General features: G+C 38.0%; 45 protein-coding genes and 1 pseudogene (1 of these 46 running past the window's edge). 4 read left to right on the top strand and 42 right to left on the bottom strand.

Annotation, left to right across the window (positions count from 1 at the left end; genetic code table 11):
- Positions 1-585: 585 nt before the first annotated feature.
- The 5 genes from AB3I42_RS02770 to AB3I42_RS02750 all read right to left on the bottom strand — a co-directional run bounded on the left by AB3I42_RS02770 (position 586) and on the right by AB3I42_RS02750 (position 5392).
- On the bottom strand, positions 586-2085 hold the full coding sequence (locus tag AB3I42_RS02770) for a HAMP domain-containing histidine kinase (protein ID WP_010719635.1): 1500 nt from the start codon (positions 2083-2085) through the stop codon (positions 586-588).
- A complete protein-coding gene (locus tag AB3I42_RS02765; protein WP_005875038.1) occupies positions 2082-2768 on the bottom strand; it encodes a response regulator transcription factor in 687 nt (228 codons plus the stop codon). Before AB3I42_RS02765 ends, AB3I42_RS02770 begins: the two co-directional genes overlap by 4 nt.
- A 187-nt stretch (positions 2769-2955) precedes the next feature.
- The gene (gndA, locus tag AB3I42_RS02760) at positions 2956-4377 is read right to left on the bottom strand and encodes an NADP-dependent phosphogluconate dehydrogenase (protein WP_181914576.1); all 1422 of its coding nucleotides are present in this window, start codon (positions 4375-4377) and stop codon (positions 2956-2958) included.
- Positions 4378-4586: 209 nt separating this feature from the next.
- Positions 4587-4766: a 50S ribosomal protein L32 gene (gene rpmF / locus AB3I42_RS02755; protein ID WP_010719637.1), complete on the bottom strand. Its 180-nt coding sequence runs from the start codon at positions 4764-4766 to the stop codon at positions 4587-4589.
- A 56-nt stretch (positions 4767-4822) separates the two neighbouring features.
- Positions 4823-5392 carry a DUF177 domain-containing protein gene (locus tag AB3I42_RS02750; protein ID WP_010738116.1) on the bottom strand — a complete coding sequence of 190 codons (570 nt, stop codon included), beginning with the start codon at positions 5390-5392 and terminating at the stop codon, positions 4823-4825.
- A 504-nt stretch (positions 5393-5896) separates the two neighbouring features.
- Here AB3I42_RS02750 and AB3I42_RS02745 point away from each other — a divergent pair.
- The gene (locus AB3I42_RS02745; RefSeq protein WP_010738117.1) at positions 5897-6799 is read left to right on the top strand and encodes a LysR family transcriptional regulator; all 903 of its coding nucleotides are present in this window, start codon (positions 5897-5899) and stop codon (positions 6797-6799) included.
- A 257-nt stretch (positions 6800-7056) separates the two neighbouring features.
- Here AB3I42_RS02745 and pyk read toward each other — a convergent pair whose 3' ends face one another.
- The 3 genes from pyk to dnaE all read right to left on the bottom strand — a co-directional run bounded on the left by pyk (position 7057) and on the right by dnaE (position 13406).
- On the bottom strand, positions 7057-8841 hold the full coding sequence (pyk, locus tag AB3I42_RS02740; RefSeq protein WP_010719640.1) for a pyruvate kinase: 1785 nt from the start codon (positions 8839-8841) through the stop codon (positions 7057-7059).
- Positions 8842-8961: 120 nt separating this feature from the next.
- Positions 8962-9924 carry a 6-phosphofructokinase gene (gene pfkA, locus AB3I42_RS02735; protein WP_010719641.1) on the bottom strand — a complete coding sequence of 321 codons (963 nt, stop codon included), beginning with the start codon at positions 9922-9924 and terminating at the stop codon, positions 8962-8964.
- Between the two features lie 167 nt (positions 9925-10091).
- The gene (dnaE, locus tag AB3I42_RS02730; RefSeq protein ID WP_368022242.1) at positions 10092-13406 is read right to left on the bottom strand and encodes a DNA polymerase III subunit alpha; all 3315 of its coding nucleotides are present in this window, start codon (positions 13404-13406) and stop codon (positions 10092-10094) included.
- 224 nt (positions 13407-13630) lie between these two features.
- Here dnaE and AB3I42_RS02725 point away from each other — a divergent pair, with 224 nt between their 5' ends.
- Positions 13631-13819 (top strand): YjzD family protein, encoded by a 189-nt coding sequence (locus AB3I42_RS02725; protein WP_010719643.1) that lies wholly within the window; start codon positions 13631-13633, stop codon positions 13817-13819.
- A gap of 272 nt (positions 13820-14091) precedes the next feature.
- On the opposite strand, the gene AB3I42_RS02720 is transcribed toward AB3I42_RS02725, so the two are convergent.
- Positions 14092-15288 (bottom strand): multidrug efflux MFS transporter, encoded by a 1197-nt coding sequence (locus tag AB3I42_RS02720; RefSeq protein WP_010738119.1) that lies wholly within the window; start codon positions 15286-15288, stop codon positions 14092-14094.
- Positions 15289-15640: 352 nt separating this feature from the next.
- Positions 15641-17077, bottom strand: a complete 1437-nt coding sequence (locus AB3I42_RS02715; protein WP_010738120.1) for an NCS2 family permease — start codon at positions 17075-17077, stop codon at positions 15641-15643.
- A gap of 310 nt (positions 17078-17387) precedes the next feature.
- Here AB3I42_RS02715 and AB3I42_RS02710 point away from each other — a divergent pair, with 310 nt between their 5' ends.
- Positions 17388-18197, top strand: coding sequence for a Cof-type HAD-IIB family hydrolase (locus tag AB3I42_RS02710; protein WP_368022241.1), 810 nt, complete (start codon positions 17388-17390; stop codon positions 18195-18197).
- 87 nt (positions 18198-18284) lie between these two features.
- Here AB3I42_RS02710 and AB3I42_RS02705 read toward each other — a convergent pair whose 3' ends face one another.
- The 6 genes from AB3I42_RS02705 to AB3I42_RS02680 all read right to left on the bottom strand — a co-directional run bounded on the left by AB3I42_RS02705 (position 18285) and on the right by AB3I42_RS02680 (position 27390).
- Positions 18285-20438, bottom strand: a complete 2154-nt coding sequence (locus tag AB3I42_RS02705) for a penicillin-binding protein 2 (RefSeq protein WP_181914578.1) — start codon at positions 20436-20438, stop codon at positions 18285-18287.
- Positions 20439-20697: 259 nt separating this feature from the next.
- Positions 20698-21546: a MurR/RpiR family transcriptional regulator gene (locus AB3I42_RS02700; protein WP_010719648.1), complete on the bottom strand. Its 849-nt coding sequence runs from the start codon at positions 21544-21546 to the stop codon at positions 20698-20700.
- 361 nt (positions 21547-21907) lie between these two features.
- Positions 21908-22762, bottom strand: coding sequence for a hypothetical protein (locus AB3I42_RS02695; RefSeq protein WP_010738123.1), 855 nt, complete (start codon positions 22760-22762; stop codon positions 21908-21910).
- 274 nt (positions 22763-23036) lie between these two features.
- Positions 23037-24977, bottom strand: a complete 1941-nt coding sequence (gene thrS, locus AB3I42_RS02690) for a threonine--tRNA ligase (RefSeq protein ID WP_010738124.1) — start codon at positions 24975-24977, stop codon at positions 23037-23039.
- A 326-nt stretch (positions 24978-25303) separates the two neighbouring features.
- Positions 25304-25483: a 2-hydroxymuconate tautomerase gene (locus tag AB3I42_RS02685; RefSeq protein WP_002287649.1), complete on the bottom strand. Its 180-nt coding sequence runs from the start codon at positions 25481-25483 to the stop codon at positions 25304-25306.
- A gap of 113 nt (positions 25484-25596) precedes the next feature.
- Entirely contained in the window at positions 25597-27390 is a 1794-nt protein-coding gene (locus AB3I42_RS02680; protein ID WP_010719651.1) for a heavy metal translocating P-type ATPase, read from the bottom strand.
- A 198-nt stretch (positions 27391-27588) separates the two neighbouring features.
- Here AB3I42_RS02680 and helD point away from each other — a divergent pair, with 198 nt between their 5' ends.
- Complete coding sequence (gene helD, locus AB3I42_RS02675) at positions 27589-29868, top strand: RNA polymerase recycling motor HelD (protein WP_181914580.1); 2280 nt, start codon at positions 27589-27591, stop codon at positions 29866-29868.
- A gap of 111 nt (positions 29869-29979) precedes the next feature.
- Here helD and AB3I42_RS02670 read toward each other — a convergent pair whose 3' ends face one another.
- The 26 genes and pseudogenes from AB3I42_RS02670 to AB3I42_RS02545 form a co-directional block, all read right to left on the bottom strand.
- Positions 29980-30618, bottom strand: a complete 639-nt coding sequence (locus AB3I42_RS02670; RefSeq protein WP_010719653.1) for a hypothetical protein — start codon at positions 30616-30618, stop codon at positions 29980-29982.
- 295 nt (positions 30619-30913) lie between these two features.
- Complete coding sequence (locus AB3I42_RS02665; RefSeq protein ID WP_010719654.1) at positions 30914-31633, bottom strand: YebC/PmpR family DNA-binding transcriptional regulator; 720 nt, start codon at positions 31631-31633, stop codon at positions 30914-30916.
- 282 nt (positions 31634-31915) lie between these two features.
- Positions 31916-33070 carry a nucleotidyltransferase gene (locus AB3I42_RS02660; protein WP_081125029.1) on the bottom strand — a complete coding sequence of 385 codons (1155 nt, stop codon included), beginning with the start codon at positions 33068-33070 and terminating at the stop codon, positions 31916-31918.
- 375 nt (positions 33071-33445) lie between these two features.
- The gene (locus AB3I42_RS02655) at positions 33446-34186 is read right to left on the bottom strand and encodes a class I SAM-dependent methyltransferase (RefSeq protein ID WP_010719656.1); all 741 of its coding nucleotides are present in this window, start codon (positions 34184-34186) and stop codon (positions 33446-33448) included.
- Position 34187: 1 nt separating this feature from the next.
- Positions 34188-34511 (bottom strand): ribosome silencing factor, encoded by a 324-nt coding sequence (rsfS, locus tag AB3I42_RS02650; RefSeq protein ID WP_010719657.1) that lies wholly within the window; start codon positions 34509-34511, stop codon positions 34188-34190.
- Between the two features lie 56 nt (positions 34512-34567).
- Positions 34568-35155 carry a bis(5'-nucleosyl)-tetraphosphatase (symmetrical) YqeK gene (yqeK, locus tag AB3I42_RS02645; protein ID WP_010719658.1) on the bottom strand — a complete coding sequence of 196 codons (588 nt, stop codon included), beginning with the start codon at positions 35153-35155 and terminating at the stop codon, positions 34568-34570.
- The gene (locus tag AB3I42_RS02640) at positions 35145-35792 is read right to left on the bottom strand and encodes a nicotinate-nucleotide adenylyltransferase (protein WP_010738127.1); all 648 of its coding nucleotides are present in this window, start codon (positions 35790-35792) and stop codon (positions 35145-35147) included. Before AB3I42_RS02640 ends, yqeK begins: the two co-directional genes overlap by 11 nt.
- Positions 35793-35804: 12 nt before the next feature.
- A complete protein-coding gene (yhbY, locus tag AB3I42_RS02635) occupies positions 35805-36116 on the bottom strand; it encodes a ribosome assembly RNA-binding protein YhbY (protein WP_131773197.1) in 312 nt (103 codons plus the stop codon).
- 15 nt (positions 36117-36131) lie between these two features.
- A complete protein-coding gene (gene yqeH / locus AB3I42_RS02630; protein ID WP_010738128.1) occupies positions 36132-37241 on the bottom strand; it encodes a ribosome biogenesis GTPase YqeH in 1110 nt (369 codons plus the stop codon).
- Complete coding sequence (locus AB3I42_RS02625) at positions 37238-37765, bottom strand: YqeG family HAD IIIA-type phosphatase (protein ID WP_368022240.1); 528 nt, start codon at positions 37763-37765, stop codon at positions 37238-37240. Before AB3I42_RS02625 ends, yqeH begins: the two co-directional genes overlap by 4 nt.
- Before the next feature lie 276 nt (positions 37766-38041).
- Positions 38042-38776 (bottom strand): amino acid ABC transporter ATP-binding protein, encoded by a 735-nt coding sequence (locus AB3I42_RS02620; RefSeq protein ID WP_010738129.1) that lies wholly within the window; start codon positions 38774-38776, stop codon positions 38042-38044.
- 13 nt (positions 38777-38789) lie between these two features.
- On the bottom strand, positions 38790-39479 hold the full coding sequence (locus AB3I42_RS02615; RefSeq protein ID WP_010738130.1) for an amino acid ABC transporter permease: 690 nt from the start codon (positions 39477-39479) through the stop codon (positions 38790-38792).
- A gap of 12 nt (positions 39480-39491) precedes the next feature.
- Positions 39492-40319: a transporter substrate-binding domain-containing protein gene (locus AB3I42_RS02610; protein ID WP_010738131.1), complete on the bottom strand. Its 828-nt coding sequence runs from the start codon at positions 40317-40319 to the stop codon at positions 39492-39494.
- A 981-nt stretch (positions 40320-41300) separates the two neighbouring features.
- A pseudogene (locus AB3I42_RS02605) lies at positions 41301-41474 on the bottom strand (immunoglobulin-like domain-containing protein); the annotation flags it as partial.
- A 16-nt stretch (positions 41475-41490) separates the two neighbouring features.
- Positions 41491-42378 (bottom strand): BspA family leucine-rich repeat surface protein, encoded by an 888-nt coding sequence (locus AB3I42_RS02600; protein WP_258924859.1) that lies wholly within the window; start codon positions 42376-42378, stop codon positions 41491-41493.
- Positions 42379-43409: 1031 nt separating this feature from the next.
- A complete protein-coding gene (locus AB3I42_RS02595; RefSeq protein WP_010738133.1) occupies positions 43410-44195 on the bottom strand; it encodes an acetyl-CoA carboxylase carboxyl transferase subunit alpha in 786 nt (261 codons plus the stop codon).
- Positions 44188-45057: an acetyl-CoA carboxylase, carboxyltransferase subunit beta gene (gene accD, locus AB3I42_RS02590; RefSeq protein WP_010738134.1), complete on the bottom strand. Its 870-nt coding sequence runs from the start codon at positions 45055-45057 to the stop codon at positions 44188-44190. Before accD ends, AB3I42_RS02595 begins: the two co-directional genes overlap by 8 nt.
- Positions 45058-46437, bottom strand: a complete 1380-nt coding sequence (locus AB3I42_RS02585; RefSeq protein WP_010738135.1) for an acetyl-CoA carboxylase biotin carboxylase subunit — start codon at positions 46435-46437, stop codon at positions 45058-45060. It abuts the gene before it with no gap.
- 7 nt (positions 46438-46444) lie between these two features.
- Positions 46445-46864, bottom strand: a complete 420-nt coding sequence (fabZ, locus tag AB3I42_RS02580; RefSeq protein ID WP_081123511.1) for a 3-hydroxyacyl-ACP dehydratase FabZ — start codon at positions 46862-46864, stop codon at positions 46445-46447.
- Positions 46865-46887: 23 nt separating this feature from the next.
- Positions 46888-47382, bottom strand: a complete 495-nt coding sequence (accB, locus tag AB3I42_RS02575; RefSeq protein WP_010738136.1) for an acetyl-CoA carboxylase biotin carboxyl carrier protein — start codon at positions 47380-47382, stop codon at positions 46888-46890.
- A 2-nt stretch (positions 47383-47384) separates the two neighbouring features.
- Positions 47385-48620 carry a beta-ketoacyl-ACP synthase II gene (fabF, locus tag AB3I42_RS02570; RefSeq protein WP_010719674.1) on the bottom strand — a complete coding sequence of 412 codons (1236 nt, stop codon included), beginning with the start codon at positions 48618-48620 and terminating at the stop codon, positions 47385-47387.
- Between the two features lie 17 nt (positions 48621-48637).
- Complete coding sequence (fabG, locus tag AB3I42_RS02565; protein ID WP_010719675.1) at positions 48638-49375, bottom strand: 3-oxoacyl-[acyl-carrier-protein] reductase; 738 nt, start codon at positions 49373-49375, stop codon at positions 48638-48640.
- Complete coding sequence (gene fabD / locus AB3I42_RS02560) at positions 49366-50301, bottom strand: ACP S-malonyltransferase (protein WP_010738137.1); 936 nt, start codon at positions 50299-50301, stop codon at positions 49366-49368. The genes fabG and fabD overlap by 10 nt, the downstream gene beginning before the upstream one ends.
- 110 nt (positions 50302-50411) lie before the next feature.
- A complete protein-coding gene (locus AB3I42_RS02555; RefSeq protein WP_005876288.1) occupies positions 50412-50636 on the bottom strand; it encodes an acyl carrier protein in 225 nt (74 codons plus the stop codon).
- Positions 50637-50682: 46 nt separating this feature from the next.
- Positions 50683-51645, bottom strand: coding sequence for a beta-ketoacyl-ACP synthase III (locus AB3I42_RS02550; protein ID WP_131773199.1), 963 nt, complete (start codon positions 51643-51645; stop codon positions 50683-50685).
- Between the two features lie 9 nt (positions 51646-51654).
- Positions 51655-51737: the 3' portion of a MarR family winged helix-turn-helix transcriptional regulator gene (locus AB3I42_RS02545; RefSeq protein ID WP_010719678.1), read on the bottom strand. Its footprint extends 358 nt past the window's final position; only the last 83 of its 441 coding nucleotides appear in the window; the start codon falls outside the window, past its right edge; it ends in the stop codon at positions 51655-51657.

The raw sequence follows: 51737 nt of genomic DNA, 5'->3' as shown, positions 1-51737 counted from the left end.
TAATCAAGACGCCCTACACATTTGGTTTGTCTTTGCTTTGTTCAGTTTTCAAAGGTCTACATTTTTTCTTTCAACAACTCTTATATCTTAACATTTTCTTAAGGTTTTGTCAACAACTTTTTTCAAGTTTTTTTGACTGAGTTGTTTGCCGTGTTCTTAACGACTTGATTATCATATCATTTAAATTGTTATTTGTCAACAACTTTTTTCATTGATATTTCAATCTTTTCGTCACTCCTTAATCAAGCGACTTCGTTATTATAACATGGTGATTTTTCATCGTCAATATGTTTTTTCAACAAATTTTAAAGTGAAATTCATCACGCTTTATCAGAACAAATAATAATATATCAAGGACTGTCGAAAATTGCAATAGAAAAAAACATATTTTTCACTATAATTTTTAAAGGCGAATATTCCTCTCGATAATTAGTATTTTGACGTTTTTTTATAGTTTTTTCAGCGCGTTTAACACCAATTCAGATACAAAAGTTCGGTTCCGCGTATTTACGTTTTTTATAAATTCGAGCACTTCCCTATATTATTTGTTTTTTGAATAAAAAAAACAAGTAAAGTTAACCCCCTTTACTTGTTTTCTTCTTTTACAATCGGAATAAAGATCCTAAAAATGGTACCCTGCCCAACGACACTTTCTGCATTGATTCTTCCTTTATAATTTTCAACCAATTGCTTGGCAATGGATAACCCTAACCCATTACCACCTTTTGTTCGTGCTCTGGCTTTGTCGACACGATAAAAGCGATTAAAAATCTTATTAAGGTCTTCTTGTGGTATGCCTTCTCCAAAGTCTTGAATCGCAATTTCAAATTCGCTCAATGTAGAAGAAATCGAAATATGCACTTCTTTTCGATTGGTTGAATACTTCACTGCATTATCCAAAATAATAATGATTAGCTGTTCAAAGTGGTTACGATAAATTTGCAGAGTCACTTCTTTTGCTAAATCGTCATCTAAAGTAATGACATAATCTGGATATAGTATTTTGAAGTTATTGTAAACCTGGTAAGTGACTTCTTTCGCTAATGTCGTTTCATTCGCATAATGCATATCCACTTGTTCTGCTCTGGAAAGATCAAGCATTTCCTGAACCAAACTCTTCATTCGGCTAATTTCCTGCATACTTGCAGCTAATGATTCTTCTAAGATTTCAGGATCATCTTTCCCCCAACGGTTCAATAAACTCAAGTGTCCCTCAATGATTGCTACTGGAGTTCTTAATTCATGAGAAACATCTTCCACAAATTGTTCTTGCTGTTCAATATAAAGACGCATGCGATCAAGCATCTCATTGAAGATTTCAGCAAGATCAGCTAGTTCATCATTCGTATCGATTTCCGGCATATGAATATCTGATTGTGGGTCTTTACGAATCGTATCCATCGTGTCTCGTAAGACCTTTAATGGTTTTAAGAAATAAGAGGATAAGAAAAACCCGAGTATACTACTTAAAATCAAGGAAACAACTTCTAATACGATGAGTGTCAATAATAACTTGTTCCGAATATCATAAAAAGATGAAAGTTCATAAAAACTTTGAGCATAACCAATCTTTTCTCTCGTTTCTTTAGAATAGATCGGCTGGACAGAAAGAAAACCAGTTTTGCCATCTAACGTAACGATCGTTGGCACTTTTCTAGTTGTTTGGATCAATGAACGATCTTTTTCATGCGTTTTAAAAATTAATTTTTCATCTAAGTTATAGACATATAGATCCATTGAAGATTGTCCTAATTCGGAAATGAACGAATCGATTTTCATCAAATTCCCTTCAATGATTGATGTGTCACTGATGCTCGTATTATTTTCTGCATTTGTTAAGTTGCGGTAAGTGTTGACTAATGTCAGCTCTTCATTTGCATTGGCTAATCGTGAAGCGACTTCTGAGATCGTTCGTTCGTCATTGTTTCGCTCTTTTGCCACGATTAGATTGATTGAAGACTTATACGTAATGACCGCAAAAATGGTAAAAACAACGAATATAAAGAAAGAACTTGCAAAGGCCCACTTGATTGTCAAGGAGGGACCTTTAAGTTCTCTTTTTTCAGAATTTTTCGGTTTTATCATGAGCGCATCACATAGCCTGTTCCACGGACAGTTTGGATATAACTTTCTTCTCCAGGAACATCAATTTTATTACGAAGATAACGAATATAGACATCCACAACATTCGTTTCGACTTCTGTTTCGTATCCCCATACTTTGTTTAGTAAAACATCACGGGCTAATACAACATTTACATTTTCCATCAAAGTAAGTAACAATTCATATTCACGTTTTGTTAACTCAATGACTTCACTGCCGCGTCGTACGACACGATTTTCTTTTTCGATCGTTAGGTCACGATAGGTGATCGTTGTTTGTTTCGCTACATTCTTGTCTCCTTCAATGTCGATACGACGTAATAAGGCACGTAAACGAGCTAATAATTCTTCAATCGCAAAAGGTTTAACGATATAGTCATCTGCACCATGATCTAATCCTGAGACACGATCGATTACTGAGTCTCTAGCAGTCATCATAATGATTGGTGTATTTTTAACTTGACGGACACGACGGCATACTTCTAGTCCATTTAATTCTGGTAACATCAAGTCTAATAAAATAGCATCCCATTCATTGTTTAACGCTGCATCTAATCCTGTACGGCCATTGTAATGTACTTCTGCATTGTAGCCTTCATGCTTTAATTCTAACTCGACAAACCGAGCTAAGTTTTTCTCATCTTCAATGATTAGAATATTACTCATCAATTTTTTTCCTTTCTATTCTACGGGCTTTTCAAAACTCTATTATTATACCGATAATCTACTTAAAAATCTATAACCATTTTATCATGGATAATAATTTTTAAAAAGAGCTGAAGTCTTCTCTTTTCAGTTGACTCCAGCTCTCATGTCATCTTTTATTTTTCTTCATCTTCAAGAAGCGAAAAGATTACTCTTCATGATACCATGAATAATGGAAGATTCCTTCTTTATCTACCCGTTCATAGGTGTGCGCACCAAAATAATCACGTTGCGCTTGGATAATATTTGCCGGTAAGCGTTCTGCTCTATAAGAATCGAAATAAGCAATCGCAGAAGAAAAAGTTGGTACTGGAACGCCTGCTTGGACAGCTAGTGCGACTACATCTCTTACTGCTTGTTGGTATTTATTGGTGATGTCGACAAAATAATCATCTAATAAAAGATTTTCGATATCAGAATCCTTGTCATACGCATCAGTGATTTTTTGTAAGAAACGAGCACGAATGATACACCCAGCGCGCCAGATCTTAGCAATTTCACCAAATGGCAGATCCCAACCATATTCTTTAGAAGCAACACGTAATTGAGCAAAACCTTGTGCATAACTCATAATTTTGCTGAAGTACAATGCTTCACGGATTTTTTCGATTAACTCTTTTTTATCTCCAGTAAATGAAAACTCATTCGTGCGGGTTAGCACTTTGCTTGCTCGGACACGTTCATCTTTGTATGCTGAAATGTAGCGGGCAAAAACTGATTCTGTGATCAATGGTAAAGGAACACCTAGGTCTAACGCACTTTGGCTCGTCCATTTCCCTGTTCCTTTGTTACCAGCAGCGTCCATGATGACGTCAACGATTGGTTTACCAGTTCCTTCATCATCTTTTCTTGTTAGAATATCTGCAGTGATCTCAATCAAGTAACTATCTAACTCACCTTGGTTCCATTCTTTAAAGATGTCAGCCATCTCTTCAACTGATAAGCCTAAAATGTTTTTCATCAAGTCATAGGATTCTGCAATCAATTGCATATCGCCATATTCGATGCCGTTATGAACCATTTTGACATAATGACCAGCACCATTAGGACCGATGTAAGTCACACAAGGGGCCCCGTCTTCTGCTTTAGCAGAGATTTGCTCTAAGATTGGCGCAACCAATTTATAGGCTTCTTTTTGCCCTCCAGGCATGATTGAAGGTCCTTTTAAGGCTCCTTCTTCCCCACCTGATACACCTGTGCCGATAAAGTTGATACCAGAGTTAGCTAGTTCTTCATTCCGACGAATCGTGTCTTTGAAGAAAGTATTTCCTCCATCGATTAAAATATCTCCTTTATCTAAATGCGGAAGTAATTCTTGGATGGTTGCATCCGTTGCCGGACCAGCCTTTACCATTAGAAGGATTCGACGTGGTTTTTCGATCGAATCGACAAATTCTTCGATTGAATAAGTTGCTTTAAATTTTTTGTCTGGGTGTTCTTCCACCACAGCAGTTGTCTTTGATCCAGTACGGTTAAAGAGGGCAACTGAATACCCACGACTTTCAATATTAAGGGCTAAGTTTTTACCCATTACGGCCATACCGACAACGCCGATTTGTTGTTTTGACATATGAACTCCTCCTACATATGGGATGTTCTCCCTAATCTCTATCATTATAGCTTAACATGGCGCTATTGCAAACCAAAGAAGCATATATTTTTATGACATTGTTTTAATATTAATGGACGAGCTAGGAAAGTTTTAAAGTATCACAAAAAAATAAACCTCAAGGCTCCATGGTTAGCCTTGAGGTTTTTACATTTTCTAATTAAAATGTATTAAGCTTCTTTAGACATTACGTCCTTACCATCGTAGTAACCACAATTTGCACATACGTGATGGCTTTTTTTCATTTCACCACAGTTTGCACATTCGTTTAAACCTTTGATTGTCAATTTGTAGTGTGTACGACGTTTTGCTTTTTTAGCTTTTGATGTTCTTCTAGCTGGTACTGCCATTTTGCTACACCTCCTTGTAAAGTCTTGCACCTTAATTGATGCAATATATTCCAATCTTACGCTTTATCATCTTCATTTGATGGTTCATCAAAAAGTTCCGATAATTTTGCAAGACGAGGATCTACTTTTGTCTTGGCATCTTCTGATTTTCTACGCTCATATTCTTCTTCGGAAACGACTTCCCAATCTGTTCCTTTTGGCAGGTCAGTTGCTAGTTCTTCTTCCTCTGTTAATACGCGCATCGGAATTGCCAATAAAATGTTGTCTTCAATTGATTCTGTCAGGTCAAGTTTTGCATCTTCGATTAACAAAATCTCTTCTGCAGACAATTGGTCATCTCTGAGTTGATATTGTTCTTTTGTCATAAACAATTCGTCAACAGTAAAGTCCATCGGTAATTCAACCGGTTCTAAAGAACGCGTAGATGGAACAGTCAGAGTCGTCTGCACAGTGTAATGAACCAGATAGCCTTTTTTATCAACTGAGACTAACCCTTGGACTGCAACAGGCGCAACATCTAGTATTAAATTGTCTCGCTCCATGAGTTCCGCTTTAAGATCAAGGGTCTCATGAAATGTTAACGGTGTCTCTTGGTATTTTCTCAATTCGAGTAAGGACCATTTCATTTTTCATCACTCCTAAGCAACAAAAGCAATTATACAGGGCAAAAAGGTCCTTGTCAATGAAATTTTCTTGACACCTTACACTTCATTAAAAAACATTTTTTTTATTTATTCGTTATGTTGTCTTATTTTTATTTACGAACAAATTTCCATGGCAACCCGCAACAAATAGAGAAGCCATTTTTTTAACTAAACTTTTTCTCTATTACGTGAAAGACTCTCTGTAAATTTTGACTTTTTCTCCTTATTGTTTCGTAAACTATATGTTTACCCCAAAATTAACTGATGATTTTTAGAATAACATTCGATCATTCCTACAGAAGAACGATTTTTACTAACCAAGAATGATAACTAACGGTATAAAAACAGCAGTTTTGATCGTTTATCCGGCTAAATTCTTCTACAAGTTGTTCTGTGGCGTACATACTTGATGGTTTCTATTTGCTCAAGTATTCAAGATGAACTACAATAAACAATATTTATAAGAAAAAGGAGCAGACGCTTGTTATGAACACACGAGATATCGAATATTATGTTCAAATCGTCAAGCAAAAGAATTTTACCAAGGTAGCCAAGTACTTTCAAGTTAGTCAACCGACGATCACTTACGCACTTAAGCGCCTGGAAAAAGAACTTGACGCAGTTCTTATCACGAGAGATCGTTCACACCACGAATTAGTGATTACCCCTGCTGGCAAACAGTTATTTATCCATGCACAATCTATCTTGCAAGAGATCAAGATGGCAAAAGCAGAGATTACGCAATTACAGAAAAAGAAATTACGATTTGGAATGCCACCAATCATTGGCAATGAATATTTTCCGAAATTATCCAGTTATTTTATTAAATCTCAGCTAATGGACCAAATTGAGATTACAGATGGTGGCTCGAGAGATTTGTATGGCATGATCCACCAAGGAAGAATCGATTTAGCGATCCTGGGCTCCACCCAACCAATTATCGATCAAAAATTAGAGATCGAATTACTTTTAGACAAGCGATTCATGATTGTCGTTGCTCCTACTCATCCTTTCGCTGACCGACAAACGATTTCTTTTAGCGACCTAATAGCTGAACAATTCGTTTTATTGAACGAGCATTACGTTCATCCTGCAGCTTTTAAAAAGTTAGCTAAACAGGCACATATTGAACCTAAAGTTGTTTACCAAAGCAATGACTTAGCCATATTGAAAAGCATGATTCGAGAAAATATCGGGATCGGTTTTTTAACTGAAATTGCTATTCACCCTGAAGATCATCTCGTATCGATCCCACTTTCCGATCAGCTTCAGCCGCACTTTCTGATTTCACTCGCTAAGCGTACTCAGCAAATCCCGACTCCTTTACAAGAAAATGTGGTTGAGGTCATCCAACAATTTATGAAAACTCAAAAGAAGAACAAATCTTAATTGAATGGCTATTAATAGAAATGAATAATAATTAACACTTTTGAATAAACATCAAATAATGGTTGTACGGTAGTCTGCTTGTTCCTCTCTAATTGACACTTTAAGTAACATTAGAAAAAGGTCGTTTTAAAAACGTAGCTTAAACACCCCGACGATCATTCTGTTAAAATGAAGGTTGACGCATGATTCATCTAAAAAACAACGAAAAAAAAGGATAAGACCTAGTCTTATCCTTTTTTGATGATCAGCGGAGTCAATTAGATTGCTGTTGTTTCGCCACGGTATACAATACCACGACGTGAGTCTACAGTTACTAACTCGCCATCAGTGATTGTTGAAGTTGCATCTTGTGCACCAACGATTACAGGAATGTCTTGTGCAATTCCTACAACTGCTGCGTGTGAAGTCAATCCGCCTTCTTCAACGATAACTGCTGCTGCTTTTTCAATTGCAGGCATGTATTCTTTATCAGTTGTTGGAACAACTAAAACCATGCCGTCTTTTGCTTTTTTGATTGCTTCTTCAGCTGATGAAGCAACAACTGCATTTGCAACGACTGATTTTTGACCAACGCCTTGAGCTTCTAATAATTTTGAACCAATCATTTGAATTTTCATTACGTTAGTTGTTCCACGTTCACCAACTGGTACACCAGCAGTGATCAAGATCAAATCGCCTTCTGAAGCAAAGCCTAAGTCAACTGCTTTTTGAGCAGCTAATTCAAACATTTCGTCAGTTGTTGTTGGTTTTTCAGCAACTGTTGGGTAAACACCCCAGTTAAGCATCAAACCACGTTTTGTACGTTCGTCAAAAGTAACAGCCAAGATGTCAGCATCTGGACGGTATTTTGAGATCATTTTAGCTGTATAACCAGATTCAGTTGCAGCTACGATTGTTTTAACGCCTAAGTTTTTAGCAGCGCGTGCTACAGATAGACCGATTGTTTCAGTCACATCAGTTTTATCAAATTCGTTTAATTGGAAAGTACCTAATTCTGATAATGCATTTTCAGCTTGTTGGTCAATACGAGCCATTGTTGCAACAGCTTCTACAGGGTAGTCACCGTTTGCTGATTCTCCTGATAACATTGTTGCATCAGTTCCGTCAAATACGGCATTGGCAACGTCAGAAGCTTCTGCACGTGTTGGACGTGGGTTTTCTTGCATTGATTCCAACATTTGTGTTGCTGTGATTACTGGGATACCAGCTGCATTACATTTTTTGATAATACGTTTTTGAACCATTGGAACTAATTCGGCAGGAATTTCAACACCCATGTCACCACGAGCGATCATTACACCATCAGAAACTTTGATGATTTCGTCGATGTTGTCGATTCCTTCTTGTGATTCAATTTTAGGGAAGATTTGAACGTGTGTCATATCTTTTTCTTCTAAAATTTCACGAATATCTAAAACGTCTTGCGCTTTACGTACAAAACTTGCAGCGATAAAGTCGATATCGTTATCTAGACCAAAACGAATATCATCTGCATCTTTAGGAGTAATCCCTGGTAAGCTAATTGAAACGCCTGGTGCATTAACCCCTTTACGAGATCCTAGCATTCCAGCATTCTTCACTTCTACAACTAATTCACGAGTTGCTTCGTCTTTTTCAATGATTTCCATATCGATCAAGCCATCATCGAATAAAATGTGTCCACCTACATGAACGTCTTCAAATAGTCCAGGGTAAGTAACAGCGATTTTTTCTTTTGACCCTACATGTTCAGGATCCATTGAGATACGAGTTTTATCTCCTACTTCAAATTTGATGTATCCTGCACGACCAAAATCAGCTTCAGTTGTGCCTTGAACAGTTGTACGAATTTCAGCACCTTTTGTATCTAAAAGGATACCTACATCTTTACCTGTTTTTTTAACTGCTTCACGGACCATTGTCATACGTGATAATTGTTCTTCATGATCACCATGTGAAAAGTTAAAGCGGAAGACATTTGCCCCAGATTCAATCAATTTAGAAATAGTTTCTACTGAATTACTTGCTGGTCCTAATGTACTAACGATTTTGGTTTTTTTCATTTTACAAAACTCTCCCATTCAATTTTGTTTATTTAAAGCTGGTTAAAGCCTAAATACAAAGATAACAAGCTATACCTATTTTTAACTATAGCTTAAATTTAAAATAACAGGCTTTCAATCTTAGAATGAAAGTGAGTTATTTAAGTCATAAAGTGATAAGTCTGGTTTGTGTTTGTTGCTTTCTAGTGTTTCGATGATATCTGCAGCGACCATTTCATTGTCGCGGATACCCACACATAGTCCACCTTTACCTGCACGAAGCAAGTCAACAGCATAAGCACCAAATTTGCTTGCTAACACACGGTCACGTGCGCTAGGTGAGCCACCACGTACTACGTGTCCTAAGATGGATACACGTGTATGGTAATCACCATATTCAGAAAGTTTTTCGGCAAATTCATTTCCGCCCATTACGCCTTCTGCTAAGATGATCAAGCAATGTTTTTTACCACGATCGCGGCCTTCTTGGATTTTTTTAGCCACAGATGCCATATCAAAATCATGTTCAGGAATGATAATTTCATCTGCGCCACCGGCAACACCTGACCATAATGCGATATCGCCAGCGTTACGTCCCATTACTTCAATAACAAACGTACGAACGTGTGAAGTTGCTGTATCACGAATACGGTCGATTGATTCTAAAACTGTGTTGATTGCTGTATCAAAACCGATTGTGAAATCAGTTCCTGGAATATCGTTGTCAATCGTTCCTGGAACACCAACAGCTGGAAATCCACGTCTTGTCAATGCCATTGCTCCATGGTAAGAGCCATCTCCACCGATAACAACTAAACCTTCGATACCGAATTTTTTCAATTGTTCGATCCCTTTTAATTGACCTTCTTCAGTCGCAAATTCAGGGTAACGTGCAGAGTACAAGAATGTCCCACCACGTTGGATTTTATCACCCACATCTGCAACATCTAGACGACGAATATCTCCTGCAACTAATCCAGCAAATCCATAGTTGATTCCATATACTTCGAGCCCTTCATAAATCCCTTTACGAACAACAGCACGAATAGCAGCATTCATTCCAGGTGCGTCTCCGCCACTGGTCAAAATTCCAATGCGTTTCATAATAATCATTCACCTCATTAAAATACTTTATCCTAAGCAATGCTTAGGTTAATAACCTTCTTTGCGTTAACCACGACTAACATTCTAACATTATTTTTAGCAATTGTCTTGATTTACTGATAAAAAAATGAAAAAAAATGAAAGCAAATAGTATATTTTACCGTAAGTTATTTGAAAACAACATTTTCTGGTTGGAGCAAGTAAGCTAATTGACTCTTCAAGCTCTTACTTCCATCGACCCAATAAGCTTCTGCCAGCACTACTTTCCGTTGATTCTTTTCATGGTACATCACGACTGGAATGTACCCAGAATGTTTCTGAAAAATAGTTTGCAATTGTTTCATCGTTTGTGGATCATCAAATTCTTCTTTGATTCGTAAGTAGCAAGTCTGATCTTGATATTGTTCTTCTAATTCTACAGGATCAGCAAAATTTTCGCCAATCAATTGCAACTCTTGGTTGTATTTACTCGTTTCTGTTCGTCCCTGAACAAAGATCACTTTATTCAACTCAAACAATGAACGAAATTGTCGATAGGATTTGGGGAATACAGTGATCGTGATTTCTCCACTGATATCTGTTCCTTCAACAAAAGCCATCAATTCCCCTTTTTTAGTTCTGATTTCACGGATATTTTTAATCATCACTAATACACTGACTGTTTGTTTTGGAATAACTTCAGTAATTAACCGGATTTTTTTAGCTAATTTCAAGCGTTCATAGCCTTCTGTTGGGTGCCCTGAAAGATAAACGCCTAAATATTCCTCTTCTAATTGCAGCTTTTCTTCTAAAGAATAGTCAGCCACTTCTTCTTCTTTTAAAGCCATGATCCCTAGGAGATCTAAGCTTCCACCACTATAAATAATGTTTTGTATTTTTCCTTCTAAATCGAGCATCAATTGTTTTCGGTTTGGTGCCAATTCATCAAACACGCCTACTGCTACTAATGACTGGATCAACTCTAATTTTAGCCAGCGTTTATCTAAACGAATCAAGAATTGATCCACTGATTGATAAGCGCCATTTTCTTTTCGATCTTTTAAGATATCCTCAATGAAGTCTTTTCGGACACCTTTGATCGCAGTTAGACCAAAACGAATCTCTTCTGGATTAATTAGCTCAAAGCCATAATAGCTCTGATTAATGGAAGGTGCTGCTAGTTTTAATTTTTTCTTTCTTGCCTCAGCGATGTATTCTTTTAATTTGGTCGTATTGTGTCGAACCGAATTTAGTAAACTAACAAAAAATGCGCCTGGATGGTGGGCTTTGAGGTACGCCATTTGGAACCCAACAAATGAATAAGCAAACGCATGCGAGCGATTGAAACCATAATTGGCAAAACGTTCGATATAGTCATAGACTTCGACCGCTTTTTCTTTCGAATAGCCCTGACTTACTGCCCCGCTGACAAAGTGTTCCCGCTCTTTGTCAATCACTTCTTTTTTCTTTTTACTGATTGCTCGACGCAAAATATCCGATTGGCCCAAAGAAAAACCAGCCATCTTTGCAGCGATTTGCATAATCTGTTCCTGATACACGATGACACCATATGTGTTTTTTAAAATAGGCATTAAGGAGTCATCAGGATAATGGATCGTTTCTTTTCCTTTTTTGCGGGAAATAAACGTATCGATATTTTGCATTGGTCCTGGACGATATAACGCATTGACTGCCGCAATATCTTCAATTGTTTCTGGTCCTAATCGGCGTAAAACATTGCGAATACCTGCAGATTCAAATTGGAAAACCCCTGTAGTATCTCCTTGTTGAAAGAGAAAAAGTGTCTTAGGATCATTTAAAGGAATTTGTTTCAATCGAATTTCTTTCTTTTCTACTTTTTTAATAGCTTTCAATGCGTAATCAATGATCGAAAGATTTCGCAATCCTAAAAAATCCATTTTGAGTAGTCCGATCGCTTCCACGTCATTCATCGTATATTGAGTTAAAAATGCTTCATCTGATCCTTTTTGTAATGGAACCAGATCTAATAGATTCTTATCACTGATCACAACACCCGCTGCGTGAGTCGAGACATGTCGAGGCAATCCTTCTAAAATCGAAGCTGTTTTAAATAGTAATTGATTTTTTTCACTTAACTGAACTAACTCCACTAAGGGTTTCGATGTCCGATATGCTTCGGGTAAGGTAATTTTCAACTGATTAGGGATCGCCTTTGACCATAGATTGGCTTCGCTTTGTGATAAACCAAAGACACGAGCCACGTCCCTTAACACCATCTTAGCCGCCATCGTCCCAAACGTTGCAATTTGCGCCATATGGTATTGTCCATATTTTGCTCTGACATAATTCAAGACTTCTTCTCTACGATTATCAGGGATATCCAAATCGATATCTGGCATCGTATAACGTTCTGGGTTTAAGAAACGCTCAAAAAGCAAATCATATTGCAAAGGATCGACATCGGTGATCTCCAAGATATATGCAACTAATGAACCAGCCGCTGATCCTCGTCCAGCGCCAGTCACGATTTTTTCTCGATGAGCAAACGCCATGACGTCCCACACGATCAAGAAATAATCATCAAAGCCCATTTGGTGGATAATCGACAACTCATATGCTAGACGCTCTTGATATTCAGGAGTGATTTCTTCGACTCGCTCTACTAATTTTGCGTGGCACAATTCATCAAGGTACTGACCAGCACTTTTCTGATCTGGTACTGGGTAATGAGGCAGCAGCTTTTGATGAAATTGAAATTCAAAGGAAACCGATTGAACTAAACGTTGCGCACCCTCTAGCGCATCAACCAACTGTGCTTCATTAAACCGTTGGATCATTTCATTTTCAGCAAGTAAAAAACCTGTTTTAGTTTCTATCTTTTGTTGGTTGATTGCTTCCATAGAAAGTTGGCTCCCAGCTCGAAGATTTTTCATCGTCTCAAGCGCAAACAGTTCTTCTTGTCTTAAGCTGGCAATAGGTTGTAATGCACATAAGGAATAATTGTTTTCTGCTAGGAACGTTACCCAACCACTTGGTAGTTCTGAGAAACTTTCAGTGATTCCAACATAAAAATCTTGTCGACCTACTTTTTCTTTGAGTGCTTGCCAATGGGCAGTAAAGGTCTCCGTTTGATTAAATTCAGCTACCACAGAATGTTGGGGAGGAACGACGAAAATCAAATGATCTGATTCCGTAAATTCTGATAATGCGAGACTTTCTTGAATCATTTTTTTACTCGACAGCTTCATCAACTGCTGGTAGCCAACGCCATCTTTCGCATATACCAATAAATCAAAAGCTTGGGACTCATAAGTATAAGTAAGGAGCATGCCGACAATTGGCTTTATTCCTTCTTTGATACATGTTTGATAAAACTCAGGTATCCCATACAGTACATCTTGATCAGTTATTCCTAGGACTGTATAACCTAGTGCTCTTGCCTTTTCGACATAATCTTGGATCCTGATCGTGCTTTGCAACAGCGAATAGGAGGTTTTTGTATATAATTGTGGGAAAAACATGGTCATTCCACCTTTTGTATAGTTAGACAATTAATCAATGCGTTCATTTATCTACTATGAATATAGGTTAGACGACAACGCATTTGTAATCATTCTCTTTGATTTGCATTTTTATTATTTTATCACATGGACTGGTTAAATCATAAAACTTGTTTTTTTACAACTAGCTTTCTTTACATTCAGCAAAATTCTGGTAAACTAAGCTTAGAAAAGAGGTGTTCTTTATGCGATATATCGTCACATTATTTTGGTCATTTGTCTTAGGTCAAGTCGTAGGTTACATTGGTGGGGCTCTTACAAGCGGTGGCTATGATTTTACTTTAACAACGATTATTTCATTGGTTGCAGGCGTTGTTGTCATTTTACTTGGTGCATTGGCAACTCCTAGAAAAGAAGCCTCATCACATTCATAAAAGCCAAATGAGGGTGGGACGCAGTCTCATCCTTTTTATGTATTTTGATAAAATCATTTCGCTTTCCATTAACTTTTTGGAGTGGAAAAGTTAAGCCTGGGACAAAAGGTCGTCCCGGGCTCTTTATCATGCACAAAAATGAATAATTGTTGTTCCTTGAAATAAGCCTGAATTTCTCAAAACATGAGCGGTTATTTCAACAAATTCTTCCCTAGTGTCATCGGAGTTGCGAGGTTTTAACGAAAGCGACACACGATCTTTTCATCATCTGATCAGAAGCGTTGTCGAAGAACTTTTCTGAAGTTAAATAAAGATAATAAGATATTAGATAAAACAAAGAGACTTGTAGCAATGAACACTGCGCGATAGTTAAAGGCATGCGCAACCGTCGAGCCCACCATCGGTCCAAAGACTTGTCCAAAATTACTACACATTTGATTGTAACTATAGATTCGACTCACTCCTTCTGGCGGCGTGATCTTACTGATGAGTGTATTGATGGATGGCATTAACGCTCCCGTTGAAAAACCAAGAATAAACCGTAAGATCCCCAACTGTAAAGGGGTCGCTACAATAGCCATGGGTAAGTAGCAACAAAAAGATAAGGTTAGCCCTGCAAGCAGTACTTTTTGGTTCCCTATTTTATCCCCTAATTTCCCTAGTTTAGGAGAGGAAAAAACTGCAGACACACCTGAAATCGAAACGATTAACCCACTAACAAATAAAATATTTCCTGAATTCCCGCTTAGCTCACGAATATATAGGGTCAAAATAGGACTGATAGTTGTGATACCAATTTGAAGAATCAAAGTGGTCACAAATAATCCGATTAGAATGGATAAATGATCCATTTTGGCAAAGATTTCTTTTGTACTGATCATATCATTTTTTTCTACTGGTTGAAAATCTTCTTTTACCAAGAAAATGGTTAAAAGTGTTGTCACAAGTAATAATACCCCAGTAATCAAGAAAACATTCTCCATACCAAACCACTGCGCCAACGCACCTCCCATTGATGGTCCGATCAAACTGCCGGCAATTGCTCCAGTCGATAAAGTTCCTAATGCCCAACCACTTTTTTCTTTTGGCGCTTGTGAAGCAATCATCGCAGTCGCGTTAGGAATATAACCTGATAAAATGCCATTTAAAAAACGCATGACCAGTAACCAATACGCATTGGGAACAAAGGCCAACGATCCCATCGTTACCGTCATCCCTGCGGCAGCTCGGATCATCATGAGCTTTCGTCCTTTACGATCTGCCAAATTCCCCCATATTGGCGCTACGATAGCTGAAGCAAAGGCAGTAACAGATATCGCTAGACCGGAAAACAACTCAACTTGATCACTTGGTGTACCCAATTGTTCTACATATACAGGAATAAATGGCATAACTAAACTAAAACTAGCCCCTGTAAAAAAGCAGCCGATCCAAGCCACGAATAAATTTTTCTTCCATTGTATCTTCATTGATCATCCTCATTTCTTTATGTTTCTTTGCAAAAAATTTCTTTTTGAAACAGCATAAATTATGTATTGTTACTATATAGACGAAAGGTTTTGTTCCGAGCAGTACTATCTTCTACTTATTTACTATCTTAACAGTGAAAATCTTATGTTACAAAAAAACACTCTTAACAACTATATAAAATCGTTAAGAGTGCAAATACTACTTTTTTCGAATCATTCAAATGGTGATGGCAAAAAGCGTTTTTTCTTATTAAATTTGTGCTACTTTTTATTGTAAACTTACTCATGTTGCTGTTTCCTGACTTTTCAGCTGGTTCTTTAAGAAAATAGTTCAGCTACCAGTTAGGCTGGTTTACATCGTTGCTAAAATAATAAAGTTAAGGATAAACAAGACCACAACGATCCATAATGGGATTGAAATTTCTTTGAATTTCCCTTTGATTACTTTGACGATCGTGTAAAAAATGAAGCCGACAGCAATCCCATAAGAGATGCTATAGCATAATCCCATAAAGATTGAAGCAAAGAATGCTGGTAGTGCTTCTTCCAGGTCAAGCCAATTGATATCTGTGAATGAAGCCATCATCATCACACCAACTAAAATCAATGCAGGTGCAGTTGCTTGAGTTGGAACGATAGAAATCAATGGTGAAAAGAAACTACTTAATGCAAATAAGACTGCAACCACTACTGAGGTCAAACCTGTTCGTCCACCAGCACCGATACCTGCAGCAGATTCTACATAAGTCGTCGTATTTGATGTCCCAAAGATTGCTCCTACAGATGTCGCAATGGCATCGGCAAAGAGCGCTTTATCCATTTTTGTCTTGAAACCTTTGCCATCTTCTAATGCTTCTTCATCTTCTTTTGAGAAGATCCCCGTACGGCGACCTGTTCCAATGAACGTCCCAATCGTATCAAATGTATCCGATAAACTAAACGCAATGATTGTCATGATTACTTGTGGAATCTTTGAAGAATCACTAAATAATGATTGCATCCCCTCTGGTCCAAAAGCAGCACCAAAAGTCGTGCCTAATTCTTTGAATGAACTTCCTAATGAATTGGCTTGCCAATCAATCGTACTTAAATCAACAACCCCCATCATAATCCCTAAGATAGTGGTTGCCACGATCCCGATCAACATCGCACCACGAACATTTTTTACCACCAGGATCGCTGTTAAAATCAAACCGATCACAGCTAATAAAATCGGTGCATTATTGAAGTTGGCTAAAGCTGGAACGATCCCACCATTGATTGTGACATTCGTTGCCTTGCCTCCGTCAACCACCGAACTAGTGATTGCTGACTGATCAGCTGAAAAAGAGAGAAATCCTGCATTTTTAATTCCAACATAAGCGACAAAGATCCCGATCCCGCCTCCAATCGCATGTTGTAGACTTTCAGGAATGGAATGAATGATCAATTTTCGTATTTTGGTCACAGTAATAAAAATGTTGACCATCCCACAAATAAAGACCATCGCTAAAGCTTGTTGCCAAGAATAACCTAATCCAAAAACTACTGTAAAAGTAAAAAAGGCATTTAATCCCATTCCAGGTGCTTGCGCATACGGTACATTTGCAAACAACCCCATTACCAAAGTACCAATGATCGAAGCGATGATTGTTGCTAAGAACACTGCCTGAAAAGGCATCCCTGATGCTGACAAAATGGTTGGATTTACAAATAAGATATAACTCATTGCAAAGAATGTCGTAACCCCAGCCATGATTTCTGTTGGTACATTTGTCTTATTTTTCTTTAATTGGAAAAACTTTTCCATAAAAAATTTCCACTCCCTGAATTTTTTTGACGTAAAATCAAATAATAAAATAAAATAAGTCAACTATTCCGTTTACGTCGAACAATTATTGATTATAATTATAATTCGTTCGCTTTTCAATAAAATCATTAAAAAAAGCAACAAAAAAATGCTTAATGTTCGTGTTTTACCTTATAAATGGTTATTGAACAAAATGTATCCGTTCTCTTTAATTTAAAAAAGACTTCTTTTCCCCTTACATTTGCACCTTGTTAAAAAAAATATATGTGCTAGACTGAAACACATACTAGCATTGAAAGGAATGACATTTTTGAATAGAAAGCTCATTGCCATTGATTTAGACGGAACAACTTTAAATCCCGATTCAATCATTACTTCAAAAACTGAAGAAACATTAAAAAAAGCGATTAACGCTGGTCACCATGTCAGTATTGCTACTGGGCGCCCCTTCCGAATGAGTTATCACTATTATCAGCAATTAGGATTGTCTACACCGATGGTCAACTTTAACGGTGCTTTAGTACATATCCCTAATCAATATTGGGCTCATGAAAAAGAAACCTCGATCGATAAACGCATCGTATTCGAGATTTTAGCTCAAAAACGCCAATTGAATTTAGATTTCATTGCTGCAGAAAATCGTGAAACTTATTTTATTGACAGCTTTGATTTTTTTGATGAAAAAATTTTTGCTGCATCAAATCCTAGCCCTCAAAATTTATTATCGCCTAAAAATCTGACAACTGATCCAACCTCTTTACTGGTTCGAACAGAAAAATGCTATGCTGAACAAGTTTCAGCTGAATTAACCCGTCAATTCGGTAATTTTGTTGATGTTCGTACTTGGGGAGGAGCAATGGCTATTTTAGAAATCGTTTCTAAAGGAATTGAAAAAGCCAAAGGCGTTCATCGCATTGCCAATTACCTTGATATCGATCAAAAAGATGTCATTGCTTTTGGTGACGAACATAACGATTTGGAACTATTAGAATATGCTGGCTGGGGAGTTGCAATGAAAAATGGTACCGATCAATTAAAAGGCGTTGCTAACGATGTCACTGAACACACCAACCAAGAAGATGGCTTAGCTACGTATCTAGAAGACTTATTAGCCCTTTAAAATCAAAAAAGACCGTTCCAGAGAAAACAAATTGTATTTCTCTGGAACGGTCTTTTTAGTTTTTGGTCTTTTTAGTTGTTGGTCTTTTTATTTTGCCATGAACATATCGTAGTAAGTGTCCATGATTTCTTTTGCAATGACTAGATTCATATGATCTTTTTCATCTAATAAGTTCGGTAGAACGACACTAATTGCAATTTGTGGGTTATCACTCGGACCATAGGCCACGATATTACTATTTACTGTGGTAATATCTGGATGACCTTCAGCTACAGTTTCGGCTGTACCAGTCTTAGCAGACAAATCCATTTTTGCACTAGCTAAAGGTTTAGCTGTCGTATACGCATCTGTTCCATGAACAACTTGATGGAATCCTTCACGAAGGATCGACATATCTGCTGGAGAAATATCAACGGTATCTTCGACTTTTGTTTCCAGCTCTTTTTTCACCGGACCAAGGTTCCCATTTTCATCATTTCCATAGATTCCCTTGACTAAACGAGGTTGGATTCTCTTACCACCATTGGCTACAGTTGAAGCATACTGCGCTAATTGGATCGGTGTATAGGTATCAAACTGACCAAAAGCTAAGTCAGTAAAGTTACCTGGTGTGTACCATTGAGCACCATTATCTGCATTAAATTTCTTCATAAAATCAACAGAACGAGAAATCCCTGGTGATTCATTTGGTAGATCAATCCCAGTTTTTGTTCCTAAACCAAACTGTTTGAACGCTTTACGTAATTCTTCATAGGCTTTTGACTCTTCATTTAGTGAAGGAAGTCCCATATTTGGTGTATATTCCAATCCCAGCATTTTCAACGCAACTTTGATCATATACGTATTCGATGATAGTTCAAGTGCTTTGACTGCATTGATTGCAATACGCCCGCTTCGATTAAAGACCGAACTCTTTTCAGAAGAGCCTTGTAATTTGATTGGCTCATCGACTAACACTTGGTTACCTGAGATCACATTCGTTTGCCAACCAGCAGTTAACGTACCTGCTTTGACTACTGACCCTGGTGTAAAGGCACTAGTAATATTCCCCAAAGCATTTTCTGTCAACTCTTTGGACCCTTCTTGGTGGCTAAATCCTGTCATAGCCAATATCTCACCGGTTTGTGGATTCATCGCTACTGCATACGCCCCTGGCGAATAAGTTGCTTTTCCACTATCCACTAATTTTTGGTAGTTTGTCTTTAAGATATTTTCGACTTTGGCTTGGAAATCAGCGTTAAGAGACAACATGAGGTTGGACCCTTTTTCACCAGAAAAGATTTCTTTTTGATTCGTTACATTCCCATTACTATCGAGGGTTACTTCATATTGGGTTTTTGTTCCTTGTAAAACATCTTCATATTGCTTTTCAAGGTAACTTTGTCCCACACGATCATTACGAGAATAGCCTTTAGCTAAGTATTCATCTACTTCATCAGCTGGTAAACCTTGTTTTTCTGTTGTCACACTACCTAAAATACTTTTGATTGAGTCAGCAGCCGTGTATTGACGTGTCCAGTCGGTTCCTGTGGATACTCCAGGTAGTTCTGAAGCATGTTCGGAAACAACCGCTAATTCTTGATCAGTCACACCTGAATTTTTGATAAATACCGTGTTCAACTCATACGCGCTATTCATGCGTTTAAAAATTGTCGCGATTTTTAATTGTTCTTCATTGAAGTTGATTTCACTATCAGTTACTTTGTCAACTAACGCTTTGTATTGATCGCTGGAATCAAGTTGTTTTTCCTTTGCTGTTAAGCGTTCCGTTGCTTCTTTCAAATGCTTAGGATCAGCTAACCAAAAGTCTTTTTTATCTCGTTCAGTTAAATTTTCATCAACTGGCACATTGATTAATTGATTTAGTCTTGTCGCTACTTTAAGCAGATCCTCTGCCGTCATTTTTGTTCCTCTGGTGAAAGTAATTGCTTGATTCGCTTGGTTCGTCACCAATGGTTTACCTGTCGAATCGTAAATCATCCCCCTCGGAGAACTGGTTTGGATCGTTAGCGTCGATGATGATTTCACTTTGGCTTCCATTGCTTCGCCATTAACGATTTGTAGATAACCTAATCGTGCAATCAATGCGACGAATAATGTAAATATGATGAAAAAAAGAAAATTCAACCGAAAAGGGACATGGGAACGTCGAAATGTTTTGTTTTTCGGCTCTTGTGCACCTTTTTTCAATTTATCCATCCATGAATTGTTTAATAGTTTTTTCATAAACTCTCTCATCATTCCTATCTTTTTCCTACTTACTGTTATGTTTCATTGTACCTAAATTTCTTGAAATAAAAAAGAAGAAACGAAAATCACTAATAAATTCTTTAACTTATTTCAAGTTGATATTCTTTTTTTGTTTCACAGGATAAAATCGTGTCAAGTTTTCAAACAATTCAAACCTTTAAAAAATAAAGTTTTTTATTTAATTTATCATTTTCTTATCGTGAAACACAACAAATGATATTTTTACTGTGGAAAACTTTTTATAATGCTCTTACCGTTTTGAACCAAAGTATCCTTTAATTACTTGTCTGGTTTCACGAACTTTTTCCTTCAACTGTTCATTCTTTGTCATATATAAATAAAAAATAATATCGATAGTAACAAACTGAGCCAGCAAAGAATTTGTAGCAGCGCTTCGATTGGTAATTTCCTTTGGACGTGAGGTTTGTACAACAACATCCGCCAACTTACTTAAAGGATTATTTCCAAATTGCGTTAAAGCAATTACCTCAATGCCTAAATCTTTTGCGATTTCTCCAACTGCTACGACATCCGCGCTACTACCAGAATTGGAGACTAACCATAATACTTTTTTGGTTTCATTGCTTACTAATTGAGGAAGTAAAACATGGATATCTTTTTCAAAAATAATGGGTTTGCCTACTCTAGACCATTTTTGCAAAATGTCTTCCACCACTAAAGATGAAGCGCCCACGCCATATAAAAAGACTGTTTCAGCACTTTCCAGGGTCTCAACCACTTCTTGAATTTTTTCTTCATTTAAAATGTCCACAGTTTCTTTGATTGCCACTTGCGCATTATTTCCCAAAATGTGTTTGATCGAATAAAATGATTCGTTTGGGTGAATATCACTGAAGCCTTCAACGATACCGGTTTGTAACTCGGTCGAAATATTTATTTTGAAGTCAGTCAAACTTTGAAACCCAATTTTTTTGGAAAATCGGACAACTGTGGGCGCACTTAACCCAGCAGCTTCTGCTAACTCGTTCGCAGTCATCGTGGGAATTTTTTCTACATTTTTGATGATATAATCAGCGAGCTTTTTTTCAGTTGAAGAATACTCCTCCATCATGCTCTCAATACGGCTAATAACGCTCATTTGTCTCACTTCCTTTTTCTCTTCCAGTCTAGCTAAGTATACCATATCCCACTAATAAGATCGTGACGTCTGACAAGAAATTTTGTCATCATCTGTAAATAAATGTTGGAGAAAAAGTATGAAGCTAAAAAATAATTGATGAGGTTCGGCTACAGCAATAGAGCCCAAGGCAAGCCTTGGACTCTTAGATAAAAGATTAATTTTTCAAGAAGAATGGACGATTGCAGCTCCTGGTTATCCTATCATTCATATGATAGTTGCACTCTTTATCATGAAAATTTTGTTGTCTCACGTTGAATACTCTTGATAGAAGTCACGAGTATTGAACTCCAATTTATAAATTGATGTCATGAAATAACTTTTAGAGTTGGTGTTCCGCATGTGCTGCTCCTAATTGATTCCTAGAAGTTGAGAAGTTCATAGCATTTTGGATTTTCTCACTTATTCGTGCTAGTCTTTCTTCTTTAGTATTCTCGAATGGTTGTATTGATCGACTGAAAAGTTGTTCTGGCATATCATTTCTATTTGTCGATCTTGCTAATATTTGTTCCATTGTTAACAACACTTGTTTTTCTTCATATTTTTCTTGCTGTATTTTTTCTACTACTATTTTATTTAGGTCTTGATTCCTCATTTTTTGGCTATTGGAATATAACAGTCGGTTGAAAAACTGCTTAAACAAATTTTTTCTGAGACCAAGTTTAGTCTGCTCTTCATTTCTTTGTTTCATTTTGATTTTCGTTATAGGTAAAATATTCTCCATTTCAGTCTTAGCACGAGGAGCTATTTCGATTTGATTCGTAAAATTACTTTTATGAGGAATCAAAGTTGTTTTGAACGCACGAATTTTTGTTGCCATTCTTTTCCGATCGTTTCTTATGTAACTGATCATTTTTATTCTGAAAGAGCGGTCAAGTTTATGGATTTCCTGGTAAGTATTATTCAGTACTTTCTCAAGCGTAGAAAAATCTCGCCTAATCAATTCCAACATTCGTTTAGCGGGACCAACGGACTTCGAATTTTTTTGATTCGTGGATTTATGTTGACTCCTTTGTTTAATCGCATGTTCAATTTTTACGATTAAATTTACTGCTAAGTTCTTTTTTTTATGATTGGCTTGTTTTGACTGCATTTCGTTTGTTTGCTCGCTTAACTCATTTTGAGCTACGTTATTTCCTTTTTTATTTAGCCTTTTATTTGTAAAAAAAGTTCCCATTTTCAACCCTCCTTTTTTCCTTTTCAACCTAATAATAGCATAAGATGAAAGGCTTGCTTATTCATCTTTTCGTAATTTCAGAAAAAAAGATTCTCATTATCGCTTTGTTGTTTCAAATTGCACGCTTTAGCTTTAACTCTTAAAAAGATATGGGAGAAGCGTAACAATCCGCTTAGTAAAAAACCGATGGTATCAAAAATCGTTTTCGATTTTCGACACCATCGGTTTGATCTTACATTCTAGGGTAGTCAGGTCACTTTTTCGACTATTGAAATTAACCTTGTCTACTATAATTTTGGACTTCAGCAACCATCGCATCAACGAACATGTTGAGATCTTCTACTGAAGTTTCTTTGCTTCCATATCGGCGAATATTGACCGTTGCATCAGCTACTTCTTTATCACCAACGACTAGTTGATATGGTATTTTTTGTGTTTGTGATGCACGAATCTTATAACCCATTTTTTCATTGCGGTCATCTACTTCAACACGTAGACCTTTCATTTGTAGACGTTCCTTGATTTCATAAGCATAGTCACTATGCGCTTCAACTGAAACAGGAATGATTGTTGCTTGGATTGGTGCTAACCAAGTTGGGAAAGCTCCTTTGTAAACTTCAGTTAAATAAGCAACAAAACGTTCCATCGTTGAAACGATCCCACGGTGGATAACTACTGGACGATGTGTATTTTCGCCATCTTCACCAACATAAGTTAAATCAAAGCGTTCTGGAAGCAAGAAGTCTAATTGGATCGTTGATAATGTTTCTTCTGTTCCTAAAGCTGTTTTGACCTGAACATCCAATTTTGGACCATAGAAAGCAGCTTCTCCTTCTGCTTCGAAGTAATCCAATTCCAATTCATCCATTGCGGCTTTTAACATCACTTGCGCTTTTTCCCACATAGCATCATCATCAAAATATTTATCCGTGTTGTTCGGATCGCGATAGCTCAAACGGAAACGATAGTCTGTAATGTTGAAGTCAGCGTAAACTGCGACCATCAATTCCAACGTACGTTTAAACTCATCTTTGATTTGATCAGGACGTACAAAGGTATGCCCATCGTTCAATGTCATTTCACGAACACGCTGTAAACCTGATAGCGCACCTGATTTTTCATAACGGTGCATCATGCCTAGTTCAGCGATACGGATTGGTAATTCGCGGTAGGAATGGATCGCATTTTTATAGACCATCATATGATGCGGACAGTTCATCGGACGAAGAACTAACATTTCACCATCACCCATATCCATTGGTGGGAACATGTCTTCTTGGTAATGATCCCAGTGACCTGATGTTTTATACAATTCTACATCTCCCATGATTGGTGTGTAGACATGTTGGTAACCTAAGCTGATTTCTTTATCAACGATATAACGTTCAATTGTTCGACGAATCGTTGCACCTTTAGGTAACCAGAATGGTAAGCCTGAGCCAACTTGTGGTGATACCATAAATAGATCTAGTTCTTTTCCTAATTTACGGTGGTCTCTTTCTTTTGCTTCTTCACGTAGACGAATAAATTCTTTTAAGTCTTTTTTATCAAAGAATGCTGTCCCATAGACACGTTGCATCATTTGATTGTTTGAATTTCCACGCCAGTAAGCTCCAGCTACAGATAATAGTTTGAAGACTTGGATACGACCGGTTGATGGGACATGTGGTCCACGGCATAAATCAATAAATTCTCCTTGTTGATAAGCAGTGATTACTTCCTCATCTGGTAATTCACTGATCAATTCTACTTTATAAGGATCACTTGCAAAGATTTCCAGAGCTTCTTCTTTAGAAAGAACTTTACGTTCGATCGGTAAGTTTTCTTTCACGATTTTCATCATTTCTGCTTCGATTGCTGGAAGATCTTCGGCACTGATTTGGTTTTCACCGTTGTCTGTGTCATAGTAAAATCCTGAATCGATTGCTGGTCCGACACCGAAATGGATATTTGGGTACAAGCGTCTCATAGCTTGTGCCATCAAATGTGCGGTTGAGTGACGTACCAATGCTAATGCATCTTCGTGGTCAGGTGTAACGATCTCGATTGATGCATCTTCTTCGATGCCACGATTCAAGTCAATCAATTGACCGTTCACTTTACCGGCTAATGCTTTTTTAGCTAAACTTTTGGAAATACTTGCAGCAATCTCAGCAGTCGTGATTCCCGCATCAAACTCTTTCACTGCGCCATCTGGAAAAGTAATTTTTATCATTAAAATAGCCTCCTTTGATTTTTTGATTGAATGAGTTGACACCAATAAAAAAGTCCCAGCACCTCATAAAAGAGATACTAGGACGAAAGATTCGTGGTTCCACCTAATTTCGAACGTTTACACGTTCCTTGAGCGTTATAACGGTACGACCGCCTTTGTTTCAACAAAGGTTTCGAAAGTGGTCATCCTTTGGTTTTCTTCTGGAAAAGTTTCAGCCTGGCTTTTCCTCTCTTATCGAAGACTCTCAAATTCAGTTGTCTTTCTCATCAATCAACTATGTGTTTATTTAACCACTAATAAAAAGAAAAATCAAGTGTGGGTGTGACTTATTTTTTCCATTCACCATTTACACCATAAGTGCCTTTTTTCATTTCATTGATAATCACATGGATATGTTCTTTTGGTGCTTGGGTATTTTTATGAACAGCTTCTGTAATATCTTTCATCATATTTTCTAATTGTTCTGGACTACGTCCTTCAACTAGTTCTACGTGTACAAATGGCATTGTCTCGTCTCCTTTTAATGATTGCTATCTTAAATGTAAGTGGTCTTTTCAACCCTTCTTCTATGCTATGATCATACCGCAAAAAAAGCAAAGAGAAAAGGTCTTTTCTGATGTTACGTGTGGGATCGCTCATTTTTAGCCCGCAACGCACTTAAAATCGAAACAGTGTCTACCACTTCTTGGAGAACCGCTCCAAACAAAGCGGGGATTACACCCGTACTAGCAACCAGCATTAAAAAAACACAAATAAAAATACCGATTAAAACAGATTGTTTCGCTACTTTCATCGTATCTCTGGAAATCGTTATAGCAGTAGCAACTTTTGTCAAATCATCTTTTAGTATCACCGCATCAGCACTTTCGCTAGCTGCCGTTGATCCGTGTGCGCCCATGGCTATTCCAACATCTGCGATCGTCAAAGCTGGAGCATCGTTGACCCCATCGCCCACCATCGTTACGGGACGTTCACTTTCGGGAATACTCTCAAGGATATTCAATTTGTCCTGCGGCAAACAACGAGCATGAACAGCCGTGAGCCCAACCTCCTTTGCAATTGATTCAGCGATAGCCGGTCCATCCCCTGTGATCATCATCAAATCCGCTACACCCATTGTTTTCAATTGTTCAATCGTTGCTTGTGCTTCTGGACGCAGCACGTCTGAAAATAAGATCGTACCCGAAAAATGGTCATCAATTGCAACATAGATAGCTGTTTTAGTAGATTGGCTTTCTTTGGCACCGACAAATGAAGCTCTGCCAACTTTAACGAAATGTCCATCTACTCTAGCTTGTATTCCTTGCCCCGTGATCTCTTTTAATTCATTCACTGGCAATAACTTTTCGTTATCGACTTCATGGACTAGTGATCGGGCTAAGATATGACTTGATTCTTGTTCAGCACTTGCCGCATAGACCAAGAGCGTTTCTGATGTTACACCAGCTTCTGGATGAATACTTGCTACTTCGAGGACCCCTTTAGTGATGGTACCCGTTTTATCAAATGCAACTGTCTTGGTTCGTGCTAATTTTTCCACAGCAGTTCCTGTTTTGATGACGATTCCGTTTTTACTTGAACGACTCATTCCAGCCACTAAAGCAATCGGTGCAGCTAAAATCAAAGGACAAGGTGAAGCAACAACGAGAACTTCTGCGAAACGAACAGGATTCTTCGTGACCCACCAGGAAATACCTCCGATTAAATAAGCGATCAATGTAAAAGGCACCGCATAGCGATCCGCTAAGCGAACAAAATGAGCTGGTTTTTCTTTTGATTCTTCGACCAATTTAATAATTTGTTGGTATTGACTATCAGCTGCTCTTCTTTCAACGATCATTTGAACGGAACCGTCCCCATTGACTGAGCCAGACATCAGTTCATCGCCTGCTTTTTTTAATACAAGTTTGGCTTCACCCGTTAATGAAGACTCATCAAATTGCGACTCACCTTTCACTACCTTTCCGTCAACGGGCACTAATTCTCCTGGTTTCACCACTAATAAATCATTGATCTCAACAGCTTCTACTGGAATATCTTTCAATTGGTCATTCATCAATTGATGCGCTGTGCGTGGTGTATTGTCCAATAACGTTTGCAATTCTCGACTAGCTTTTTTATTGGCATAGTCTTCCAAACTGTCTCCGCCAGTCAACATGATCAGGATCATCAAACTAGCCCAGTACTCTCCTACCACTAATGTCGCAACAATCGCTGTAATAGCAAGAATGTCCACACCATATTTACCTGAACGTAATGTTTTAATCATCTCAATAAACATAAAGAAAGCCAAAATACCACCCGTGATCGCGATAATCAGAAATGCAAGTGTGGGTCGTTTAAAAATAAATTCGCAAATAAGTGCCGTCATTCCTATCAAAACGGTGATTGAAAACTTTTTAAAATGTGTCATATTGTTCACTCCCTACAATTTTAGGATACTGACTTAGAACTAGAATGAAAACTATTTACACTTAACTGAAAACAACTCTCACTCTCATTGATTTTCTTCTTTCACTTTCCTTCAAACAAATAGTCAAAGATACCTTTTTCTCACTTTTTGTGCTATACTTTTAATTCGTTATTTACGGCGGAAGGAGTAATATACGCAATGAATGAAAGACAACTAGAACAACAACACGTGGATGAAACCATTCAGTTGATCCAGCTTGAACAAAAGCTATTAAACACTAAACAACAATCTCTTACCCAAGAGATGCAAGATTCTACGAAAGACACCGCCAGCCATAAAATCAGAGGTGGGTCTAATGAATCCTTTTATGAATCAGCTGTCGAATACCGCCAACATGAGCAAGAATTGCTTTTAAAATACCATACGCTTGAATCGCAGCAAAAAAGGCTCCAAACGTTAACAGTTATGGAAGACAACCCTTACTTTGCCCGAATCGGTTTTAAAGAAGAAACAGATGCAGAGACACTTTATCTAGGAATCGCTTCTTTAAGAGATCTCTCTGAAGAAACAATCGTAATCGACTGGCGTGCCCCAATTGCTAACCTTTATTACGAAGGGGAAATTGGACCAGCCTTCTATGAAACAGATACTGAAAAAATCAATGTTGAATTACTGCTGAAACGTCAGTTTAAAATCTTAGACGGAAAAATTATTTCGATGGTGGATACTTCTGAAGTGATCAACGATGATTTCTTACTAGAGATCCTAGACGATACCTCAAGTGCGCATATGAAAAATATCGTCTCTACGATCCAAAAAGCCCAAAATGCCATTATTCGTGATACAACAAGTCAAGTGATGTTGATCGAAGGAATCGCTGGTAGTGGAAAAACATCCGCTTTATTACAACGGATCGCCTTTTTACTTTATCACAATCGAAAATGGTTAGATGCCGAGAACGTTTTACTTTTTTCTCCTAATCATCTTTTCTCTGACTATATTTCGACTGTTTTGCCTTCTTTAGGTGAAAGTGGTATACCTACGCAAACCTTCAAGTCTTATTTGGAACAGTTATTACCTGAATTTTCATTGTTAGAAGAAGAGCAACAAGAAGTTGGTTTTTTATCTGGAGACAAGGACCCGATCCAAACCTTCAAAAGCGGTCTTCAACTAATCCATCAGATTGATCGTTATATCGATCATATTACTGGTTTTGGTCCCTTGTTTAGAGATATGAAAATTAACGGTCGGACGATTTTAGCAAAAGAATCGATCCGCAAATGGTATCAAGAAACCAATGAACTCTTACCGTTACATCAACGTCTCTCCTTGTTGCAAACAAAATTATTAAAAAAATTGGGTGGACTCCAAAAAGATGAGATGCGTCAAAAATGGGTCAAAGAATTAGCAGAAGAACAATTGCAAGACTTATATGCGAATGATCCGAATCTTGAGTATACGGAGCAAAAAGAACAGTCTTTACGGAAAAAACTAGCGAATCAAATCGTGAAGAAAAGATTTCGTCGAATCTACCGCGGAATCAATCAGTTTCAATTTGTCAATTTGACCAAACAATACCTTCACTTTTTACAAAACGTACCTCAGGCGCTGTTGGCTAAAAATGACATTAGCGCAACGATGTGGAACGATCATTCAGCCTTATTAAAAGAGAAGCTTCGTCAACGAGAACTACGACAAGAAGATGCAGTATTATTCTTCTTGCTGATGCGTCGCATCCATCCAGTGTCTGTGATGCAAAAAGCTCGCTATATCTTTATCGATGAAATGCAAGATTTCGCTCCCGCTCAGGTAGCTCTTTTACAAGCGATCTATCCAAAAGCTAATCTCACTTTTTGTGGTGATCTAAATCAAAATGTTTTCGGCAATGAAACGATTACTGGCTCTTTGGATCAACTATTTAAAGACCAAGAAATCACACACTTCCAGTTAACGACCAGCTATCGTTCAACAAAAGAGATCACGGATTTTGCGAATCATTTTCTTACTGAGGAAAATCAAGTAGAAACGACGGCTCGCAAAGGTACGCTTCCTTCTATCGTGAAAGGTTCCTCCTTAGAAGAACGATTAAATTGGTTAAAAACTACGCTTGAAACGACTCAAGAAAATACCCGTTACTGGCGTACCGCAATCATTGGTAAAACACAGACTGAGTGTGAACAACTCTATGAACAGTTGCCCGAATACTTAAAAGATCGTGTCCAATTGATTTCTGATGAAACAGATTTTATGAAACGACAAATCGTCCTACTACCAGCATTCTTGGCAAAAGGGCTCGAGTTTGATCGCGTTTTCTTATGGGGCATCGATGATACAAACTTTGCCACTGACCGAGATCAATTAGTTCTTTACACCATGTGTACAAGAGCCATGCACGAACTCGTTTTAGTTACTTCTGAATCTGAAAGTCCTTTGATTGAATCCATGGACCCAGCGTTATATACCACTATCAATATATAAAAATAAAGGGTTGTGACAAAATTTTTGTCACAGCCCTTTATTCTTAATAAACGGTGTTAAAGAAGTAGCTTCAAAAATAAGAAGCTAACCACTTAGTCACAACCTCGCCTTTTAAACAAATGATTCAGTATCTGGATACTTTAATTTAACTAATGAAATAATCATTCGCAATTCTTCTATATTTTCAGGATACTCAGGATCAAAGACTTTACTATGACGCCCAATCCCCCCGTTATCTATCAGCCGATAAATTCGATTCCAATCAATAAACTGTTCGATTGATCGGAAGTTACTGATCGGATAGCCTCCACTATCAAGGATTTCTGATAAACGAAAAGCTAGATAAGCACTGTCGATCACTTTTACTTTTTTAGAATCATATTTTTCATTTTTTTCAATTAAGATTTTTGTTGGTTGATGTTTTAAGCTCCATTCTAACAAACGAAAGAAAGCTTCCATACGATAATTTTCTTCAAATAATCGAAAGGTTGAATCTGAACGTCTAAAAAGTAAAGGGATTAAATAATTTCTTTTGTAAATCAACATGGGGACGCGATCAACCATACATTCCAAATAGCGATTAAGGTAACCAGTACCTACGTAATTTCCTAAACGATAACCTTCTACACCATAATGGGCATATTTTTTTGCTAATTTTGAACAGTCTGTGATATTCACAGCTAACTCTTCGATCTTTTGGTAACCGCTTAAAATACGTTCAAAAGGCTCTAAACTAATTTTTGCTTCCATAAAATTTCCCCGCCTACATCCACATTCCTATGTATCATTTTTCCAATAATACGTCTATATCAATAATAACACAGGACGAAACAGAATAAAAAATAAAACATACGAAAAAAAGATAAAATCATTGATTCGTCATAAACTACTGTTTTTTCAGAACGAATGATCTTCTTTTAAGCGTAAAAAAATAGTCTGAGAGACGAATCGTCCCAGACTATTAGCAGGTGTAAAAACGAAAAACGGATAAATCGCAAGTCGGAAGCTATCCGATGCTTTCACAACCTTCATTCGTTTTTATCGTTTAGTCTTCCAATGCTACATTATGGAAAACATGTTGAACATCTTCCAATTCTTCCAACGCATCAATCATTTTTTCAAATGTTTCTTGGTCTTCTGGTGAAAGTGTCACTTCATTTTGAGGAATCATTTGGATCTCAGCAATTGAAAAATCAGTGATTCCTTTTTCTTTCAATGCTTCTTGGATACTGTGGAAGTCAGCAACTTCACCATAAACGATGATTTGTCCATCTTCTTCCATGACATCACGTACATCAATCTCTTTATCCATCAAATATTCAAGGATCTCATCTGCATCATCGCCAGCAAAACCAAAAATCGCTGTATTGTCGAACATGTAAGAAACAGCTCCAGAAACACCCATATTTCCGCCGTTTTTACCAAAAGCAGCACGTACATCAGCAGCTGTACGGTTCACGTTGTTTGTTAAGGTATCAACGATGACCATTGAGCCATTTGGTCCGAATCCCTCATAACGTAATTCAGAATAAGTTTCATCTCCCGCACCTTTTGCTTTTTCAATTGCACGGTCAATAATATGTTTAGGTACATTATAAGTTTTCGCGCGTTCAATGACGAAACGTAGTTTTTGGTTAGCGTGTGGGTCTGGATCACCTGATTTTGCTGCTGCATAGATTTCAATCCCGAATTTTGCATAAACTCGGCTATTATTTGCATCTTTTGCGGTTTTTTTCGCTACGATGTTTGCCCATTTACGTCCCATATTCTCACTTCGCTTTCTAATTTTGATCGTTCATTTCTGATAGTGGTTAAGCACAAAAACGTCCTGTTCCATTATACTTGTGAATCTGGATTCTGTGAAGTATTTTTTCTAAATCTAGTCATTTTTTAGGGAGGTGTTTTCTTGTATGATCGATTATAGTCGTCTCTTGGAATAGCTACTCAACAAGCTAGACAAAGAATTTTTTACAAAGCGACATATTCAAAATATTGAACTAAACTTTCATTCAGATTAGTCATTTCACTTTGTTCCCACCAACCAGGTTTATTTCGAAACATAAGGTCTTCTTCCAAAATTTTGTTCAGGTATCGCCCCACCGAGTTGATAGATTTGATCACTCCGAACCAAAAGGTGTGCCAATTCTGCTTCTTTTTTGCCGATTTTTGAGATCAAAGGTATCTCTTTCTTTTCTTTTAAAAACTGTTGTCCTGCCTTGGTGAATCCTAAAATATTCAAGTAACATTTAGCTTGTTGGTCATGGATTTCCTCATGATGGATGTTCAATAATACGTAACAAGCTAAACGTTGGATTCTCGTCCAAGTATATCTTTTCGTCTTGGCTAAAGTGACAAATTCCTCGAAAGAAGTGGCTTTCTTCGCAGCCGATTGCATTCTCACTTCAAGTCCTTCCGTCATCTGATAGATAGTTTTCAAATTGGCTAGCTCCGTAGAAAGCAAACGATAACGTAACAAGGGCCAGTAATTCGCCCATGTTTGTTGCGAACCTGCTTCGATCATCGCTGCGGTGGCAGCAGGTATAAAATTCGTTACGGAGCGTTGTTCACTGAGCGCTTTGCGAATAGCGGTCGCACTTGCGATGGAGGAACTGCTCCATTCTTCATCGTGATAACCAGCACTTTTTCTGGTAATCGGTACTAATTTCATTGGCTGGGCATACTGGGCATTTTCTTTCGCATAGCTTAACCCTAAAATGTGATTAGGAGAAGAAAAATCGAGAGCGATTTCTGGATAAAGTGTGTTGAACACTGCTGTCATCTTCTGCGGATAGCTCATTCCTTGATCAGATAAACGTTGAAATTCACGGTCAATCCTTAATTGGTTTTGCTGTACAAATTTCCCAAAAGCTTCGTAATTAAATGTCGACTCTTCTTCTGTACCAAAACAAAGATGTGTACAGCCGAGCATCTGTAATAATCGGACAGCGCCTTTGGCAAAGTAATCTGCTGATTGCACAGACCATTCTATCGGTAGTTCAATGACCAAATCCACTCCGTTTTGGAGGGCAGCAGTTGCTCTGGACCATTTGTCGATAATTGCAGGCTCACCACGCTGTAAAAAATTTCCACTCATCACTGCTATCACGATATCTGCGCCCGTTTGTTCACGAGCCATTTCCGCATGGTAGCGATGCCCATTATGGAAAGGATTATATTCAACAATAATGCCACAAATTTTCATCGCATTTCCTCCGTTTCTTAATAGGAATAAAACAAACAGTTCATTCTTTCGGTCAATCCTAAAATGATCAATTTGGTTTTTAACTGTAAAAAAATAAGCAGGAGAAATCGAAAAATCGTTTCTCCTGCTTTTCAAATGACGCTTCAGCTTATTTTTAATCAAGATATTTCTAAAGTGTTTTTTTCGTTTTTTAGCAGAAAAACGTCACTATTTGGCGCAGACTTTGTTGATGATTTACTCGTCTTTGCCATTATTCGTTACTTTTATACTATTATAATACTATCTGAAACAACGCGATTCACGGCAGTTTTTTTTTGCGATTACACCTCGCGATAAGGTAATGTTTCGTATTCAACAAAAGACTTTTTTCGTGTCCTATTCCTTATATGCCACAAAAAAGAGACGTTTTGTATCTTCCTTTGGTTGTTCGTCGGTGAAATCACCAAATGCTTCTACCTTAGAAAAACCACTATTTTCTAACATTCTTAAATAATTATCCAAAGAATAAGTTTGCTCTTGATGCAGTTCGTCTTCTCGAATAAACTTACCTGCTTCTTCGGGATCTTCCACGAAGAAAGTCAAGAAATGTTCAATACTATGCTTTTCCTTACCTGGGTAGCTATCCCATAAAAAGGCAAACTGATCATTTTGATAATGGTAACTGTATTCAGGAAAAACCGTGTCGATTTGATAGATAGAATGAACATCGAATATAAAACGTCCATTTTCTTCCAACGCTTGATACACTTCGTCAAATACTTGCTGCACTTCTTGTTCATTCTTCATATAGCACAAAGAATCTGAGAAACAAGTGATTGCTTGGTATTGACCAATTTCTGACAGATCAAGCATGTTTCCTTCAACAAATTGGATTGGTGTTTCCTCTTCAAACGCACGTTGGCTAGCAATCATCAACATCTCTTCTGAAAGATCTAACCCTGTGACATGGTACCCAGCTTTAGCAAAGGCAACAGCTAGAGCACCTGTTCCGCAAGCTAATTCTAAAATATTACATGTTTCACTTGGTAAGTGTCGTTTTGAGAAATCTAACCATTGTTGATATAAGGTTTCATCCATTACCTCATCATAAACGAAAGCAAATGTTTCGTAAGCCATATTAATCGATCCATTCATTTAGGTCAACAAGTGGTGCATCTGACCATAATTTTTCTAAATTATAGAAACTTCTTTCTGGCGCATGGAAAACATGGATAATCAGATCTCCTAAGTCGATCAGGATCCATTTTCCGCCTTCTTTTCCTTCGATACGTTTTACTTCGTAATTGTTTTCTTCTTCTTTTTCAATGATTTCTTCTGTAATTGCATTTAGTTGTCGTTCACTGTTTGCCGAACAAATCATGAAGTAATCTGCTAGTAAAGATACTTCTCTCACATCTAAAGCAACGATATCTTCTGCACGTTTTGAATCGGCAGCTTGCACTGCAATTTGTAGTTGTTCTTTGCTATTTATAGTAATTTCCTCCTAATGGGTAGAGATTATTTTTTAGCTACCCAATGATTATATGTTTCAATTGTTTTTGGATAAATCTGTTGTTCTTGTTCAATCAAGTGAGCTAATGTGTGCTTTGTCTCAAAAGCTACCGCTTCGTCTAAATCAAGCAACGCTATTTCACGCGCATCTTGGACTCCAGGAAACGAACGACCAGGTTCAATATAATCTGCTACATAGATGATTTTATCTAATAAAGACATTTCAGCCGCACCAGTGGTATGAACCCGAATGGCATGAAGGATCTCTTCATCTGTGATACCAAGCTCTCTTTCAACAAAAGAGGCGCCAACTAAACCATGCCAAATCGCATTTCCATAATGAAGAAGCGCTGGGTCATAGCCATCTCGCTTGATAACTAAAATAAATTCATCATCAGGCCGTTCTTTCGCATAATCATGTGTCAAAGCAGCAATACTAGCTTTTTCTAATGAACAGCCGTATTTGCCGGCAAGGGCAATCGCCGTCTCTTCCACCCCAAGAACATGCTTGAAACGTCGTTCACTCATTCGCATTTGGACTTTTTGCATCAACTCTTCTCTTGAGTAAGTTGTGTATTTATTACTATAGTCCATCTTGATATAGCCCTTCTTTCTCGATATACTCAATGACCTTATCAGGTACTAGATAACGAACGGAACAACCTTGCTGGATCTTCTGCCGTATTTTAGTTGAGCTGATATCAATGGTTGGCACATCGACCCAAATCACTGGGTAAGGCGTTTCGGTTGAGTAACCTGCTCGACGAATACCAACAAAATTGACCATTGTCACTAGTTCATCGATTTTATACCATTTTGGTAGATATTCTACCATGTCGCCACCGATAATAAAATAGTAATCGGTATTAGGGTTGTTTTGTGTCAGAGCTTTCATCGTATCATAAGTATAGCTTTTGCCTTTTCGAGATAACTCGATCGGTTCAATAGCTAAAAAAGGATTATCTGCTATCGCAAGTTCAAGCATGTTTAAGCGATGATTGGCAGCGATTGTCGTTTTTTCATCCACATGTGGTGGTTGATAAGAGGGCATTAGATAGACCTCATCCAACCCTAAATTTTTCCCTGCCTGTTCTGCCATAACTAAGTGTGCCAGGTGAACTGGATTAAAAGTACCACCTAAAATCCCCACCTGTTTGCGTTTTTCAAAAATTTGAGGCATCTCTTGAGGAAATACTTGAGATTCGACAAAAGCTTCCGCTTGCGATTTCATATTAACCACTCCTTAAATTGCGTTTACTTCTTTAGAGATACGTTGATATTTTTCCTTTGAAGAGGGTTTGTATAATACAAGAACTCGTCCAATGATTTGAACAACTTGACATCTGACTGTTTCTTCTAAAATACCAGCTACCTCTTCAGGAATCTCATCGGTATTTTGTAATAACGTTACTTTGATTAATTCACGTTTTTCCAGCGCTTCTTCAATCTGAACCATTATGGCAGAATTGATTCCACCTTTACCAATTTGAAAAATCGGTTGTAAGTGGTGTGCCTGGCTTCGTAAAAATCTTTTTTGTTTTCCTCTTAAAGTCATATTCTTCCTTCTTCCTTAAATCAAGGCCTTTCGTTTCATCACATTCACACCTTTTGGCGCCCAACCTGCTACGACTGCCGGTTGTGTCACTGTGATCCATCCTAAGCCAGCAAATACGATATCTGTTTTTTCTTTTACCGAAAATTCAAAACGAACCAATTCGGGAAATTCATTTACTTCATCGGGACGAGGTGGTTGTAATAATCCACCGACGTGTTTCACATAAAATTCATCGGCTTTTGCTAATTTCGTTCGATGAATAGTGACATCATTTGAAACATAAGCAATAAATGAACCGCGTTGCCCACTGATAAAATCAAACCTTGCTAAACCGCCGAGAAAGAGTGTCTGTCCTTCATTCAATTGGTATCCTTTAGGCTTGATTTCTTTCGTTGGTGCAATGATCCTTAAATCTTTTTTTCCAAGATAATGCGCCATTTGATGTCGATGGATAATCCCAGGAGTATCAATCAAGAAGTGCCCATCATCTAAAGGAATCTCGATCTTATCTAAAGTTGTCCCTGGAAATTGAGAAGTCGTAATCACATCTTTGACACCTGCTGTGTTCTTGATGATTTGATTGATCAATGTCGATTTACCGACATTTGTCACACCAACGATATAGACGTCACGACCTTCACGATACTCTTCGATTTTTTTGAGTAGATTTTCCATTTCATTCGCTTTTTTTGCGCTTGTCAATAATACTTCAACCGGACGCAATCCAGCTTCATGTGCACGCTCTTTCATCCATTGGATCATTTTTGGTTTCTTCAGTGATTTAGGTAAAATATCCACTTTGTTTCCGACCAAGAGCACCGGGTTATTACCTACAAAGCGATGTAGTCCAGGGATCAAAGAACCATTAAAATCAAAGATATCGACAACATTGACGATCAAGGCATCTTCTTGTCCTAGTTCATTCAGCAGGCGCAAAAAATCATCATCTGTCAGTGAAACATCTTGGATCTCATTATAATGTCTTAACCGGAAACAACGTTGGCAATAGACCTCACCTGATTCTAGTCCTTTTTCTAATGCTGCTTTTGGTGTATACCCTAATTCATTAGGATGGTCGGTTTGGATCGTTGCTCCACACCCAATACACTGTAGTTCTTCGTTCATTCAATTCCACCTCGCCAGCCCATATCAGGATTGTGTGCTAATAAATAGGCCATGATTTTGCGTTCCCAAAAACGATTGAATCGTGTTTTCCAACTATCCGTTTCAATAATTGGTTTAACCAAGATACTTCTGATACCCGAACGATTAGCTGCTCGGATATCTGTCATGATTTGGTCACCGATCATCACAATTTCATCATCTGAAAGATTCAACATTTTTTTTGCTCGATTCATTCCTACGGCTAAAGGTTTTAATGCCCGAGCAACATACGTCAATTCAAATTTATCGATCGCTCGTGCTACTCGTTCAGAGCTATTGTTTGAAACAACCACTACTGGAATACCAGCATTTCTCATTTCTAAGATCCAGTCGAGTAATTCCTCTGTCCCATCAGGATTGTTCCAAGCGATCAACGTATTGTCCAAGTCAGTCAAAACTGCTTTAATCCCTAAGTTTTTTAATTGTACAGGGGTTATCTTGTAGATGGCATCGACCATCCATGTTGGTTTATATTTTGAAAACATTTTGTCTCCTCATCTGCAAAAAATGAAGGAGCACGAAATGTACTCCTCAGCCCTATATTATACTTCATTCTTTCCAAAAAAACTACCTCTACACCTGAATCCTTCTGAATAAACAACTATTAACCTGAAATGATGAACAGACCGAAGTTACCAAACACTTTTAAAAGAGAAGAAATCATCCGTTTGACTACACTGATAAAATAAAAACTCTCCAAACACGAGAAACTGTTTCGAGAGTTTTCATTCGATTTTTTATTCTTTGGATGTTACTGACTTTTATAATATTTTGGATAAAAATGCGACTGTTCGTGGATGACTGGTTTGTTCAAAAATAGCCGTCGGTGTACCTTCTTCAAGAATGGTTCCTCCATCCATAAATAGAACTCGATCACTGACTTCTTTTGCAAAGCCTATTTCGTGAGTCACAATGATCATAGTCATCCCTTCACGAGCTAATTGCAACATGATTTCTAACACTTCTCCGACCATCTCCGGATCAAGAGCTGAAGTCGGCTCATCAAATAGCATGACGTCGGGTTGCATGGCTAAAGCTCTCGCAATGGCGACCCGTTGTTGTTGCCCCCCAGATAAAGACTGAGGATAAGTATCGGCTTTTTCTAGCAGACCTACTTTCTTTAGCAGATCTCTAGCAATCTTTGTTGCTTCTTCTTTTGATTGCTTTTTGACTTTGATTGGTGACAAAGTGATGTTTTCTAAAACCGTCATATTAGGGAATAGATTAAACTGTTGGAAAACCATTCCCATTTTTTCTCTTGTTTTAAAAATATCATTTTGCTTGTCGGTAATTGTCATTCCTTCAAACTTGATTTCACCAGAAGTTGGTATCTCTAATAAGTTGATGCATCTTAGTAAAGTGCTTTTTCCCGAGCCTGATGGCCCTAAAAGTACCACGACTTCTCCTGGATAAATTTCAGCGGAAACGTCTTTCAGTACTTCCTGTTCACCGAATTTTTTATTTAAATGTGTAATTTTGATCAATGATTTGGCCATCTATTTTCACCCTTCATCCTTGGTATCCTTTACCTAATCTTTTCTCCCAGCGATTTAGTAACCGAGAAGTAGCAAACGTCATGCTGAAATAAACGGCTGCTGCTATAAAATAAGGCTCTAATGGAACATACGAATTGGATATGACGATTTGCGCCGCTCCCATCAGTTCATTGATTCCGATCGCAGTCAACAGGGAAGAATCTTTAATCAACGTAATAAATTCATTGCCTAAAGGAGGCAAAATATTTCTTAATGCTTGTGGTAAAATCACGTAACGCATCGTTTGTGCTGGACGCAACCCTAATGAATAGGAGGCTTCTGTTTGACCGTTGTTCACTGCCAGGATCCCCCCACGGATGATCTCTGCCACATAGGCACCGGAATTTAAAGATAACACGATCATTCCTGGAAGCAGGCGGCCAAGATCAACAGTTAAAACACCTACTTCTAGATCTTTTGAAGGAAAAAATCCTTGAAGCAATAAAAAGCCGATCATGATTTGTAGAAGCATCGGTGTTCCTCGTAACACTTCGATATAGACATTAGCTAAAACATTCAACGGTTTCTTTTTGGACAATTTTAGTAACGCCATAAGTAAACCGATACCCGTTCCCAAGATCACTGTGACGACCGAAATCATGATTGTTATTCCTGTACCTGATAAAAAATAAGGGAAATATTTATCTAAAAAAGAAAAATCCACTCTGCCTGACCTCTATTCTGTCGCTGTTTTTTCAGCTAATTCGTTATTTTGTTGAATAAATTCTTCAATTTTTCCTTCATCATTCAACTTTTTGATGATTTGGTTTAATTCTTTTTGTAGTTGACTGCTTTCTTTAGGTAACGCAATAGCAAAGGCTTCATCAGGAGCTGGCTCAAGTGAAATATCAGCGATCATCAGATCAGGATTTTGGGCGATATATGATTCGGCGATCGTTTTTTCAACGACTGTCGCAGCTAATGAGCCTTGGTTAACTTCAACGATCATGTTGGGAACTTTGTCGATTGTCACAAGCTTCGCACCTTTCAGTTGCGTCTTAACTAATTCCTCTTGAATGGATCCCTTTTGAGCACCCACATTTTTATCTTTTAGGTCATTCGCATTGCGATAGATTTCTTTATTTTTTTTGTTGATGATTACCACTTGTGGTGGGTTGTAATAATTGTCTGTGAAATCAAATTGTTGTTTTCTTTCATCTGTGGCAGAAATCGCTGAAATAGCAAGATCTGCTTTACCTTCTTTTAAGGAAGCTAAAACGGTATTGAAATTCATATCTGATACTTCAGCTTTTACTCCTAGTTCTTTCGCGATTGCTTTAGCTAAGTCAATATCAGATCCTACGATTTTATCTTTCCCGTCAACCATCGTATGAAACTCAAACGGCGCGTAATCAGCCGACGTAGCTACTTTTAGTACCCCGCTTTTTTTAATCGCTGCTAACTGATCCTTTTCCTGACCTTGAGCAGTCGTATTGCTGCTGCCACATGCACCTAAAGTCGCTAGTGCAAACAGTACCGTTAACATCCCAAAGAATTTTTTCATGTCATTTTCCTCCTACGTTAAAACTTTTGTATTAAGTGAAGTAATTATAGCATGAAACTTTCAAAAAAAAAGCATTTTTTGTATATTTATTTAAAAAAATGTATTTTAAGGCGAATATATTGTATATAAAACAAATAAAAGAATAATTATTTTAGAATAAGTTTTCAATAAAATGAAAAAGAGCTAAGAACGAAAAAGTCATCTTAGCTCTTTTACAGGTGTAACCACAGATAAGGTTAGTTAATCTCCCGCAAGAAGATAAAAGTCATCAAACATTCAAGAAGGAAATTTTGGAAATTCTACTTCTTGATGCGAAACACTCTTTATGTGCAAATAATATTTATCAGAGTTCAATTAGATCTGGGAATCAAATTCCATGTCTGATTACTAGTATTTTTCATTGTTCTACTGATAATAGGATTAAAATCAGTTAGATTATTGTCTTCTAGATCCTATCTACACTCACATTAGAATCCTTATCTTGATAACAAAAACAGCGGGAATCTAGTCCGTTATAACCGCCGTTCACTCTGAGTGTATTCTAGTCTGCAGTTGGATTGTTTGCGCAAAATTCATTCACACTATAGGAATGCTAGTAGAACCTTGCACTTATCCAAAGAAAAGAAACGGAGACAAAAGTAGCATCTTCGGAAAATTAATTGGAATTACTTGATACTAAACATGTTTGTTTCAACCCCTTCTGTGCTCAACTAAGTTTCCTATTCTAAGTAATTCTCAATCAGCTTGTTTGACCAACTAATTATGCCACTGATTAATTCTAAATAATCTTAGAATCATCGTATGGTCTCTAAACAGATCTTATTTTACTAAATATAAACCTCTGTACACATTCCGGTATTCCTCATTTAGCTCAACCTGTTTGAATTTTGAGCGTATCTTAAATCAAGAAAACTGAGACATTGATCAGATTTTTTCTAATCAATGCCCCAGTTTTTAGACTTACATTAATTTGTTTTTTCCTTAATTAACAGAAACTGTTTGGTTTTCAGCCAATAAGTTGCCACTTCCATCATAGAAATTCATTGTTACTTGATCATCAGCTTTGATTAGGTCTGGCTTCACATAATAACTGATTGCCCCATCCTTAAAGCTCCCACCTTTACTGATCAGTTTACCATTGACAAACAAGTGCCCTTGGTGAACTTGGGTATCAGAACCATAGACTTGTTAATCTACTCATACTGTCAAACATAAACGCCATTTCTGTTACTTTACTGGTATCGAAGCCACTTACATCTAGACTTGTTACGTTGCTCATACTGTAAAACATAGCATCCATATTTGTTACGTTACTGGTATCAAAACCACTTACATCTAGACTTGTTACGCTGCGCATACCGTGAAACATATACTCCATATTTGTTACGTTACTGGTATCCAGTTGACTCAATCCTTCGATTTCAGTTACATTTGTAAGGTACGAATAAGAAAATAGGCGTCTAGAATCTTCCGGAGCAACTACTTTTCCAGACAAGACAATTTTCTTGATGGATTTAGCATCTACTTTTTTGCTGTTCCATGGTGATTCTTTATAGCCACTTAACTCACCTGCTCCGATCGTCAATACCCCTGTATTTTCATCAAAAGTATACGGACTGGTACCCCACGTACCTGTTATCTCGGAGGTAGCTGCCACGTTCGCTTTTTGCGCTACTTTTGGCGCTTCAGCTGTTGGATTAGTTGCATCCCCTTCACTTTCGGCAGTCGCTGCTGTTGCTTGTTCTTGTTCTTTTGCTTGTTCCTGGGTGTTCTCAGTTGTTTCATCCGTTGCTTCATCAGTTGTTGCTAATGAATCACTAGTTGTAGTGGTTGAATCCGTTGGGTTTACTAACGGCTCTGTGACGTTTTGTATCGTTTGATCGATGACTTCTTTTGCTTCATTCGCCTGTGTTTGTTCAGTAGCAGTTTCAGCTGTTGGTGACAAAGTATCCGCTAATGCCATCGTTGGTGCGATCCCAGCATTTCCCATCACACCAGCCACCGCAAACATCGTTAATAGCTGTTTTTTACGTTTTGCTGTTAATTTTTTCTTACTCATATTTACTCCTTTTTTTCTCTTATTTTTGATCATTACTTTCTCGTCAATACCACTTCATCAGCTTTAGGTGTTTTCTCTGTTTTCAATTGATATCTCTTTCCAATGTCCATTTTGTTACCGAAGCTGACAAAATCGTATGGATCATCTCCCCTGTAGCTTTTATTTTACTTGTTCTAATCAAGAGTAAACGCTCAATATAACTAATTAATATTCTTGAATCTTGATCGTTTACCATAACTGTTTTGTTGTATGTATTTTTTTCATTGATTGAGGAAATCAATCAAGCTTTCTCTACTACTTATCATCTGAAAAAATTTTTCATCTACATGTTACGATTTATGTAAAGGTTCATAAGTGGCAGAATAACCTGCAACCTTTTAGATAGGAGAAAGATTTAAATATATCAAAAAAGGAAGTGGAGACAAAAGTAGTTAGCATCAAGAAATAAGAAGAGATTCCCAAAAATTGACAAGAAACACAAAAACTAGTTTTTTGCTGTTGATTGTTACCTACTTGGTGCTTCTCAAATTTTTCGTAAATTTCAGCAGATTTTCCGAAGACGCTGCTTTTGTCTCATGTTTATTTGTTTTTTAGAGATACTAGATGAGACTGAGACAAGTTCTGTCCCAGTCTCCTTGAAAAATTATAGAACCCATATTCATGCCAACCAAATGGTAGACACATGATTATATTCAACAGAGCGATTATCGCATTCCCATTTATAAAATCTCTGATGAATGATAGAGGATAATCTCCAATCCTTGTATTCAATGTTTTTTAAAAAAGCAGAAAGGGTAATAAAAAAACTATCAACGTGAAATAACAAAAAAATCTGAGACAGAATGAGATTCATTCTGACCCAGATTTGATTTTACACCATTCATCAGTCCTTATTGACAAAGAGCCGAAAAATTCAAAAAGCAATCGACCTCCAAAGCTGTTCCTGTTATCTAACAGGAAACGGTGGGTAGGTCGATTGCTTTATTCATTCAATTTGGTGCATAACTGTTTGTCTTATTCTTTATAACTGTTTAAAATTTACGGAATCTTTGATAACGTCGTTCAAGCAACTCTTCAGTGGAAGTTTGACATAGTTCGGTCAATTTTTCAATCAATGATTTTTGTAACATTCGACTGACTTTTTCTTTACTTAAAGCTTGCCCATTTACTGTTTCCGGTATCACACGATCGATGACATCTAATTCTAATAATTCAGCTGCCGCAACTTTCATTAATTCAGCCGCTTCAGCTGCTCGACTACCATCTTTCCACAAAATCGACGCAAAACCTTCAGGAGATAAGACAGCATAAATCGTCTGTTCAAGCATCCAAACTTCATCAGCTAAGCCAAGAGCCAATGCTCCTCCGCTTCCACCTTCACCGATGATGATTGCAATGATCGGTACTTTTAGATCAGACATCTCTAATAGGTTTCTGGCAATCGCTTCTCCTTCACCACGTTCTTCTGCACCAACACCACAATAGGCACCAGCAGTATTAATCAGTGTGATAATAGGACGATGGAATTTTTCTGCCTGTTTCATCAGACGAAGTGCTTTACGATAGCCTTCTGGATGAGGCGAACCAAAATTTCTACGAATATTTTCTTGAAGGTCTCGTCCTTTTTGGATCCCAATAACTGTGACAGGTTTTCCATCTAATTTGGCAACCCCACCAACGACTGCTTCGTCGTCTCCAAATAAACGATCGCCATGAAATTCTTGAAACCCCTCAAAGATATCTTCAAAAAAATCAAGACTCGTCCAACGATCCTTTTCACGCGCCAGTTGAACGATCTCATGTGCTGTTTTATCCATGATTTATCCAACCTTTCTGCGTATGCATTTCCAACAAATGATGGATCGTTTCTTTTAGTTCTTTTCTAGGAACGATTTGATCAACAAATCCATGGGTAAGTAGAAATTCTGCTTTTTGGAAATCTTCCGGTAATTCTTGTTTGATCGTTTGTTCGATCACTCGTCTACCGGCAAAACCAATCAAGCTTTGGGGTTCAGCCAGGATCACGTCGCCTTCCATTGCAAAACTCGCTGTTACGCCGCCTGTAGTTGGATCGGTCAATACTGTTAGATAAAACAAACCGGCATTGCTATGACGTTTGACAGCTGCTGAGATTTTTGCCATCTGCATCAAAGAAAAAATACCTTCTTGCATTCTGGCTCCTCCAGAAGCAGTGAACAAGACAACGGGTAAGCCAGCTTTTTCAGCCCGTTCAAACAAACGGGTGATTTTCTCCCCTACAACGGTTCCCATACTGCCCATGATGAAATTAGAATCCATGACACCAATCGCAAATGGCAGACCGTGAATCGTTGCTTTTCCTGTCAATACCGCTTCATGCAATCCTGTTTTTGCTTGCATAGTTTGGATCTTTTCTTGATAATCAGGGAAGTTCAAGGGATCTTTCGTTACTAAGTCCGTGTCCCATTCTTCTAAACTTTTTTCATCGATGATCAATGCTAATCGTTGCCAAGCACCAATACGAAAGTTATAACTACAATGAGGGCAAACCTTCTCATCACCAATATCTTTTGTATAAATGATGTGTTTACAATTAGGGCATTTAGCCCACATATTATCTGGAATAGACGGCGCATTCGTTGGTTGTTCTGCTCGATTAGGATTAATTCGAATGTATTTTTTCTTTTTGAATAAAGCCATCTACTCTTCTCCTATCTCTGTTTCAGGTGTCCAGTTCGGTAAAAAATCTTCTTGTAAAAAGGCGGTACTATAGTCCCCTGCGATGACTGCTGGATGACTGATTAAATCCATTTGGAACTCCGCGTTCGTGATCACTCCATCGGTAACCACTTCGCTTAACGCTCGTTGCATTTTCATCAATGCCTCAAAGCGAGTGTCTGCATGAACGATCACCTTAGCGATCATTGAATCATAATAAGGTGGAATCGTATAGCCAGAATAAACGGCACTATCAACTCGAACGCCCATGCCTCCTGCTGGCAACAAAAGGTTTTTGATTGTTCCAGGTGATGGTGCAAAATGAAAAGCTGGATTTTCTGCATTGATCCGACACTCAATGGCGTGACCAGAGAATCGCACATCTTCTTGTTTGATTTCCAACGGTTGCCCCGCAGCAATTTCAATTTGTTTTTTTACCAAGTCAATGTTTGTAACCATCTCAGTTACCGGATGTTCGACTTGGATCCGCGTATTCATTTCCATGAAATAAAATTCTCCCGCTTCATCCATTAAAAATTCAATCGTTCCAGCATTTTCATAATTAACCGCTTTGGCTGCACGAACTGCCGCAGCTCCTAATTCTTCTCTTTTATTCTGAGAGATGACCACTGAAGGGGATTCTTCTAATACTTTTTGATTATTTCGTTGAAGAGAACAATCTCGTTCGCCTAAATGAAGGACATGCCCATAATGATCACCAAGGATCTGTACTTCAATATGTCTTGCTGGATAAATGATTTTTTCTAAATACATTTCATCATTTCCAAAAGCCGCTGCTGCTTCTTGCTGCGCAGAAGAAAAATGTTGCGGTAATTCTTCTTTTGATAAAACTTTACGAATCCCTTTTCCGCCACCGCCAGCGGCAGCTTTAAGCATGACCGGATAACCAATCTTATCCGCTACTGTTAGTGCTTCTTCAACTGTTGATAATACGCCATCACTTCCTGGAATAACAGGTACATTGGCTTCTTGCATCAAGCGACGTGCATTGATTTTATTCCCCATCGCATCGATCGTTCGACTCTTTGGACCAATAAAAGCAATATTACATTCTTCACACATAGAAGCAAAACGGCTATTTTCAGATAAGAACCCAAAACCTGGGTGAATCGCTTCTGCTTTGGTCACGATGGCTGCACTCAAAACTGCTTGGACATTCAAATAGGAGTCCGTCGCTTTTGCAGGACCAATACAAATTGCTTCATCTGCCAATTGAGTATGCAATGCGTCAGCATCTGCTTGTGAGTAAACAGCAACAGTCTGAATACCAAGCTCACGACAAGCGCGAATAATTCGTACGGCGATTTCGCCACGATTAGCTATCAAAACTTTTGAAAACATAACTCACCTATCCAATCATAAAAGTTAATTCAGCTTCAGCAACTTTTTTGCCATCCACTTTTGCAATTCCTTTACCAATACCAGCAGAAGATTTGATTTTCGTAATTTCTACTTCAAGATACAGTGTATCCCCTGGAGTGACTTTTCGACGGAATTTTGCTTTGTCTAAACCACCAAAATAAGCAGTCTTTCCTTTAAATTGTTCCAAGGATAATAACGCAACTGCTCCTGCTTGTGCCATCGCTTCAACGATCAAAACACCTGGCATCACAGGTTCTTCTGGAAAGTGACCTTGGAAAAATGGTTCGTTGATCGTCACATTTTTCTTTGCAATGATTCGTTCGCCTTCCACCATTTCATCGACACGATCAATCAGCAATAGCGGATAACGATGTGGTATGATTTCTTTAATTTCTTGAATGTTCATATTGCTCCTCTTTCCTCTTTTGCTTAATTTGGTTGAATTCTAAATAGTGGTTGATCGTATTCAACAACCGCTTCATTTTCAACAAGAATCTCAACGATTTTCCCATCGACTTCGCTTGTGATTTCATTCATCAATTTCATTGCTTCAATGATACAAATCACTTCACCTTTTTTGACACTATCTCCCACTGACTTAAATTGTGGTTTATCAGGGGCAGGTTGTAAGTAGACGATTCCAACAATCGGTGATTTTACCTCGACACCTTCGAAACTTTCTTGTGATGCTTCGACAGATGCTTGAGGTGCTTCACTAACTGGCGTTTGTTGGATTGGTGTTTGAGGTACTACCGTATCTCTAGGCGCTTCTGTAGCTACTGGCATTGGAGCCATTGTTCCCATTCCACGACTAGATTCATTTTTATTCATATATAATTCAAATTGACCTTCTCTTAAATCAAATTCAGTTAAAGTAGATTGATCGAATTGACTGACTAATTCCTTGATCTCATTGATATTCAAGATTATTCCTCCCAGCGTTTCATACACAAGACCGCATTGTGACCACCAAAGCCTAACGAATTGCTCATTGCATAAGTCAATTGCGCTGGTTTGCTTTCATTGATGACAACATTCAAGTCAATTTCCGGATCTTGTTTTTGGACATTGATGTTTGGTGGAATAAATTGATGTTCCAGCGCCATTAAAGTAGCTAACGCTTCAATCCCTCCAGCTGCACCTAATAAGTGTCCAGTCATGGATTTCGTACTACTGACATATGTTTCTTTGAATGAATCACCTAATGCCAGTTGGATCGCTTTTGCTTCTGCTTGATCATTAGCGGGTGTACTTGTCCCATGGGCATTGATATAGCCAACATCTTCTGGCTTAATACCCGCTTCATCCATGGCTAATTTCATTGCTTTGGCAGCGCCTGAACCATCTGGTGTAGGAGCAGTCATATGGAACGCATCACAATTAGCGCCGTAACCAACGATTTCTCCATAGATTTTTGCACCACGAGCTTGAGCATGTTCTAAAGATTCGATCACTAAGATACCCGCTCCTTCGCCCATCACAAAACCGTTACGTTCTTCATCAAAAGGAATCGAACCACGAGTAGGGTCTTCAGCATTCGATAGAGCTGTTAGTGCAGCAAAGCCAGCAATTCCCATTTCACAAATTGTTGCTTCTGCCCCACCAGCTAGAATGACATCTGAATAACCATGTTTGATATTGCGGTAAGCTTCACCAATAGCATTCGTTCCACTCGCACAAGCAGTAACGATTGCTGTACAAATCCCTTTAGCACCTACACGTAGTGCAATGTTGCCGGCAGCCATATTTGCAATAGCCATTGGAACAAACATTGGTGAGACACGTTGCGCGCCTTTTTCGTGTAACCGGATCACTTGGTTTTCGATCGTTGGCAATCCGCCGATACCGGAACCAACAATGACACCAAAACGATCTTGATCGATTTTCTCTTTATCTAGACCGCTCATCCCTAATGCTTCTAGTGCTGCATAGATCCCATAAATCGAGAACATGTCCATCCGTTTGCTGTCTTTTTTTACAAAATATTTATCGTATGGAAAATCTTTGACTTCACCTGCTAGTGTGATTCCAGTTTCTGTGGCGTCAAATTTAGTAATAGGAGCAATCCCATTCGTTCCTTTTTGCAAACTATCTAAAAAGCTTTCAGCATCATTACCGATTGGTGAAGTGACACCATAGCCTGTAATTACTACTCGATTCATTATTGTTTTCCTCCTTTTTATCCGTGCATCACGAGACCGCCATCAACATTGATGACCTGTCCTGTGATATAAGGACTCTCTGCTAAGAAAATCGCAGCATTCGCAACATCTTCCACGCTGCCAAAACGTTGCATTGGAATTTGTTTTACTACTTGCTCTTTGACTTTATCAGATAACACTTCGGTCATATCCGTAGCGATAAAACCAGGAGCAATGGCATTACATGTAACACCGCGTGCAGCCGCCTCACGAGCAACAGATTTTGTAAAACCAACGACACCTGCTTTGCTTGCTGCGTAATTGGCTTGTCCGACGTTACCAATCAATCCTGAAACACTTGACAAGTTGATAATTGCACCTTCACGTTTTTTCATCATTTTCTTTAAAACGTGTTGTGTCATATTGAATGTTCCTGTTAGATTGATATCTAAACAAGCTTTAAAATCTTCTGCTGACATGCGCATCAATAATTTATCGTTCGTAATCCCTGCATTATTGATTAGAATATCGATTGATCCTAATTGTTTTTCTGCTTCTTCTACCATCAAACCAGCTTTTTCATAATCTGAGATATCGCCAGAAACACCGATGCAGTTCACACCTTGAGCTTTGATCTCATTGATTTTTTCTTCTGGAATTGCTTTTCGTCCATTTAAAACGATGTTTGCGCCTGCTTTTGCAAAAGCTAGCGCCACAGCGGCACCAATTCCTCTTGTGCTACCTGTAATAAATACGTTTTTTCCTGTTAGCTCCATAACATGCCTCCGATACTTGTCATTGTTTCTTCTAAAGTTTGTTGATTTTCTACTCTTAAAACCGGAATCGTTTTATCGATTTTCTTCATAAAGCCACTTAATACTTTACCTGGACCAACTTCGATCACACGTTCCACACCAAGTTCTTTTAATTGATGGATGCTTTCATAAAAATGTACCGGCTTCATCACTTGTTGTTCAAGCAGAGTCGGTATCCGATCTTTGTTCATGATTTCAGTTGTCGTATTACTGATGACAGGAATTGTTGGCTCATTAAAAGTGATCGCTTTTAGCTCAACGGCTAATTTTTTTGCTGCTGGCGCTAAGATTGCTGTATGAAACGGACCACTCACATTAAGTGGAATCATTCGTTTGATGCCTTTTTCTTGCATGATTCTTACTGCTTCATCCACTGCTTGTTCTTCACCGCCAATTACGATTTGTTGGGGTGTATTATAATTTGCAGGTGAAACAATTCCTAATCGTTGAGCTTCCAAACAGCTTTCTTCAATAACTTCTACAGGTGCATTCATAACAGCTACCATTTTCCCACTACCAAGTGGTGCAGCTTCAGTCATATAAGCCCCTCGTTTTGCCACTAAAGCGACTGCTTCACTAAATGACAAAGCTCCACTAGCTACTAAAGCGGAATATTCGCCTAAACTTAATCCTAGAGCAGCTTGAGGTGTAATCCCTCTTTCTTTCAACAAACGATAAAAAGCAATGCTGACCGTTAAGATTGCTGGTTGTGTATAAGCGGTTTGATTGAGTCGTTCATTTTCTGAAAAACACAATTCCGCCATATCATAGCCTAGAATATCACTTGCTTCATCAAACGTTTCTTTGACGATAGTTTCTTGATAGAGATCTTGTCCCATGCCTGGATACTGAGCGCCTTGTCCGCTAAATAAAAATGCTGTCTTCATGTATTTTCTCCAATATTTTTAGGATATATGCTCATGTCTTGATTTATTAAAAAGGACCAAGACACTCCTATTTAAGGAAAATGTCCCAGCCCCCAACCTAATCTTAATGATTATGCAGTTTGTTTTTCAACATAAGTTACTAAATCTTGAACTGTTTTGATGCCGTCTTCTGTTTCGATTTTCACGTCAAATTCGTCTTCGATTTCATTAATGATTTGGAATAAATCCAAGCTATCAGCTTCTAAGTCTTCTTGGATGTTTGTTGTTAATTTGATTTCTTCTGTTTCTTTTCCTAACTCTTCTGCAATAATTTCTTGAATTTTTTCGAATACCATACTATATATTCCTCCGATATTGTTTACAATTTTATGTTTTATCAGCTTACAGTTCCATGAGGATACTTCCCCATGTTAAACCTCCACCGTAACCTGTAAATACTACTTTTTGTTTTTTTCCTAAAGTGATTTGCCCACTAGCTACCGCTTCATCTAATAGGATTGGAATACTTGCAGCAGAGGTATTTCCGTATTTATCCATATTGGTTAAGAATTTTTCTTGCGGTATTTTTACCTTGCGTGCAATTTTCTCAATGATTCTAAGATTTGCTTGATGTAAAAGCAGATAATCAACTGACACATTTTGAGTGATGTCTTTAATGTTTTTTGCAACGTCTCTTACAGCAAAATCAAAGATATCTCTTCCTATCATTGATAAATAAAAAGAGCCTTTTGCATCCTTTACATACACCGGTGATCCGTTCGAATGATAGCCAGCTGTGAGTGACGATCCTCGAGTGCCATCTGCTTCCAGATGTTCTGCAATTATTTTCTGCTCTGTACCATCTTCAAGTAACACACCACCAGCACCATCACCAAACAGAACAGCCGTTGAACGATCAGACCAATCGATTAATTTGGATAATGTCTCGCCACCAATCACTAATCCTTTATTTGAACCGCACCGAATCATTTTCTCTGCCATGCTTAAAGCATAAACAAAGCCTGAACATGCTGCACTAAGATCAAATGCAATTGCATTTGTTGCACCAAGTTTACCTTGAACCTGGACAGCCACAGAGGGTGTCGTAAAATCAGGAGACATGGTTGCTACAAGAATGAAGTCAAGTTCTGTCGGATCGATGTTCTTTTTTTTGATGAGCTTTTCTGCTACTAAATAGCAAAGATCAGAAGTTTCTTGATCTGTGACGCAACGCCTTTGTTTGATACCTGTTCGCGATGAAATCCATTCATCTGAAGTGTCCATCATTTTGGAAAGATCATCATTGGTAATGATTTTTTCGGGAAGGACACTAGCTGTTGCTGTGATCGTTCCAAATTGTTCCATTAAAAATCCTCACTTGTAATCTCGCAAAAAATCATGCAAGTTTTTCAATGCAGCCAGTAAAGCTTGCTGTTCGTCGGTAGCCATGCCATCCA

The organism is Enterococcus sp. C53 (assembly GCF_040887425.1).
Taxonomy (GTDB): Bacteria; Bacillota; Bacilli; order Lactobacillales; family Enterococcaceae; genus Enterococcus_B; species Enterococcus_B hirae.
Note: the sequence above shows the minus strand (reverse complement) of the source record. Positions and strands in the feature narration are given on the sequence as shown.

What these genes read in the sequence shown, in the direction of transcription:
- AB3I42_RS02770 (WP_010719635.1), bottom strand. Translation starts at nt 2,085, where the DNA reads ATGATAAAACCGAAAAATTCTGAAAAAAGAGAACTTAAAGGTCCCTCC.
- AB3I42_RS02765 (WP_005875038.1), bottom strand. Translation starts at nt 2,768, where the DNA reads ATGAGTAATATTCTAATCATTGAAGATGAGAAAAACTTAGCTCGGTTT.
- gndA (WP_181914576.1), bottom strand. Translation starts at nt 4,377, where the DNA reads ATGTCAAAACAACAAATCGGCGTTGTCGGTATGGCCGTAATGGGTAAA.
- rpmF (WP_010719637.1), bottom strand. Translation starts at nt 4,766, where the DNA reads ATGGCAGTACCAGCTAGAAGAACATCAAAAGCTAAAAAAGCAAAACGT.
- AB3I42_RS02750 (WP_010738116.1), bottom strand. Translation starts at nt 5,392, where the DNA reads ATGAAATGGTCCTTACTCGAATTGAGAAAATACCAAGAGACACCGTTA.
- AB3I42_RS02745 (WP_010738117.1), top strand. Translation starts at nt 5,897, where the DNA reads ATGAACACACGAGATATCGAATATTATGTTCAAATCGTCAAGCAAAAG.
- pyk (WP_010719640.1), bottom strand. Translation starts at nt 8,841, where the DNA reads ATGAAAAAAACCAAAATCGTTAGTACATTAGGACCAGCAAGTAATTCA.
- pfkA (WP_010719641.1), bottom strand. Translation starts at nt 9,924, where the DNA reads ATGAAACGCATTGGAATTTTGACCAGTGGCGGAGACGCACCTGGAATG.
- dnaE (WP_368022242.1), bottom strand. Translation starts at nt 13,406, where the DNA reads ATGTTTTTCCCACAATTATATACAAAAACCTCCTATTCGCTGTTGCAA.
- AB3I42_RS02725 (WP_010719643.1), top strand. Translation starts at nt 13,631, where the DNA reads ATGCGATATATCGTCACATTATTTTGGTCATTTGTCTTAGGTCAAGTC.
- AB3I42_RS02720 (WP_010738119.1), bottom strand. Translation starts at nt 15,288, where the DNA reads ATGAAGATACAATGGAAGAAAAATTTATTCGTGGCTTGGATCGGCTGC.
- AB3I42_RS02715 (WP_010738120.1), bottom strand. Translation starts at nt 17,077, where the DNA reads ATGGAAAAGTTTTTCCAATTAAAGAAAAATAAGACAAATGTACCAACA.
- AB3I42_RS02705 (WP_181914578.1), bottom strand. Translation starts at nt 20,438, where the DNA reads ATGATGAGAGAGTTTATGAAAAAACTATTAAACAATTCATGGATGGAT.
- AB3I42_RS02700 (WP_010719648.1), bottom strand. Translation starts at nt 21,546, where the DNA reads ATGAGCGTTATTAGCCGTATTGAGAGCATGATGGAGGAGTATTCTTCA.
- AB3I42_RS02695 (WP_010738123.1), bottom strand. Translation starts at nt 22,762, where the DNA reads ATGGGAACTTTTTTTACAAATAAAAGGCTAAATAAAAAAGGAAATAAC.
- thrS (WP_010738124.1), bottom strand. Translation starts at nt 24,977, where the DNA reads ATGATAAAAATTACTTTTCCAGATGGCGCAGTGAAAGAGTTTGATGCG.
- AB3I42_RS02685 (WP_002287649.1), bottom strand. Translation starts at nt 25,483, where the DNA reads ATGCCATTTGTACACGTAGAACTAGTTGAAGGACGTAGTCCAGAACAA.
- AB3I42_RS02680 (WP_010719651.1), bottom strand. Translation starts at nt 27,390, where the DNA reads ATGACACATTTTAAAAAGTTTTCAATCACCGTTTTGATAGGAATGACG.
- helD (WP_181914580.1), top strand. Translation starts at nt 27,589, where the DNA reads ATGAATGAAAGACAACTAGAACAACAACACGTGGATGAAACCATTCAG.
- AB3I42_RS02670 (WP_010719653.1), bottom strand. Translation starts at nt 30,618, where the DNA reads ATGGAAGCAAAAATTAGTTTAGAGCCTTTTGAACGTATTTTAAGCGGT.
- AB3I42_RS02665 (WP_010719654.1), bottom strand. Translation starts at nt 31,633, where the DNA reads ATGGGACGTAAATGGGCAAACATCGTAGCGAAAAAAACCGCAAAAGAT.
- AB3I42_RS02660 (WP_081125029.1), bottom strand. Translation starts at nt 33,070, where the DNA reads ATGAAAATTTGTGGCATTATTGTTGAATATAATCCTTTCCATAATGGG.
- AB3I42_RS02655 (WP_010719656.1), bottom strand. Translation starts at nt 34,186, where the DNA reads ATGGCTTACGAAACATTTGCTTTCGTTTATGATGAGGTAATGGATGAA.
- yqeK (WP_010719658.1), bottom strand. Translation starts at nt 35,155, where the DNA reads ATGGACTATAGTAATAAATACACAACTTACTCAAGAGAAGAGTTGATG.
- AB3I42_RS02640 (WP_010738127.1), bottom strand. Translation starts at nt 35,792, where the DNA reads ATGAAATCGCAAGCGGAAGCTTTTGTCGAATCTCAAGTATTTCCTCAA.
- yhbY (WP_131773197.1), bottom strand. Translation starts at nt 36,116, where the DNA reads ATGACTTTAAGAGGAAAACAAAAAAGATTTTTACGAAGCCAGGCACAC.
- yqeH (WP_010738128.1), bottom strand. Translation starts at nt 37,241, where the DNA reads ATGAACGAAGAACTACAGTGTATTGGGTGTGGAGCAACGATCCAAACC.
- AB3I42_RS02625 (WP_368022240.1), bottom strand. Translation starts at nt 37,765, where the DNA reads ATGTTTTCAAAATATAAACCAACATGGATGGTCGATGCCATCTACAAG.
- AB3I42_RS02620 (WP_010738129.1), bottom strand. Translation starts at nt 38,776, where the DNA reads ATGGCCAAATCATTGATCAAAATTACACATTTAAATAAAAAATTCGGT.
- AB3I42_RS02610 (WP_010738131.1), bottom strand. Translation starts at nt 40,319, where the DNA reads ATGAAAAAATTCTTTGGGATGTTAACGGTACTGTTTGCACTAGCGACT.
- AB3I42_RS02600 (WP_258924859.1), bottom strand. Translation starts at nt 42,378, where the DNA reads ATGAGTAAGAAAAAATTAACAGCAAAACGTAAAAAACAGCTATTAACG.
- AB3I42_RS02595 (WP_010738133.1), bottom strand. Translation starts at nt 44,195, where the DNA reads ATGGATAAAACAGCACATGAGATCGTTCAACTGGCGCGTGAAAAGGAT.
- accD (WP_010738134.1), bottom strand. Translation starts at nt 45,057, where the DNA reads ATGGCTTTATTCAAAAAGAAAAAATACATTCGAATTAATCCTAATCGA.
- AB3I42_RS02585 (WP_010738135.1), bottom strand. Translation starts at nt 46,437, where the DNA reads ATGTTTTCAAAAGTTTTGATAGCTAATCGTGGCGAAATCGCCGTACGA.
- fabZ (WP_081123511.1), bottom strand. Translation starts at nt 46,864, where the DNA reads ATGAACATTCAAGAAATTAAAGAAATCATACCACATCGTTATCCGCTA.
- fabF (WP_010719674.1), bottom strand. Translation starts at nt 48,620, where the DNA reads ATGAATCGAGTAGTAATTACAGGCTATGGTGTCACTTCACCAATCGGT.
- fabG (WP_010719675.1), bottom strand. Translation starts at nt 49,375, where the DNA reads ATGGAGCTAACAGGAAAAAACGTATTTATTACAGGTAGCACAAGAGGA.
- fabD (WP_010738137.1), bottom strand. Translation starts at nt 50,301, where the DNA reads ATGAAGACAGCATTTTTATTTAGCGGACAAGGCGCTCAGTATCCAGGC.
- AB3I42_RS02555 (WP_005876288.1), bottom strand. Translation starts at nt 50,636, where the DNA reads ATGGTATTCGAAAAAATTCAAGAAATTATTGCAGAAGAGTTAGGAAAA.
- AB3I42_RS02550 (WP_131773199.1), bottom strand. Translation starts at nt 51,645, where the DNA reads ATGGAACAATTTGGAACGATCACAGCAACAGCTAGTGTCCTTCCCGAA.